Raw genomic sequence first — 54,620 nt, 5'->3', positions numbered from 1 at the left:
CTTGGTTCCGCGGTCATGACGGCAGAATCAGCGGCCGAGTTCTGCAGCGAACCGGACAAAGTGCTCCTCGCCGACGCTCCCTTGGTGGAGGGCCTGGTCGCCGCAGCGGTGGCCACCCAGGGTGGTGCCATGGCCGCCGCAGTGAAGGCCGCTGCGGAGTCGGTTCGATTCGGCCCGGAGCCTGTTTTTGAGTCCGCGGGGACAGCCGAATCCCAAGGAAGGGGCGAACCGGCGGAAAGCGGCGAGTTCGAGCTCATAAACCCCATGGGAATGCACGCCAGGCCTGCGGCGAAGATTGCGGGCGGACTGGCCGGGATGGATGTCGAGGCAACGGTAAACGGCGTCGATGGCACCTCCATCATGGAACTCATGAGCCTCGCCGTGGGCCAGGGCGGCAAACTCAGGGTCGAGGCTTGGGGCAAAGACTCATCGAAAGCCGTGGACTACGTCAGGCGGCTGGTGGAACAGGGATTCGGCGAGATCTGACGTCGCCCTTCACGCCGATATGTCGCCGCACGCCGAGATTTGCCGTGCCGCGGAGGTGTTCAGGACTGCCGCAGACCATGGGCATCGAGCAAGAGGCTCGCCGTAATGGCGGTCTGGCACTGCTCGCCCCACGGTTTGGTACTTTTCGGCGTGAAGTTGAGCGTCCTGGTGGGCAAGGTCCCGCCGTTTGTGTCCAGGCCAGTCACTTCGGCATCGATGGGCGAGGACGTCAGCGTTCCCATGTTGAGGAAGCCGTAGCGGGTGCCATCCGGTGACGCGACGGCAGAGCATGACCCTTCAGGTTCCGGCCCGCAGGATTGAGGGAGCGACACGCTGCCCGGGCGCAGCTCCACATCGCCCTCGCGGCATTTCCCGTCCTGGCATGCCTTCAAGTGGACGGTTTTGACCGTCGGCGCGTAGTCTGCCGTGATTGTCAGGGAGACCACGGGGGCCATCGCAATTGCCGGGCAAACGGTGACTTGGGGTTCGCATCCCGACCAGAGCGCCGCCGTCGTGGTCAATGCAATGGCGGCCCACAACCTGCGCATACTTGAGAATAATCCCGCAGCCGACGCCCGGAACGGGATGCCCGCAACTGGCAGGCACATCGTTACCGACATCTGCGGATCGTTGCGGCTCCGCGACATCGGGCTAAGTAACGGCCGGGTTTTCCGTGGAGTCCAGGAGCAAGCCGGCCATAAAGAATAGGGTTCTTTCCATGACTGAACCCTCGGATGTGCATGCCACTCGCGCCGCATACAACACGGTAGCCGTCGATTACGCCGAACTCCTGCGCAACGAACTCCACACCAAACCTTATGACCGGGCCATGCTCGGCACCTTTGCCGAGCTCGTGCAGTCCTCGGGCGGCGAGACAGTTGCCGACATTGGTTGCGGGCCCGGACGGATCACGGCGCACTTGCGTTCACTCGGCCTGGCGGCTTTCGGCATCGACCTGTCGCCGGAAATGGTGGCTGTAGCCCGCCGCGATCACCCCAGCCTGCAGTTCAGTGAAGGGTCGATGGAGGCACTGGAGTTGGCGGACGGCACCCTGGACGGCATCGTCGCCTGGTATTCGATCATCCACACGCCTCCGGCCCGTTTGCTGCGGGTGTTCGCGGAATTCCACCGGACCCTCCTGGACGGCGGCTTGTTGCTGCTCGCGTTCCAAGCCGGTGACGAGCCCAGGCACTTGGGCTTCGCGTATGGCCACGAGATCGACCTCGATGCCTACCGCTTGCCGCCGGAACACATCTCGGAAGTCCTCCTTCAGGCCGGCTTGGTCGTCGAGGCACAGCTTCTCCGCGAACCGGACGACAGGTACGAGAAGACCCCGCAGGCCTACCTTCTAGCCCGCAAGCCAGCCCGCAAGCCGGCCACGGCGTGAAGGACGCGGCGCAAACGGAAGCCTAGGCCGGGAGCCGCAGTCCGCCGTCGTGCATCTCGGCCAAACCGTCGCGCAGGAGCCCCTCAAGAGCGCGTTCCAACTGCTCCGGGGCCGAATTCAAGCGGTGCAGGGCAGCCAGCGGCACGGCCGTGCCCTCGGCGTCGAAGCCGAGGTCGGCTGCGGGGCGCTCGAACAGCTCAGGGGCTACCGGCGAATCGGCCACGCGCAACACGGCCATGACGGCACCCCGCAACTGCCGGTCCGTGCCGTGCCACGCCTGGCCCTTGGGGGTGTACGTCGGGGGCGGTTCACCTGCGGCAAGCCACGCGCAGGAGTCGCGGACGGGGCAGTCTGAGCACTTGGGGGAGCGGGCCGTGCACACCAGCGCTCCGAGTTCCATGACGGAAGCGTTCCAGCGGACGGAGAGCGTGACGTCGTCGGGCATGAGCGATTCGGCAAGGCGCATCTCCGACGCGGTGAGCGACGGCGCCGGCAGGGCGAGTCCTGAAACGAGCCGGGCGTGCACCCGCCGGATGTTCGTGTCCACCACTGTTTCGCGGCGCCCGAACGCAAAAGCAGCCACCGCCGCTGCCGTGTAGTCGCCGACGCCGGGAAGGCTCAACAGCGATGCGTGCGTGTCCGGCACCTTGCCGCCATGCTGTTCCACGATCGCGACGGCGGCCGCGTGGAGCCTGAGCGCGCGGCGGGGATAACCGAGCCTGCCCCAATGCCGCACGGCCTCACCCGAGGGCTGCTCCGCGAGGTCCGCAGGTTCCGGCCAGCGATCCATCCAGTCTTCCCACACCGGCAGGACGCGAACCACCGGAGTCTGCTGCAGCATCACCTCGCTGACCAGGATCCCCCATGGACTGCAGTCCGGGGCCCTCCACGGCAATACGCGGGCCACCTCGGAGAACCAACGGTCCATGGAGTGGTGCAAGTCCGTGAGGTGAGGGGTGCCGGCAAGTTCAGCGGCGCTGGCAATCTCGGCGGAGCCGGGCAGTGACATGAAGATCCTTGCTGCGGTTCGTGGCGGGCCCTGTTGGCGGCCGATTCCTGCCATCCACTGTAGTGGAGCCGGCCCGGAATGACGTAGGTCATACTGGCTCCGATCAGGCCCCGGCGGCGTGGTGCGGTGCCATCCGGGCCTTGCGTTGCCTAGCCTAGAAGCATGGTCAACAAGGGCAAGCAACCGCCGAGGCCGCGCACGTCGCCGTCGGCAAAAAGCCCTGCCCGGACCGCAGGAGCAAGCCGTTCCGCGAATGGGGTCCGGCCCCAAAGGCGGCGGACAAGCCCTGCCGTTTACCGGCGTCGGAGGTTGGTTGTCTTCGGTGCCCTCCTGGTGGTCCTGGCGATGCTCGTTGCCGGGGTCGTTGCCATGAGTTCATCCCTTGCAGGCAAGGCTGATCCCGGCGCAGCCAAGACCCAAGCCGTGGGAGCCGCTCCTGCGAGCCAGACGCCTTCGACGGATTCCATCGCGCCCGCCACAACACCCCCGGCCACCCCTGTGTGCGACCTCAACCTGGTGACGGTAACGGCGTCTACAGACCAGCCCGCTTATGCGGCCGGACAGAACCCCGTGTTGAGCATGAAGATCACCAACGGCGGAGCAGCGCCGTGCCAGGTCAACGTCGGCACGTCGCAGATGGAGTTCCTGGTAATGAGCGGCGAGGACCGGATCTTCTCCTCCAAGGACTGCCAAGCGAAGGGCGATGACCTCGTGAAGCAGATCGATCCGGGCAAGAGCGAGATCGCCAACTTCCCCTGGCAACGCAACCGGACGACGGAGGGTTGTGGCGTCATCTCGGCCAAGCCGGCCACCGGCACCTACACGTTCAAAGCCGTCCTGGGAAACAAAGCGAGCACGAAAGCCGTGTTCCAGCTCGGCTAGAGGAACCTGTCCAGCAGGCTGGCTTCGGCCATGCGGCTGAGCCCTTCACGGACAGTCCGGGCACGCTGGTCGCCGATGCCGTCCACGGTCATGAGATCGTCGATAGTGGCGGCCATGAGGTACTGGAGTCCGCCGAAGTGCTCCACCAAACGGTCGGCCACGGCTTTCGGAACCGACTTCAGCCCGGACAAGAGGCGGTAGCCGCGCGGCTGCACACCGGCGTCGAGCACGTCCATGCCTCCGGCGAAACCGATGATTCCGGCGATCTTGCCCAGGTCGATCAGCTCCGCCGGGCCAAGATCCAAAAGGGCCTGCACAGCGCCGTCGATGTCCTCGGGCGAAGCGTCGGCACCGGCGTAGTCCCGGATGATCACGTCGCTGCCCGGGCCGCGGCCGGTGGTGAGCTCTTCCAACTGCAGCGAGAGCAGCCTGCCGTCCTCACCCAGCTCCAGGACATACTGGGCGATCTCCTCGGCGATGCGCCGGACCATTTCCTGGCGCTGGAGGGTGACCGCCACATCCCGGACGGTGACCATGGCCTCGATTTCGAGGGCCGACAGGGCGCTGGTGACCTGGTCCAATCGGGCGCTGTAGCGTTCGAGGGTTGCGAGAGCCTGGTTGGCGCGGGCCAGGACCTTCTCGGAGCCCTCCAGCACGTGCCGCAGGCCGTTGACGTAGAGGGCGATGATCTGCATGGACTGGCTGACCGAAATCACCGGAACACCTGTCTGGATGGCTACGCGCTCGGCCGTCCTGTGACGCGTTCCTGATTCCTGGGTCTCGATGCTGGAGTCCGGCACAAGCTGTACTGCTGCACGAAGGATATTCCCGGCGTCTTTGTCGCAGATGATGGCACCGTCCATCTTCGCGAGCTCACGCAGTCGCGTCGGGGAGAAATCGATGCCGATTTCAAAGCCGCCTGAACAGATGGATTCGATGGTCCGGTCCGTGCCCAACACAATCAGGGCACCGGTGCGCCCACGGAGGATGCGTTCCAGGCCGTCACGCAACGGTGTTCCGGGGGCCACCCTGCCCAGAGTCGCCTTGAGCGAATCTTCGGGGCTCCGAGCCATAGGTGTTCCCTTCAAAGGTGCACGCAGGCGCGCCCGCAAGTGTGCCGGTTTTCAGCAATAAGTCGGCGGGATCAAAATGCCATGTTTCCCGCAAGCTCAATGATAGAGGTATAGACCGGCAACAACCGCACGGGCAAGCCTTAAAGTGCCCCAAAAAAGGTTAGGTGACGAGGCCCCGGAAACGCGCTCGACGGCGGTCGCCGGACCGCCGCTTTGGGCTCGGTCCCCGGGACCGTCATGGAGCCGTCCGAAGGCGCGCGAGTCGCTCAAGGTCGCGCCGTACACTCTGCAGCGCGGCTTCCCTGGCCGCCGCCCTTCCGGTGTCCGGATGCGTTTGCCTCGCTGGAGAGTGGGTACCGCCCATGCTCGCGTCCGGGCGGTGTCCTTGCTGGGGCCAGCTCCTGGCCGCGGCGGAGTTCGATTCCGTGAATCCTGTGGAGTTCACCGGCGTGAACCCTGTGGAGTTCGCCGCGGGGGAGGGGCCGAGGGGATCGTAGAACAAGCCATTCCCTGGTTTCATTGATGCCCTGTTCCTTTCATGCCATCGTCGGCTGCTCAGTTTTTCCGGGCGGACGGCTCCAACGCGGGCCGGAGGCGTCCGCCATTGCTCCAAACTATCGGCCGGTGATTTCGGAGGTTTGTGCACCTCGTTTCGATCCTGTTAAGCGCTGGGTTGGGACGCTGCCTCCGGCGTGGTCCCGGGCTGCGATAAACTTGGTATCTTGGCTGGCGCGCAAATCGTGCCACTCCCTGAGTTGGCCCCGGCCCGCGCGGGGCCCGTATCCAGCCTCCATTCCACGTTCGGCCCGTCGTTCCAGTGCGGGCAACGCCCAGATCGCAGCGAAAGTAGCACCGTGTCCCAAGAAGTCCTGAGCCCCGCCCGAGTCCAGGAAATTCACCATGAGGCCTCCCGGCGTCGGACTTTCGCGGTCATCTCGCACCCTGACGCCGGCAAGTCCACGCTCACGGAAGCCCTCGCCCTGCATGCCAAGGTCATCGGCACCGCCGGTGCGTCGAGCGGCAAGGCCAACCGCAAGGAAACTGTTTCCGACTGGATGCAGATGGAAAAGGACCGCGGTATTTCCATCAGCTCCGCGGCGTTGCAGTTCTCCTACCGGGACACCGTGATCAACCTGCTGGACACCCCGGGCCACGCCGACTTCTCCGAGGACACCTACCGCGTACTGGCCGCCGTCGACTGCGCAGTGATGCTGGTGGACGCCGCCAAGGGCCTGGAAACACAGACCATGAAGCTCTTCGAGGTCTGCAAGCAGCGCAACCTGCCGATCATCACGGTCATCAACAAATGGGACCGCCCGGGCCTCGACGCGCTCGCCCTGATGGACGAGATCACGGAACGCACCGGACTCCAGCCCATGCCCTTGACCTGGGCCGTGGGCATTTCCGGCGACTTCCGTGGAGTCTGGGACCTGCGGAATGACCGCTTCGCACGGTTCGCTCGCAACAACGCCGGCGCCAACATCGCCATCACCGAGTACTTCACCCCGGAAGAAGCAGCCGAGACCCAGGGCGACAACTGGAGCGACGCCGTCGACGAAGCCGGACTCGTGATCGAATCAAACCTCGAGTTCAACGTGGAGAGCTTCCACGCCGGAACGGCAACGCCCATCCTCTTCAGCTCGGCGGCCTTGAACTTCGGGGTCAAGGAGATCCTGGATGCCCTGGTGGATTTCGCGCCCCCGGCAGCACCCCGCCCCGACGTTGACGGCGAGCCCCGTTCCGTTGACGCTCCCTTTGCCGGGTTTGTCTTCAAGGTCCAGGCCGGCATGAACAAGGCCCACCGCGACCACGTTGCCTTCATCCGGGTGTGCTCCGGCGTCTTTGAGCGCGGCATGGTGGTCACGCAGACCCGCACCGGGAAGTCCTTCGCCACCAAGTACGCCCAGCAGGTGTTCGGGCGCGAACGCGAAGTCATCGACGAGGCCTATCCCGGGGACGTTGTCGGCTTGGTGAACGCGTCCTCACTCCGCGTTGGAGACAGCCTTTTCCTGGAAGAACCCGTGGAATTCCCCGCCATTCCGCTCTTCGCCCCCGAGCATTTCCAAGTGGCCAGGTCCCAGGACCCCAGCCGCTTCAAGCAGTTCCGCCGCGGCATCGAACAGCTTGAGCATGAAGGCGTCATCCAGGTGCTCCGTTCCGACGTCCGAGGCGACCAGGCACCCGTGCTCGCCGCTGTGGGTCCCATGCAGTTCGAAGTGGTTGAAGACCGCATGGCCCACGACTTCAACGCCCCGATGCGCTTGGAGCGCCTCCCGTACTCAATGGCGAGGATCTCGACGGCGGAGGCCATGCCGGCGCTTGCCAACGTCCCGGGCGCTGAGGTGCTGTTGAGGTCCGACGGCGAATACCTCGCGTTGTTCAACGATGTCTGGGCTCTCCGCCGCATCGAGAAGAACCACCCGAAGCTCACGCTGGTCCCGATCGGCACGCACAACCCCGCGAAATAGTTCAGTAGCTCACTTGGCGTTCGAGCTTGTTTCCCAGCCCCAGCATGGCGAGGCTCACCACGAGGAATCCTACGGCGATCGCTACCGCAAAAACCGCCACTCCGCCCCAACCGCCGGCGCGCACAGGGTCGATGAACCAGTAGGCGTACCAGTTGACGAATGAGCCGCGGACCAGGCTGTAGACGAGGTAGGCAACCGGGTAGAGCAACCAATACCAGAGGTGCTTGACGGTCAGCCTGGAGCGCGGAGGCTGGAACAGCCAGTCGGCCACCATGACAACCGGCATGAGGTAGTGGACTACGAAGTTGACCCACGGCAGCAGGGAGCCGAGGTCCTGTCCTGCGAGGAGCGCGCCGAAGACGAGTCCCACGACGGCCATGGCGATCGTGGCAGTGCCCCGGGTGGCGTCGTCGAGTTCGCTTGGCCGCTTGCCAACCAGCACGCGGTAGCCGCTGATCAACAGCACCACCGACGCGAAGATGTTGGACAGGTTGGTGAAGTAGCTGAAGAAGTTCCACGGATCGAAGCCCAGGTCGATGTGGACCGTGAGCTGCGTCCCGACCGCTGCAAGGGTCAGGAGGGCAAAGAAGAGGCGTCCCCCAATGAGCACATTTCTTTTGGTCATGGGGACAATCTTCCGGTGGGCGCGGCTAAGGCACGCGCCCGACACTCCGAGACCAAGCTGTCAGCTGCCAGCCAGCGTGATCCACGCAGATGTCCAGTGGTGGACTGGGTGAAGAGGCCGCCAGTGCTGTGACCAAATGCGTTCGCCGGGTTGGCCCGTCAAGCTACTGGGCCCGCACGGGAAGCCAGTCGAGCCGGTCGCGTCGCAGATCGGGCCCTACGCGGTGGTGATCTTGCCGTCCCACGCGCCGCCGGCCGGGACGGAGGCGTGCTGGTGGATCAGTTCCCAGCGGTTCTCACGCCGCTCGAAGCAGTCGGTCTGCCGGGCCATGACGTGCTTGGTTGAGCCGTTCTTGAGCACGATGTTCGTGCTCTGCACCGTGCAGACGATGCCCATGTCCCCGTTGACCTTCGCGTCCAGTTCGAGGATCTCGACGTTGCAGGACTCGAAGTTGGCGAAGGTGTCGTCGAACAGCTTTCGCGCCGGTGGGACGCCCCTGGACGCGAACGGGGGGATGTCGAACCACAGCACGTCGGACGCCCAGTGCCGGGTGCTCTGGGCACCGGTCATCGACGCTGCCATCTCGCGGACGATGGCAATGATGGCTTCCTTGTCCTGCTCGGTCGTCGTCATGACTTGCTCCCTTCATCTCGCGGCCCTGATCGGCCGCTACGGACAACCCTGCGGCGTGCCGTCAGGGGAGGTGCAAGACCCGCTCGCGCCCGTGTATCTCCCCTTGGGGGAGGTGGCATAGTGGCAGGCATGGACGCGACACTGCCGATCGGGGACTTCGCAAGGGCCACGCACTTGAGCGTGAAGACGCTGCGCTACTACCACCAGGTGGGCCTGCTGGAACCGGATGAGGTGGACCGGCACACCGGCCACCGGTACTACACCACCGCGCAGATCCCGACCGCGCAGATCATCCGCCGCTTTCGCGCCCTGGACATGCCGGTCGAGCAGATCGCCAAGGTGCTGGCCGCTCCCGACCTCGACACCCGCAACGCGCTGCTGGCCGCGCACCTGAACCAGATGGAGCGGGAGTTGGCGCGCAGCCAGTCTGCGGTCGCCTCGCTGCGCGACCTGCTTACCCGCCCGCCGGGCGGCACCCGGGCCGAGATCGGGCGCCGGAGCGTTCCGGCCACGCCGGCGGCTGCGATCACCGAGACGGTGGACGTCGCCGAGGCGTTGACCTGGTACCAGGGTGCGCTCGGTGAGATCTACGCGACGCTCGACGCCCAGGGCCTGGCCGCCGACGCACCGGCTGGCGGGATCTTCACTACAGACCTGTTCACCCACGGGCGCGGACCGGCCACGATCTTCGTGCCTTGCGCCGGACCGCTGCGTCCCATGGGTCGGGTCGACGCGCTGGTCATCCCGGCGGTCGAGTTGGCGACGATTGTGCACCGCGGCCCGCACGCGAATATCGACCTGGCTTACGGTGCCCTCGGCACGTACGTCGCTGAACATGCCCTCGCCGTGGACGGCCCGATCCGCGAGTACTACCCCGTCGGGCGCCACGAGAGCGCAAATGCGGCCGAGTGGCGCACCGAGATCTGCTGGCCGATCTTCCACACCGGACCGTCGCCCGGTTAACCTGTGCGGTCACGGCGCTAGGTGATCAGCAGTTCCAAGGCCTCGGCCAGGTGTGCCACTTCGCGGACCGAGAAACCCTCCGGGATGGGCCCCGGTCCGTTGGGGCTGGCGGGCACCACCGCATGGGTGAACCCAAGCCGCTGCGCCTCGTGGATGCGCTGGTTGATCCCTGGAACGGGACGGACCTCGCCGGCCAGGCCAACCTCGCCGAAGGCAATGAGCCGCTGAGGCAGTGCCTTCCGCGCCTTCGCCGACGCCACGGCAAGCGCTACCGCAAGGTCGGTGGCCGGCTCGCTCAGCTTCACTCCTCCGACTGTGGCCACGTAGGAGTCGTCCTTGTGCAGGATGCAACCGGCCCGTTGTTGAAGGACAGCCAGGAGCATGGCGACGCGCGAGCTGTCCAGGCCGCTCGTGGCCCTGCGCGGCTGTGAGCTGGCGCTTTCGGCCAGGAGCGACTGCACTTCGGCTAACAGCGGGCGCCGGCCTTCCATGGTCACGGTGATGCAGGTGCCGGACACCGGCTCGCGCGTCCGCGACACAAAAAGCCCGCTGGGATCGGCGAGGCCTTCGATGCCGGCTTCGTTCAGGTCGAAACAGCCGACGTCGTCCGTGGCCCCATAGCGGTTCTTGACCGCGCGCAACAATCGCAAGCGGGAATGGCGCTCGCCTTCGAACTGGCACACGACGTCCACCAGATGCTCCAGGAGACGCGGACCGGCAATGGAGCCGTCCTTCGTCACGTGGCCAACCAGGAGGGTGGTCATGTTGCGGCGCTTTGCGGCGGCGATAATGGACGCCGCGACTTCCCTGACCTGAGAGACTCCGCCCGCGCTACCTTCGACGTCGGCGCTGCTGAGGGTCTGTACCGAGTCCACAATCAGCAGTTTCGGCTCGAGCTTCTCCACTTGCCCCAGGGCCTGCCCGAGGTCCGTTTCCGCCGAGAGATAGAGGGTATGCGCGACCGCGTCAATCCGTTCCGCGCGGAGCTTGACCTGGGCCGCCGATTCCTCGCCCGTGACGTACAGGACGTCCTGGCCCGTGCGGGCGAACTTCGCCGCGACATCGAGCAGGAGGGTGGATTTCCCGACGCCGGGTTCCCCGGCGAGCAGGATCACCGCGCCGGGAACCAGCCCTCCGCCCAGGACGCGGTCCAGTTCGTCGACGCCGGTGGGCAGGAACGCGGCGGTGGTGCCGTCTACCTCGGCAATCCGGCGAGCCGGCTCCAAAACCGTTGTGGCCGCCGTCGTACGCGCTACTGTGGCGCCCGTTTCCTCCACAGTGCCCCACGCCTGGCACTCGCCGCAGCGCCCCACCCACTTGACAGTGGTCCACCCGCATTCGGCACATTTGTACGCGGGTGTCTTGGAGGTGCGTGAGGTCTTGGAAGCCATGCGTACAAGGCTAGTGGAGGGGTAGGACAGTCAAGCGCGCCTCACTGCAAGGGAGGAAGCACGTCCCGGGCTTCCCGGGGGTCCATGCCCGCGGCTTCGAGCAGGTCCACCATGAGCGGGCGGAACAGCATCACCACTGTTTCGCCCTCGAGCTTCTGGACGTGAAGCATTTTGGGGTGCAGCCGGGTGGCAATGTCGGCCAAGTCCTGCCGTGCGCCGCGCAGGTGGGCCCGGCGGGCGCCGTCGTGCACTTCCGCGAGGCCGAGCGACAGTTCCTCGACGGCGGCGGACGTGTCCTGGAGGACCTCCGAAATGCTGTCCGTCGCCTCGTCGGTCAATGCTGCATGGTTGATGGCGCTCGTGAGCCGCCGCGCGAACACCCGGCTGTTGCGGAGGGCGAGGTCGATGGAATCCAACGACTCCTCCAGCATGGTCAGCTCGTCGCGGTGCCGCCGGTACGCCGGGGCGAGCGTGGCCACTTCACCGGATGCCTTGAGGGATTGGCGCATCCGGTCCACGAGCGGCTGGCAATTCCGCCCCCGGATGAGGGCATGCCAGGCCTGGGTGGAGTCGCTGTTGATCAATGCGCCGGCACATTCACGGAGGACCTCCGAGAGTTCGTGCAGGAGCTTGCGGACGTCCTGGCGCGGCTCCCTGCGCGGGTCCTTCGGGACCAGCATGGTAACCAGTAGCGCGAAAACCCCGCCCACAACGGCGTCGATGCTTCGGGTGAACGGCCCCCCGGCCGGCGCGGGCAGCAAGACCACGAGAAGCGATTGCAGGCCCAGTTGGGTAGTGAAGATGGTGCCACTGTCCAGGAACCGGGCCAGGAGGATGGAGAAAAGGAGCACGACGGCGGCTTGCCAGATTCCCGAACCCAGCCAGTGGAGCAGAAGATCGCCGATGACGATCCCGAGGGTGCAGCCAAGCCCGACCTCCACGACCCGGCGAAGCCGCGGATCCCGCGAGAAGCCGAGCGAGATCAGCGACGAAGTCGCGGCGAAAAGGGGTCCTGAGTGCCCAAGGATGTATTCAGCGAACGCGTAGGCGCCCACGGCGCACACGGTCATCTGGACGGCCGGGACCAAGGAGTTCCGGCTGCGGACGAAGCCAGTTCGCAGCCGCGCCCGCAGGAATTTCTTGCTCGCTGAAAGTCCTTGGGGGGCGGTCATGGCTCAAGTCTATTCAGGAGCTGCCTAGTAAATGAGGCTCGCCGAAGGAACCGCAAAGTGAGGGGCGTCACTTAATCCCTTATGACTCGCCAAGCGCAAGGGTGACGCTGCACATGTAAGCCAATGGTCCACAGCCGTTCACCTCCCGTTCACTTTGGACCGCCGATCCCTTTACCTGCGACTCCTACCGTCGATAAAGGTACAAACACGTACGCAAATCTTTCGTATGCCGACTTTCTCCCTCGGTACGCATCAGAGAATCCCTGGAAGGGGTACATCCCAGTGAAGGCAACTCGCTTCGGCCGCAACGCGGCAATCGCGGTCCTCGCAGTCGGCGCCCTTGCGCTGACCGCTTGTGGTTCAGACAACGCAACCGGCGCCCCGGCAGCCACCCAGAGCGCCGCAGGCGTCAAGGTCACCGGCACCCTGACCGGCATCGGCTCTTCGGCGCAGGGCGCCGCAATGGACGCTTGGAAGACCAACTTCGCTTCCGCGAACCCGGGTGCCACGGTCCAGTACTCCCCGGACGGCTCGGGCGCAGGCCGCAAGGCCATCCTTGACGGCTCCGCGCAGTTCGCAGGCTCCGACGCCTACCTGAGCGACGCTGAACTGGCCACATCCAAGACCAAGTGCGGCACCGACGGCGCCATCAACATCCCGGTGTACATCTCCCCGATCGCCGTTGCCTTCAACATCCCGAACGTCAAGGACTTGAAGCTCGACGCCGACACCGTTGCGAAGATCTTCCGCGGCCAGATCACCAACTGGAACGACCCGGCAATCGCCGCCCTGAACGCCGGAGTCACCCTTCCGGACCTCAAGGTCACCCCGGTCAACCGCTCTGACGACTCCGGCACCACCCAGAACTTCACGGACTACCTGGCATCTGCTGCTCCCTCTGTCTGGACCGACAAGGCTGCCGGCCTGTGGCCCGCATCCCTGAAGGGCGAGAACGCCAAGGGCACCTCCGGCGTCGTCAAGACCGTCACCGACACCCCGGGTGCCGTGACCTACGCTGACGATTCCGCAGTCTCCGGCAAGCTCGGCACCGCACAGATCAAGGTTGGCTCGGACTTCGTCAAGATCTCCCCGGCCGCTGCCGCCAAGGCTGTTGAACTGGGCAAGCCCGTTGCAGGCCGCCCGACCGGAGACCTTTCCATCAAGCTTGACCGCACCACCACGGATTCCTCCGCGTACCCGGTAGTCCTGGTTTCCTACCACGTCGTCTGCACCACCTACGACAAGAAGGAAACCGCTGACCTGGTCAAGGCATTCGAGAGCTACGTAGTCTCCGACGCCGGCCAGCAGGCCGCTGCCGGCTCCGCCAAGTCCGCTCCGCTCTCCAAGGCGCTGCAGGACAAGGCAAAGGCCGCTGTTGACTCCATCAAGGCCAAGGCCTAAGGACCACAATGGAGTAGTGGTGCCGCGGACCGCGGCGCCACTACCCTTGAATATCAACGTTCCCCGTCCCGCGCTGGTGAAACATCACCGGACGGGGCGGGGAACTTGGCCATTTTTGAGTGAATCTGAAGGATCGTGAAGTGACCACCAACTCCTTGACCACTTCCCAAGGTGCCGGACGCGCCGGGGACAAGGTCTTCTCCGGAGCCACCCTGGCCGCGGGATGCCTGATCCTCGCGGTTCTCTTCGGCGTCGCACTTTTCCTTGTCATCCAGGCCATTCCGGCCCTTGTGGCTCCACCCGCGGACATCCAAGGCGGCCACGGCTTCTTCGCCTACATCGGGCCGATCGTCGTCGGGACCCTGATTGCCGCCGTCATCGCGCTGGTGATCGCTACTCCGGTAGCCATCGGCGTCGCGCTGTTCATCTCCCACTACGCTCCCCGCAGGCTTGCCTCGGGTCTCGGCTACGTGGTGGACCTCCTCGCGGCCATTCCCTCCGTGGTCTACGGCGCATGGGGCGCGGCGTTCCTTGCCCCCCAGATTTCGCCCGCCTACGGCTGGCTGGCCAGCAACATGGGCTGGTTGCCGATTTTCCAGGGCCCGGCCTCCGCTACCGGCAAGACCATCCTGACCGCGAGTATCGTCCTCTCCGTCATGGTTTTGCCGATCATCACTTCACTCTCGCGTGAAATCTTCCTGCAGACCCCGAAGCTCCACGAGGAAGCCGCCCTGGCCCTCGGCGCGACCCGCTGGGAAATGATCAAGATGGCTGTCTTGCCGTTCGGCCGCCCCGGTATCGTGAGCGCCATCATGCTGGGCCTGGGCCGCGCGCTTGGCGAGACCATGGCCGTCGCCCTGGTCCTGTCCTCCGGCGTCCTGACCGCAAGCCTGATCCAGACCGGAAACCAGACCATCGCCGCTGAAATCGCCTTGAACTTCCCTGAAGCCAGCGGGCTCAAGGTCAGCACGTTGATCGCCGCGGGCCTGGTATTGTTCGTCATCACCCTGGGTGTCAACATGATTGCACGCTGGATCATCTCCAGGCACAAAGAATTCTCGGGAGCCAACTAATGACTGTCACAGCCCCCGTGGCGCGCAAACGCTCCGCACTGACCAAGGGCCAGTTGCCGGCTTTCGCACCGTACGTCGTCCTGGCCGTCGCCTTGGTACTCGGCGCAGCGATCCTTGCGTTGATCGGCTTCAACGCCTTCGGCTGGGGCCTCGTGTCCGCGATCCTGTTCGCGATCGGCCTGGTCGGCTGGAGCGCAGTTGTCGAAGGCGGCCGCAAGGCGAGCGACAAGCTAGCCACGTGCCTGATCGTCGGCTCGTTCCTTGTGGCGCTGCTGCCCCTGATTTCGGTGATCTGGACCGTCCTCGTGAACGGCATCCCGGGCATCATCACCCCAGGCTTCCTGACAACTTCCATGAACGGCGTCACAGGTTCCCTCGACAACAAGAGCGTCGATGAAGGCACGAAGGTCCTCGGCGGCATCTATCATGCGCTTCTGGGCACCGTGCAGATCACCCTGCTTGCAACGGTCATCTCGGTTCCTGTGGGCCTGCTGACCGCAATCTACCTGGTGGAATACGGCAACGACCGGGCCCTCGCCCGTGCCATCACCTTCTTCGTCGACGTTATGACCGGCATCCCGTCGATCGTCGCAGGTCTCTTTTCCGCAGCTTTCTTCTTCGCCGTGGTAGGCCCCGGCACCAAGACAGGTGCGGTTGCCGCCGTGGCGCTTTCGGTCCTGATGATCCCGGTGGTGGTCCGCTCGAGCGAGGAAATGCTCAAGATCGTCCCGAACGAGCTCCGTGAGGCGGCGTACGCACTGGGTGTCCGCAAGTGGCGCACCATCCTCAAGGTGGTCATCCCGACGGCGATTTCCGGCATCGCGTCCGGCGTCACCTTGGCGATCGCCCGGGTGATCGGCGAGACGGCTCCGATCCTGGTCACCGCAGGTTTCGCCACAACGATCAACAACAACGTGTTCGGCGGCTGGATGGCCTCCCTGCCGACGTTCATCTACACGCAGATCCTGAACCCGACCTCGCCGTCAAACCCGGACCCGTCGAGCCAGCGGGCATGGGGTGCCGCGCTGGTCCTGATCATCCTGGTGATGCTCCTGAACCTCGGCGCCAGGCTGATCGCCCGGATCTTCGCCCCCAAGGCCGGCCGTTGAGCCGCCAGGCCACACGCAAACTTCCAACCACAGCACCGAAGGAACACCATGTCTAAGCGGATCGACGTCAAGGATCTGAACGTCTACTACGGCAGCTTCCTGGCCGTTGAGGGCGTCAACATCAACATTGAAGCCAAATCGGTCACGGCATTCATCGGCCCGTCCGGTTGTGGCAAGTCCACCTTCCTGCGCACCCTGAACCGCATGCACGAAGTGCTTCCCGGTGCGCGCGTTGAAGGCGAAGTCCTGCTCGACGGCGACAATCTCTACGGCCCCGGCGTGGACCCCGTGACGGTCCGCACCCAGGTTGGCATGGTCTTCCAGCGGCCCAACCCGTTCCCCACGATGTCCATCCGCGACAACGTGCTGGCGGGCGTGAAGCTCAACAACAAGAGGATCAGCAAGGGCGCGGCCGACGCACTCGTGGAGAAGTCCCTGCGCGGCGCCAACCTGTGGAACGAGGTCAAGGACCGCCTCGAGAAGCCCGGCTCCGGACTCTCCGGCGGCCAGCAGCAGCGGCTCTGCATTGCCCGTGCCATCGCCGTGGAACCGCAGGTCATCCTCATGGACGAGCCCTGCTCTGCGCTTGACCCCATCTCCACCTTGGCCGTCGAAGACCTCATCAACGAGCTCAAGGACGAGTACACCGTGGTGATCGTGACCCACAACATGCAGCAGGCTGCACGCGTTTCCGACAAGACCGCGTTCTTCAACATCGCGGGCACCGGGAAGCCGGGGAAGCTCATCGAGTTCGCGGACACCACCACCATCTTCAACAACCCGTCCCAGAAGGCCACGGAAGACTACGTCTCCGGCCGGTTCGGGTAACCACTCGGCTCCCTGGGAACCGCGCGAAAAGCCCGACGGCGACCGTCATCTGGATAGGTGACTACCGCCGTCGGGCTTTTTCGTGTTTGGAAGACTACAGCCGGACTCAGTGCGAAAGCGGTGAGAGCGCCAGTCCGAGGACGAACGCCACGGCGGCGGTAACGATCGGCGTCGCGACCCAGAACCCCAGGATCCGCAGCACCATCCGGCGGTTGGTGACGGAAAAGTTCTGGTTGGTTCCCGCACCAAGCACTGCCGACGTCACAGTGTGCGTGGTGGAAAGCGGCAAATGGAGGCCGATGGCACCGATGAACAACATCAGTGAGGTCAGGCTCTGGGCGATGAATCCCCGCATCGGGTCTACCCGCGTCAGCTTGTAACCCAAGGTGTACGAGATGCGCCAACCACCACAAAGCGTTCCCGCCGTGAGCATGACGGCCGTCAGCAGGATGACCCACAACGGGAGGTCGCTGGAGTCGGACACTCCGGCAGCCACGGCGCCCAACAGGATCACCGCTACGGTTCGTTGCCCGTCCTGCAGGCCGTGGCCGAGCGCGACCGCAGCGGCCGAGACGGACTGTGCGTGGCGGAAGCGGCCATGCACGACATCGGGCTGGGTGTAGCGGGCGGCCCATGTGACAGGCCACACGAGAAGATAGGCACCAAGGAAAGCAATCACGGGGGACAGCAGCAACGGCAGGACCACTTGCGCCAGCAAAATACCGTCTACCCCGTTGACGGAGCTGCCTCCCATCACTGCGCTTGCGGCTCCGGCGCCCACGAGGCCTCCTACCAAGGCATGGGTCGACGAGAGCGGCACACCGCGCCACCAAGCGTAGATTCCCCAAAGGATGGCGCTGCACAGCCCCGCGGCGAGCATGGTCAGCCCGTTCATTCCCGAGGGGAGAACCACCCATGACTGGCTGAAAACCAGCGCGAAACCGCCGCTGAGAAGCACGCCGGCAAAATTGAAGACCGCTGCCAACACAACGGCGACTGACGGAGTGAGGGCGCGGGTCCGCACGGAGAGCGCGACGGCGGTGGAGACGTCGCGGAAGCCATTCAGGAATGCGAAGCCAGCCGCCAGCACCACCACAAGGGCGAAGAACGCGACTGCCACCTCATGCTTCCTTGACGATGATGCTGCCTACCTGGGTCGCGACACGGCGCATGTCCTTGGTGACGTCAACCAGTTGATTGGCCACGTCACGGTTCCGCGAAAACTGGGCGGACTTCATGTCGCGGAGCATCTCGGCCACCCAGGTCCGGTGGCTGCGCTCCGCACGCTTGGCCAGCCGCAGCACCTCGATCCAGTAATCCTCGAGTTCGTCCAGATCGTCCAGCTGGCGCATGGCATCAACCGTGAGTTCCGCCTGGCGGCTGATGATCTCCAGTTGGTCCGCCGCGCGCTTGGGCACCCGATCCAGTTTGTAGAGGGCCACGAGCTCACCCGCGGCATCCAGCTTTTCCATCGCCTCGTTGAGGAAGCGGGAGAGGGCGTACATGTCCTCGCGGGGGAGCGGGTTCACGAAGCTCGTGCGCATGTGGGTCAAGAGGGCGAAATGCAGATCCGTGGATTTCGCCTCGTGTTCGTGCATCTCCTCCACCAGCCGTTCGTGCTCCGAGACGGGAGCTCCGAAGATCTCAGAAAGCGTCCCGGTTGCCTCAAGAATCTGGCGGGCCATTTGCGACAACAATTGCAACCCGGCGGGTTCTTGGGGGAAGAGACGCAGCTTCATTTGGCTTCCGGTAGGCGGGAGGGATAGGGGTGGGGCGGCGTCTTCGCCGAAGGGCATAAAAATGGTGCCGAACCGGATACGCCTCTCGGCGGTAGGCCGCTCGAAGCGGCTATAAGTTGAAGCCCGGGGGTTTCGCGGTTCGACACCAGTTTCAGTTTTCTACGTCATCCGAGCTAAGTCAATCTTGACAGCTGGCGGCAGGGGTGGTTGTGACAGTCCCGCACCCTTATATTTCACGTCAGTCCAGCTCGCCCAGGCGCCAAGCATTGGCCGCGTGCTCGAGATCTTCCGCGGTCTTCACGAGCTGGTGGGAGTTCCGGGTCAGCTTGCTTGCGTGGCCTTCGTTGGAATGCTCTGCACTGTCCGCCAGGGTGGCTTGGCCCAACGCGACGACGCGGCAAAACGCGGCTGAGCGTTCCAGCGCGACGTCGAAATCGCCGTCGAACGCTCCCGAAAGGATGGCATCCGCCATCTGTTTCATTTCGTCCGCTCCCGGCGGCTCGGCTGCCCCCGCCACAACATGGGAAACCTGGGCGGTGTCCCGGCCGGCCTTGAAGTACACGGAAATGCGCTCGGAGTTCTGCATGGTGGCCGCGCGCAATGCATAGAGCCGCCACAATGCGCCGGGCAAAGACCGGGCGGGGCTCTCGGCCCACATCTCGGCGATGGCCTCGAGGCCTTGCTCGTCAGCGAGTTTCACGAGGCGCCTGGTGATCTTGGGGTCATCGCTGTCCCGACCTCGCCGCACGAGCGCCTGGGCGGCAAGGTGAGCGGCTTCGGACACCCGCGCGGGGTCCGCTCCGCCGGCAAACGGCTCGAAGTCAACCGGCGCGAAGGGTTTCGGCTTGTGATGCCTGTTTGCTCCGCCGTACACAGGAGGTCCCGATTGTTCGCTCATGCCCCAACGCTACTCCTGTGTTTTCGCTCGTGCACTCTTGACTGGGCTTGTTGTGGTGGTGCCTGCTGCCGGGCGTTCCCTTCCTGACCCTCTTTGAATCCATGGGCGCCGCGACACGCCGCGGTTGCCGCGCGTCGTCGTCGGGGTTGGGGTCAAAAGAGGTCACGACGGCGTGGGGGCCGAGCGTGTCAAAACGGCCTTGAGCTTGAGGTACAGTATTTATGGCTGTTTCTACAGTCGGCAGGGGCCTTTAGCTCAGTTGGTAGAGCATCGGACTTTTAATCCGTGGGTCGTGGGTTCGATCCCCACAGGGCCCACCCAAAACCCCCGGAACCGCACGGTTCCGGGGGTTTACTTGTGCCTGGCGAAACTACGGCGTGGCCCACGCGGCCGGGTGACGGCCGAGCGGTCCGGCTTGCTGCGACCAATGCGCGGCGACGCCGTCGATTCGCCCCGGAAGTGGCACGCGTCGCGCCGGTCCCCAGTCGGTGCTGGTTTCCACCAAGGTGAAGTCATTCGGTGCAGCTACGGACAGGTGATCAGTCGCCGGGGTCAGCGAGTACAGCAAATTGGCCGTACCGATGAGTGAGCCCTGGATGCGGGCCGTCACCGAGTGGCTAAGGCGCCGGGTCAGGGCACGGGCGACGGCCGCGGCCAATAGCCAGCCGGTCGCGTGGTCGAGGGCCTGGACGGGAAGCGGGGTGGGCTCCGCTTGGCCCCTGGCGGTGGCTCCGGCGTCGGCGATTCCGCAGCTCATCTGGACCAGGCTGTCGAACCCGCGCCGATTGCGCCAGGGACCATCCCAGCCGTAGGCGTCCAAGCTGGCGATGATCAGGCCGGGGTTCATGGCGATCAGGGACCCGTCGTCGTAGCCCAGGCGTTTCAGGGCGTCGGGCCGCAGTCCCGACACGAGCACATCGGCGCCCGCGAGCAGTTCCTCGAATATCGCGCGGTCGGTCGGGGCAGCGAGATCCAAAGCGGCGGTTCGTTTGCCCAGCGTCGTCTCAGGCAGCAGCGACGGCACCTCTTCAAAGCCCGGCGGATCGATCCGCAGCACGTCGGCACCATAACCGGCGAGGAACTTGGTGCACACGGGTCCTGCGATCACCCGCGTCAGGTCGAGCACACGCACCCCGTGGAAGGGCATTTCGCCGACAGTGTCCGGTGGGCCGGCGCCGGTTGAACGGCGTTCGACGACGGTCAGCGGCGGCGTGTCCGCCGTCGCCATCCCCGGAGCCGAGGCGAGCCATTGCCCGCGGTTGCGCATGACGGCGGCGCATCCGCCCGCCTCCACGATGGCTGTCTCCAATTCTTCGGCGGGCAACCCAGCTACTGCGGCCTGAACTGTTTCGCGGTCATGGGCGCCGAGCACCCGCACGACGGCGGCGCGGTGGCTGGCGTAGTTGGTGTGCAGCCTGATCCACGCGTCCCCCGTGCGATAGTTCCCGGCGATGGGGTCCCACAGTGGCGGCCGGGTCCAGCCGATCGGGGTGAACAGCCGCTCGGAGGCGAACGCGGCGCAGGACTCCCGGCTGTCTACCGTCACCGCTCGCGGCACTGACTGGCGGCGGGCTGCGAGGAACTGCTCAGCGGCCACTGTCGCGACCACAACCGCCCCCGTCGCCAGTCCTGTCACGTCGAAAGCGGCCGGGAGAACGGCCCGGGGCCCTGTTGTCGTTAGCTGAGTGGCCGGCCAATCCGCATCATCGGCGCCGATTGCGTGCCACACCCGGGAAGTCACATCAGCGAAGCTGTCGTTCACACTCACCATTCTTGACGGGGCCACACGAAACGAGCAATGGCAGCCGGATCTAACGCCTCCTGCCCAAGTGGGCCTCCAACTGCCAGACTGTTCTTCATGCAAGCGCTTTTGGACGGACTCCTGAATACCAGCCCGCTTGTGATCGCGTGCATCGTTTTCGCCCTCGTGTTCGCTGAGGATGCAATTTTTGTGGGCTTTGTGATCCCCGGTGAAACGGCGGCAGTGGTCGGCGGGGTGATTTCGAGCCGCGGGCTCTTCGAATTGTGGGCCATGATCGCCATTGTGGTCACGGCCGCGATCACGGGGGACACGGTGGGTTACGAAATAGGCAAACACTTCGGTCCGCGGGTGATGGCCTTGAAAATCCTGGACAAGAGACGCGCCCAATTGCAGAGGGCCGAAGACTTCCTCAAGGACAAAGGCGGCGTCGCGGTGCTCCTGGGCAGGTTTACCGCCTTCTTCCGTGCCGTGATGCCTGCGCTCGCCGGACTAAGCCGCATGCCCTACCGGCGCTTCGCGTTCTGGAATTTCAGCGGCGGCATTATCTGGGGGTCCTTGTTCGTCACGCTTGGCTTTGTGGCCGGAAATTCGTACGAAGAAGTGGCCCGTGTGGTGGGCCGGGGGGCAGCGGCCGTGGTGGCAGTAATTGTGGTGGCGATTGTGCTTGTCTGGCAGGTCAGGAAGCACCGCGCCAAGAAGGCCTGATGCCGCGGGATCACGGAAATCCTGCGGAAACTTAAAGGCTTTAGGCTGGTCACAATTCGTTCGGGAGGGGCGGTGAATGGTCCAACTGGATATGTCTGATGTTTGGCGTTATAACCGTAGTAGCTGCCCCGACGTCCTCGGCTTATCTGAGCCTCGAGTGATCTGATGTCCGCTTCTGAAGCACAGAACTTTTAAGGAGAACCGATGCATCTTTTGCCCCGTGAGCAGGAAAAGCTCATGATCGTGGTCGCGGCCGACCTCGCCCGCCGTCGGCAATCCCGTGGCTTGAAGCTCAACTTTCCCGAAGCCGTGGCCGTCATCAGCTACGAACTGATCGAGGGCGCCCGCGACGGCAAAACCGTCGCAGAACTCATGAGCTACGGGACCACCTTGCTTCGCCGTGAAGACGTGATGGAGGGCGTGCCAGAGATGATCCATGACGTCCAGATCGAGGCCACTTTCCCCGACGGCACCAAGCTCGTCACCGTCCACGACCCGATCCGCTAGGAGGCCAACATGATTCCCGGTGAGTACCGTCTCCAAGCAGAGCCCATCGCCTGCAACAGCGGACGCGAGGCAATCGCCGTCGACGTCGTCAACCGTGGCGACCGCCCGGTCCAGGTGGGCTCGCATTACCACTTTGCCGAGTCGAATCCATCGCTCGATTTTGACCGCGAAGCCGCTTTCGGCCGCCGCCTCGACATCCCTGCCGGAACGGCGGCGCGCTTCGAACCCGGCGATTCCAAGACCGTCAAACTCATCGCGCTTGCGGGAACCCGCGAAGTCTACGGCCTGCGGAACGCCGTCAACGGTCCCCTTGACGTCGACGCCGGAAAGAACGACGGCGGCGCTGCCGCCGGCACCGAAGGGCCCGGAGCCAGCACAGAAGGGACAGCCCAGTGAGCTTCGAAATTTCGCGCAAGCAGTACGCAGACCTTTACGGCCCGACGACGGGCGACTCCATCCGCTTGGCGGACACCGAACTTTTCCTTGAGATCGAGAAGGATTACACGGTCTACGGCGAAGAGGTCATGTTCGGCGGAGGCAAAGTGGTCCGCGACGGCATGGGGCAGAACGGCCAAGTGACCCGGGATGAGGACGTCCCGGACACCGTCATTTCGAACGTCGTGGTCCTCGACTACACCGGAATCTACAAGGCCGATGTGGCGCTCAAAGACGGCCACATCTTCAAGATCGGCAAGGCCGGCAACCCCCAGATCGCCGACGGCGTGGACATCGTGATCGGGGCCAGTACTGAGATGATCGCCGGGGAAGGCAAGATCCTCACTGCAGGCGGCGTCGACACCCACATCCACTACATTTCCCCGGACCAAGTCCCCACGGCCCTGTGCAGCGGCATCACCACTATGGTCGGCGGTGGCACGGGACCAGCCGAAGGTACCAAGGCCACCACCATCACGCCTGGCAAATGGCACATTTCGCGGATGCTGCAAGCCGCGGAAGGGCTGCCGATCAATATCGGCCTCTTCGGCAAGGGCCACGCGTCCGCCATCGAGCCGCTCGCCGAACAGATCCGCGCAGGAGCAGTGGGCCTCAAAGTCCACGAGGACTGGGGCGCCACGACGTCGTCGATCGACATGTCGCTGCGCGTAGCCGACGAATACGACGTACAGGTAGCCATCCACACGGACACCCTCAACGAGTGCGGATTCGTGGAGGACACCATCAAGGCCATCGACGGCCGAGTGATCCACACCTTCCACACCGAAGGCGCCGGCGGCGGGCACGCTCCGGACATCATCAAGATCGCCGGATTGCCCAACGTGCTCCCGGCATCCACCAACCCCACGCTCCCGTACACGCGGAACACCATCGAAGAGCACCTGGACATGCTCATGGTGTGCCACCACCTCAACCCGGACATCCCGGAAGACGTGGCGTTCGCTGATTCCCGCATCCGGGCCGAAACCATCGCCGCCGAAGACGTGCTCCAGGACTTGGGCATCTTCTCCATGACCTCATCGGATTCCCAGGCCATGGGCCGCGTGGGCGAAGTGGTCATCCGCACCTGGCAAGTGGCCGACGCCATGAAGCGGCAGCGGGGCGTCCTCAAGGATGCGTCAGGTGCAAGCCACGGCGCTCCGAACGGCTTGGGCGCGGAGAGCGACAACTTCAGGATCAAGCGCTACATCTCCAAATACACCATCAACCCCGCGATCGCGCAGGGAATGGCAGACTCCATCGGCTCCGTGGAAGTGGGAAAGTTCGCCGACCTCGTCCTCTGGAATCCGGCCTTCTTCGGTGTGAAGCCTGAACTGGTCCTCAAGGGCGGGCAGATCGCCTACGCGCTCATGGGCGATTCCAACGGCTCCATCCCCACACCGCAGCCACGTACCATGCGCCCGATGTTCGCCACCCACGGCAAGGCGCTGCAGCAGTCGTCCATTACCTTCCTGTCCAAGGCGGCCATCGACGCCGGCGTTCCGGAAGAGCTTGGCCTTGAACGCGTCATCCGTGCGGTCTCCGGTATCCGGAACTTGCGCAAAGCGGACCTCAAGTTCAACGGCGAAACTCCCGATATCGCCGTCGACCCCGAAACCTACAAAGTGACGGTCGACGGCGAAGACGTCACCTGCGAACCCTCCGACGTGCTGCCCATGGCCCAGCGCTACTTCCTTTTCTAGATCGCAGGAGGAGACCACATGATCATCGAAAAGATCCTCGGCAACCTGCACGAGCTGCCGCAGGCCGAGGCCGCGGCGTTGGCCAAACTCCACAAGGAGAAGGTCGTCTTACCCAGCGCCCAGCTGGTCAAACGCATCCAACGCGTCACCACGGACCACGGGAAGGAGCTCGGCATCCGCCTCCCCGCCGGATCCGGGGACCTGCGCGACGGCGACATCCTCGCCGTCGAGGACGCGAACCTCATCGTGGTCTCCGTGCTGCCGAGCGACGTCCTGGTCATCGCCGCGCGCAGCATCTACGAAATGGGCGTAGTGGCGCACTCCCTCGGCAACAGGCACCTGCAGGCCCAGTTCTTCGACGGCGACTCCGAATACGGGGCCGAAGTCATGGTGTGCCAGTACGACCACACGGTCGAGGACTACCTGAAACACGTCGGTGTGCCTTACGACCGCCAGGAACGCGTAATGCCGGTGCCTTTCCGCCATGCTGAACACACTCACTGAGCTCGTTGGCCGCGGCGGGCGGTCGGGTTGGGGCGCCGCCCCGGATTTGGGGCCGTGCCCGCTTCGCGGTGCCCTCCACACCGCGGCCCCCAAATCCGGGTCGGCTGCTTGTCGTCTCGCCTTTGGGGGCGACCGATGAGCGCCACTTATCAGCTAGCCCTCCAGCAGTTGTGCGACTCCGCTCTTCCTACCGGGGCGTTTGCTCATTCTTTGGGGTTTGAGACGTACATCGAGCGGGGGGTCGTTTCTGATGAGGGGAGTTTTGGGGTTTGGCTGTCTGCGTTTGTGGGGCAGCAGTTGACTTATTCCGATGGGCTGGCCATCCGGTTCCTTTATGAAGGGGTGGATTTGGGGGAGTTGGATGCGCATTTGAGTGCTCAGCTCTTGCCTCGGCAGTTGCGGGAGGCGAGTACCAAGATGGGCGGGCGGCTGATCGAGATCGGGAGCGAAGTCTTTCCCTCGGCCGAGCTGGAAGCTTATCGCGCTATGGTGACCACGGGCCGGGCCGACGGCCATCAGCCGCTGGCGTTCGCCGCCGTCGCGCGCTCGCTGGGCGTGCCGTTCGAAGAAGCGCTGGCCGCGTACCTTTTCGCGGCGGTCACCTCGCTGACCCAGAACGCCGTGCGCGCCATCCCTCTCGGCCAGAACTCCGGGCAGCGGCTGCTGCGCAAAGCGCACGACGACGTCGCTGCCGCCGTCGAACATGTCCGGCACCTCGGCTGGGACGACTTCGGAGCCGTCAGCCCCGGCCTGGAAATTTCGCAGATGCGGCACGAATGGCAACGTGCACGCATGTTCATGAGCTAGAACCATAGGAGGACACATGTCTGAACCCATCAAGATCGGTATCGGCGGACCGGTAGGTGCCGGCAAAACGCAACTCGTGGAGCGCCTGACCCGCCACATGAGCCGGGAAATCTCCATGGCCGCCATCACCAACGACATCTACACGATCGAAGACGCCAAAATCCTCGCGGCCAACGGCATCCTGCCCGAAGACCGCATCATCGGCGTCGAAACCGGCGGCTGCCCGCACACCGCCATCCGCGAAGACACCTCCATGAACACGGCGGCCATCGAGGAACTCAAGAAACGCCACCCCGACCTGCAGGTCATCTTCGTCGAATCCGGCGGCGACAACCTCTCCGCCACGTTCAGCCCCGAACTCGTGGACTTCTCGATCTACATCATCGACGTCGCCCAGGGCGAGAAAATCCCCCGCAAAGCCGGCCAAGGCATGATCAAGTCGGACCTGTTCATCATCAACAAGACCGACCTCGCCCCATTCGTCGGCGCAGACCTGTCCGTCATGGAACGGGACTCCAAGGAATTCCGCGGCGACAAGCCCTTCTGCTTCACCAACCTGAAGACCGACGAAGGGCTGGACAAGGTCATCGCATGGATGCGGCACGATGTCCTGATGCTCGACCTGGCGCAATGAGCACGACGGCGGCTGCGGCTGAGGCGCTGGACCCGCTTGCTGGCGCTGCTTGCGGCGCTCCGCCGGATATAGAGGGCCGTGCCCGTCCCCAGCCGCTCCCAACTCTCGCAAGCTCGAGTCGGGGCCCTCGCGGCAGTGGGCCCATCGCGGTGCCCGCCACGCCGCGGCCCTCTATATCCGGCTCCGCTGCTGCTGTCGTCTCACCTCGGGGGCGCCTCGACCTCGTTGTCGCCCTTCGTGCTGGTCGTTCCGTGGCCGTGCAGCAGTTTCATCAGGGTGCCTTGCGGGTTTTGAGACCGCATTACTTGGATGAGAGCGGGCAGGTTTGTTATGTCATGGTCAATCCGGGCGGGGCGTATTTGGGGGCGGATCTCTACGTTGTGGATGTGGAGGTCGAGGCTAGGGCTTCGCTGCTTTTGACGACGCAGTCGGCCACGAAGATCTATCGGACTCCGGGATCGTTTGCTGAGCAGCGGATGAACATCCGGCTGGGGGAGGGGGCGGAACTGGAGTTGGCGCCCGACCAGCTCATCGCCTACCGGGAGGCCAGCTATCGGCAGGATACGCACATCAGTGTGCATCCGACGTCGAGCCTCATCATGGCGGAAGTCATCACTCCGGGCTGGTCGCCGGACGGCGCTTCCTTCAAGTACCGGGAACTGCGCCTCCGGAACGAGATCCAGGTGGAGGGCGACGACGGCGCGGCGCTGCTTGCGCTCGACAACCTGCTGATCCGGCCGCCCCTGGGCGATGTGACCGGCGTGGGCTTCATGGAGGGGTATAGCCACCTGGGTTCGCTCGTTGTGGTGGATCCGCGGGTTGACCAGGCGCTCGCCGATGAACTGCACCGGCTGACGGCGGGGTACGAGGCGTACTCGGGCTTGTCGTTGAGCCGAACCCTTGCAGGCACGACGGCCCTGGTCCTGCGGTCCCTCTCGAACAGCACCGAGGAACTGGATCGATTGCTCGGTGCCTGTACCGGCCTTCTGCGCGGACGCTGGTACGGCAGGGCCCCGCTGAACCTCAGGAAGTACTGATGACGTCACTCGCGGAACTCGCCTCGATGTACCGGTGGCGTGAGCATCTCCCGATGAAGTCCCGCCTCGCGTTCATGTTCGGCTCCGTCGTCCTCCTGCACCTTGCCGCCGTCGTACTCCTGTTGGTGGGTGGCGCCAGTGGCGGGCAGCCGCTGGCGCTGGGTCTCGTGCTGACGGCTTATGTGGCCGGTATCAAACACAGCTACGACTGGGACCACATCGCGGCGATCGACAATTCCACCCGAAAGTTCGTGGCACAGCGCAAGGACCCCGTGAGTGTCGGCTTTGCCTTCAGCCTGGGCCACAGCTCCGTGGTGATCCTGGCCGGTGTGATGGTGGTTGGGGGCGCCAGCCTTGTGGGCCAGCTCATGGAGGACGGCACCACCGGACACCTCGTGCTGGGGCTGATCGGCAGCGGCGTGTCCGGGATGTTCCTGCTGGCCATGGGTATCTTCAACGGGTCGGCGTTCCTCCGTACGATTCAGCTGTACCGCGCCGCCCAGGCCGGCGGCGCGATCGCCGTCGACGACCTCGAAACCAAAGGGTTCATCGCGCGGCTCTTGGCCAAGCCGCTATCCAAGGTCCAGCGTCCGCGGAACATCTACGTGATCGGGTTCTTGTTCGGGCTTGGATTCGACACCGCCACCACCATCGGGCTGCTGGTGCTCACGACGGCGGCGTCGCTCGCGGGCGTGTCTGTTCTTGCCCTCCTGGCGCTGCCGCTGGCCTTCACCGCGGCGATGACCCTTTGCGATTCCATCAACGGCGTGGCCATGATGCGGATGTACAAATCCGCCATCCACGATCCCCAGCGCAAGCTTGGATTCAACGCCATTATCACCGGTATCTCGGCCTTTTCGGCGCTCTTCATCTCGGTCATCACACTGGGCGGTTTCCTCAATGCGGCCTTTGGACTGAGCGATCCGGTCACCACGTGGCTGGGCGAAATAGACCTCGGTGACGCCGGGCTGGTGCTGATTGGGCTGTTCGCCGTCGTGTGGGTGGTTGCGGCCCTGCGGTTCCGGGCGGCGCGGCGCCGCTAGCCGGGCTGGAGCCACTCCAGAAGGCGATCCAACGGCCACGTCGTGATGATGCGATCGGCGGGTACCCCGTTGGCTTCCGCCCGCTCCGCACCGTACTGGAGGAAGTCGAGCTGGCCGGGGGCATGTGCGTCACTGTCGATGCTGAAGAGGCAGCCGGCGTCGAGGGCAATTTGAATCAATTCGTCCGGCGGGTCCTGGCGTTCGGGCCGCGAATTGATCTCGACGGCGACCCTGTGTTCCGCGCACGAGGCGAACACCTCTTCGGCGTCGAACTCCGATGGGGGTCGCGTTCCTCGCGATCCCTTCACCAAGCGGCCAGTGCAGTGCCCGAGGACGTTCGTGTGCGGGTTTTCGACGGCAGTGAGCATCCGCCGGGTCATGGGCCGTTTGTCCGACCTGAGCTTCGAGTGGACACTGGCCACTACAACGTCCAGTTGGTTCAGCAGTTCCGCGGACTGGTCCAGCTCTCCGTCTTCAAGGATGTCCACTTCGATGCCGGCCAATAGCCGAAAGCCCGACTCTTGCCCGCACCGTTCGTTGATTCCATCCACAACGGTGAGCTGCTCCATCAAGCGCTCGAGGCTGAGCCCGTTGGCGATAGTGAGGTTGGGGGAGTGATCGGTCAATGCTATATATTCCCGGCCGAGTATACGAGCCGCGTCGGCCATAACCTCAATCGGCGAGCCGCCGTCCGACCAGTTGCTGTGGCTATGCAGATCGCCCCGGAGCTCGGCGTTCAGCTCGTGTCCACCGTTGACCAAAGGTTCGGCGCCGCGACGGCGGAGGTTCTCAAGGTAGTCGGGAACAGCGCCGCCCAGGGCCTGGCTGATCACCTCGAAGGTCCGGCTGCCGATTCCCTTGGTCCGCTTGAGGCGGCCATCCTTGAGCCGGGCAGTCAGTTCCTCGTGGCTCAGTCCGGCGATGACTCCCGCAGCCCGGCGGAAGGCCTGGACCTTGAAGCTGTCCGCGAGTTCCCGTTCCAGCCAGAAGGCGGTTTCATTGAGCGCGTCGATGGCGTCCATGGCTCAATCATGTACCACGCCGCGCCCATACGGATGTGAGGGTTCGGATTTTGGTGGTTGTTTGTGAGCGAGGGTTCGGGATTTCTGACGCCCGCTCACGTATGCGGGTGTTTCGACCGACGCTCGCTCACGTATGCGGGTGTTTAGACCGACGCTCGCTCAGATCATGTGAGCGAGGGTTTCGGAATGGGGGCGTCATGCTGCCGGAATAAGTGGGACGGCCATCACCGCCCTGCAATAATCGGAACCAGTTGCCTCGCTTGAGTTGCACGCGGGGCGGTATGCACCTTCGGACGAATCACATCGCAGACGAGGCGGACATGACCAACACTCCCATCCAGCAGGCCACCGACACCACGGCGATTCCACCCGCTACCAACCCCGCCATTGACGAGGACCTGCTTCACCGGCTCGCGGATGCTCACGGCGTCGGGACGTCGTTCCATGGCTGGGATGGGCTGCAGCACGACGTTTCGCCCACCACGTTGATCCAGGTGCTTGGTGCCCTGGGGGTCGCCGCCCATTCCGACGAGCAGATCGAAGCGGCCCTTGCGGACGCGGAAGTGGCGCCGTGGCGGCGGATGCTGCCGCCCGCCGTCGTCGTCCAAGAAGGAACGACGGCGGCTGTCCACGTCCACGTCCGCGACGGTTCGCCGGCCCGCCTGACGATCTCGCTCGAGGACGGAACAGAACTTGCCGCCGTTCAACAGGAGGACTGGGCGCCGCCGCGCGACGTTGATGGAGTGCCCACAGGCCGTGCAACGTTTGAGGTTCCGGCCGGTTTGCCGCTCGGCTGGCATTCGCTCACGGCCGAGTCCGACGGCGTGACGGCGACCGCCGCGCTCGCCGTGGTTCCAGCCTCGTTGCAGACGGCGGCAGGGCTTGAGGAACGACGGGGCTGGGGACTCGCCACGCAACTGTACTCGGTACGCTCGAAGCGCTCATGGGGTATCGGGGATTTCGCGGACCTTGCCGATTTGGCATCGTTGGCCGGCGCGCGCGGGGCCGACTACGTCCTGGTGAACCCACTGCATGCCGCAGATCCGGTGCCTCCCATTCAGGCATCGCCGTACTCTCCCTCCACCAGGCGATTCTTCAACCCCCTCTACATCCGGGTCGAATCCATTCCCGAATTGGCATATGTCAAGCCTCGCAAGCGCGCCACGGTGGACCGGCTGTTGGACCACGTCCACGCGCTCAACAAGGACGCCGAACGACTGGACCGGGACCAGATCTTTGCCGCGAAGCTCGCTGCCTTGGAACTCCTTCACACGGTCAAGCTCTCTCCGGCCCGGCAACGCGCCTTTGAGGAGTTCTGCCGCGAGTCCGGCCCCGGCCTGGACGATTTCGCCCTTTGGTCCGCGATCCGTGAAGACCGGTCGCCGGACGACCCCTTCTGGCAGGACCCCGCGGCCACCCTCGGTTCGCCCAAGGTCGAGTCGATGCGCCAGGCTTTGGCCGACCGGATCGGTTTCCACCGCTGGCTTCAGTGGATCTGCGATGAGCAACTCGAGTCGGCCCAGGTCGCGGCGAAGCGATCCGGCATGCGGTTGGGAGTAGTGCACGATCTCGCCGTCGGGGCGGACTTGAGCAGCGCCGACGCCTGGACCCTGCGCAGCAGCTTCGCACCGGGCGTCAGCGTGGGCGCACCGCCGGACATGTACAACCAGTTGGGCCAGAACTGGAACCAGCCGCCGTGGCACCCGGTCCGTTTGGCAGAGGCGGGCTACGCGCCCTTGCGCGCGATGCTCTCCACCGTCCTTCGCCATGCCGGCGGAATCCGCGTGGACCACATCCTGGGGCTGTTCCGCCTGTGGTGGGTGCCCGCCGGCAACTCGGCCCGCGACGGCGCCTATGTCCGCTACGACCACGAGGCCCTCATCGGCATCCTCGCTTTGGAAGCGCATCGCGCGGGTGCCGTGGTCATCGGCGAAGACCTGGGCGTCTTTGAGCCGTGGGTGCGGGACTACCTTGCCGCCCGCGGCATCCTGGGCACCTCGATCCTCTGGTTCGAGTACGACGGCGACTCGCCGCTCCCGCCCGAACGCTACCGAACGCAGGCCCTCGCCAGCGTCAACACCCACGACCTCCCGCCGACTGCGGGGTACCTCGCCGGCGATCACGTGGAACTCCGCAGCCAACTGGGTTTGCTTGAACGGAGCGTGGCCGAGGAACGGGCCGAGCACGAGGCCAGCCTGGACAAGATGATGGGGTTGCTCCGGGAACGCGGCCTGCTGCCGGCCGACGGAAAGGTGCTTGGCGAGGAACAGGTCATTGAGGCGCTCCATCGCTTGCTGGCCCTCGCGCCATCGGTCCTGCTCGGCGTTGCGTTGGTGGACGCCGTGGGGGAGCGGCGTGTGCAGAACCAACCGGGAACGACGTCGGAGGTCTACCCCAATTGGCAAGTACCGCTGGCCGACGACCACGGCCGCGCGGTGCTGATCGATGACCTTGACGCGAACCCGCGGTTCAACTCCCTGCTGGCGGCAGTGGACGAGGCTGTGCGGGGATAGGCAACGCATCGAGACGTGAGTTCTCGCCTCTTTGTCCCTCCCCACGACGCTCGCTCACCTTTGGGCCTTTTCCCTCGAACGCTCGCTCACCTTGGTGAGCGAGCGTTCCCGATTTTGGCCGCATTTGTGAGCGAGCGTCGCTGTTTTGGCCCGTCAGGGGGCGATGACCAAAACGGTAGGGGAACCCACGTCCACCTGCTCGAGGACATCCCCCGGTATACCCGTGGCAGGGTTCAGTGCAAAGGTTGTGACTTGGTTGGAACGCTCGTGCGCCACATGGAGCCAGCCGTCGCGGACCAGGTGATGGCGGGGCCAGTCTCCCCCGCTGGGCACGTCAGCCACGGGCCGGAGCCGGGTTCCGCTGCCTTCGACAGCCAATACCGAGATCCGGTTGGAACCGCGGATGCCCGTGTAGACGAAGCGATGGTCCGGGGAAAGCGCGATTTCCGCTGCCGCGTCGCCGTCGTCGGCTCCACCGGCTGTCGCAGGGCCGCGACGGTGGAGCGCAAAGCGGCCGTCCGCGCCCGGCAGGAGCACCACCACTTCGATGGAGTACTCGGTCACCACGAAGACTGCGTCGACGGAGGGGTGCTGGACCAAGTGTCGCGGGCCGCTGCCCATCGGGAGCGCGACTTCGTGGTCCTTGAGGAGGCCGGTGTCGGGGAAGTAATTCCACACCCGTACGAGGTCGAAGCCGAGGTCGGTGGTCATGATCCGGCCGTCCTCGAGCATGAGGCTTGCATGGGCGCGACTCACCCGGGGTCCGCCCGTGGCGATGTCGAGGCCGCCTTCGACACCGGCGTGCGGGTCTTTCGCCGGCGGTGCGGCAAAGCGCGAGGTGATGCCGCCGTCGTCGTCGAGCCCGTACAGCAAAACGTTGCCGTCGCCCCAACAGGCGACCACGATGAAACGTGCGGAAGGGTCGACGGCGACGTGGCAGGCCGCAGCTCCGGCTGGCCAGGCCTCGCCGAGCGGCTCGAGGCCGAACAGCCCGGTCCGCCGGTACGCCCGGACCGTCTGCGCGGCCTCGGCCACTGCATAGACCACTGGCAGCGTGGGATGAACGGCAAGGAACGACGGCGACGGCGCTTCGACGGCGGTGCCCAGCCAACTCAGGCTGCCATCTTCGCGCGCGGCGACTGCCCCAATGCCCCATCCGTTCCCGTCGCTGTCCGCGGTGTACGCGCCCGTCCAGATGAGCGTTCCGTCGATGTTCTCTGCCATGCCGTCCTCAGTGTTGGTGAGTGAAACCTGTATCAGTGTCCCTGTACGTCAGAGTCGACACCGGCATCGGCGCCCGCGTCCAAAGTGGCGATCGCGGACAGGTCGTCATGATCCAAAGCGAAGCCGAAAACGTCCAGGTTTTCCTTCATGCGCGCGGGGTTGGCGGACTTCGGGATGGCGACGAGCCCCTCCTGGACGTGCCAGCGCAACACCACCTGACCGGGAGTCTTTCCGTGTTTCTTCCCGATGGCGGCCAGCACCGGGGCATTCAGGAGATCGCGGCCGGCCCCCAACGGACTGTACGATTCCGTGGCGATGCCATGGTTGCCGTTGAAGGCACGCTCATCGATCCGGGTGATGGATGGCGAGATTTGGATTTGGTTGACGGCCGGCACCACCGAGGTTTCCTCGAGGAGCCGCTCAAGGTGCGAGGGCTTGAAGTTGGACACGCCGATCGAACGCACCTTCCCCTCAGCCTGGAGCCGCTCGAATGTCTCCCAGGTGGACACGAATTCATTCCGTTGGGGGAGCGGCCAATGGATCAACAAGAGGTCCACATAGTCCAGCCCGAGGCGCTTGAGGGATCCTTCAAGGCCCTCGACGGCGCGATCGCGGCCCTGGTGGGTGCCGTCCAGTTTGGTGGTGATGAACAGTTCCTCCCGCGGGACCCCGCAGTCCCGCACGCCTTGCCCGACGCCGGCCTCGTTACCGTAGCGGTACGCCGTGTCGACGTGCCGGTAGCCAAGCTCGACGGCGGACACCACCGCCGTGGCGACCTGGGCGTCGTCGAGGGGCCAGGTTCCGAGGCCGATCTGCGGAATGGCATTACCGTCGTTGAGCCTGACAGTCGGAGCAAGTGCCATGGTCCTGTCCTTTCAGTTGCTAGATCGGCCTCCGTGCCCATTGGACCAGTTGATCGCTGAGTTTCATGAAGTCCTGGTCCACGTGCTTGATGCCTGGATGTTCATCATGCCACCGGACGATCTCCCGTGCGCCCGCCGCGAACGGAATTTCTGCCCGATACCAGGGCACCAGCGTTTTGATCTTGGTGTTGTCGAAGACCACGGAGTGGGACCTGTCCCCGAGAAGCCCAGGGCCAAGCTCCGGGGAGTGCGCTGCAATGGTGTCCGAGGCGATGTGCACCAGTTCGGGTTCCGGCACCCCTGCCGCTGTGGCGAAGAGCCGGTATACCTGGTCCCACGGGAGTGCTTCGTCCGAGGTGATGGTGTAGCTTTCACCCACAGCCTGCGGCCGGCCGAGGAGGCCGACGAAAGCGACTGCAAAATCATCCGCGTGCGTGAGGGTCCACAGCGAGGTACCGTCGCCGTGGACTATCACGGGCAGGCCTTCCCGCATCCGATGGATGTCCGTCCAGCCGCCCAGGAGGGCGATCCGCGTGCGGTCGTAGGTGTGCGAAGGCCGGACGATGGTCACGGGGAATCCTTCGTCGCGGTAGGCGCGGACGAGAAAGTCTTCGCACGCGATCTTGTCCTGGGAGTACTTCCAGAACGGGTTCCTGAGCGGGGTCGATTCGAGGATCGGCAAGTGTGCGGGCGGCTTCTGGTAGGCCGAGGCCGAACTGATGAACACGTACTGCCCGGTCCGGCCGCGGAACAGCTCCACCGCGGCGGCCACATGCTCCGGCGTGAAAGAGATGAAGTCCGCGACGACGTCGAACTCGCGGCCGTTCAGCACCTCCGCCACCTCCGCGGGGTTGCGGATATCCGCCTGCAGCAATTCCGTGCCCGGAGGTGCCGGCCTTTCCGAGCTCACTCCGCGATTGAGCACGGTGAGCCGATGACCCAGCGCGACGGCGCGCTCCGCCGCCGCCGCGCTGATGGTCCCGGTCCCGCCGATGAACAGCAGGCGCAACGGTGCCGACGTCACCACCCGTAGTCTTCCGGCGCGGTCCGGTGGCCCGGGAAGATGTCGTCGAGCCGCTTGAGGGCATCGGCGTCGAGGGTGACATCCAAAGCCCTGATGGCGGCGTCCAGCTGCTCCTGCGTGCGCGGACCCACGATCGGCGCGGTTACAGCCGGCTGGTGGAGCAACCAAGCCAAGCCAACGTCGCCGGGCTCGTAGCCAAGGTCGTCGGCGAGGTCCTCGTACTGGCGGATCTGGTCTTCATGCTTCTTCAGGGTCTCCGCCGCGCGGCCCTCAAGGCGACGGACGCCGTCGCGTTCCTTCTTCAGCACCCCGCCCAAGAGCCCGCCGTGAAGCGGCGACCACGGGATGAGCCCGAGGCCGTACTGCTGGGCCGCCGGGATGACTTCCAGTTCGACATTGCGGGTGAGCAGGTTGTAGATGGACTGCTCGCTCACGAGTCCGTTGTAGCTGCGCCGTGCGGCAGCCTCCTGGGCCTGGGCGATGTGCCAGCCAGCGAAGTTGCTGCTCCCGGAATACAGGATCTTGCCCTGCTGGACCGCTACCTCGATGGCCTGCCAGATCTCGTCCCACGGCGTGTTCCGGTCCACGTGGTGGAACTGGTAGACGTCGATGTAGTCGGTCTGCAGGCGCTTGAGGCTGGCGTCCAAGGCGCGCCGGATGTTGAGGGCGGAGAGCTTGGACTCGTTGGGGCGGTCAGTCATGGTTCCGTAGAGCTTGGTGGCGAGGACGACGCGCTCGCGGCGCTCGCCGCCCTTGGCGAACCAGCGGCCCAGGATTTCCTCGGTCCAGCCTCGGTTGTCGTGGCCGCCGTAGACGTTGGCGGTGTCGAAGAAGTTGATGCCGGAGTCGAGTGCGGAATCCATGATGGAGTGCGCTGCGGATTCCTCTGTCTGCGGGCCGAAGTTCATGGTTCCGAGGCACAAGCGGGAGACGCTGAGCCCTGAGCGGCCCAAGTGGGTGTACTGCATGGTTTTGGGTTCCTTACGCTGGTGGTTTCTACATTTGGCTGAAGGATGCGACGGCGGGATCGGCGCCGAGGCGCGTACCGGCGTCGAGCGCGCTGATGGCTGCCAGTTCGTCCGGGGTGAGCTGCAGCGCTGCCGCCGCGAGGTTCTGGCGGATCCGCTCGGGGTGGACGGACTTGGGGATGACGATGTTGCCGGTTCCGAGGTGCCAGGCCAGCACGATCTGTGCGGGGGTGACACCGCGCGTTTCGGTAAGTTCGGCGACCGTTGGCGACCCCAGGTCCGCTCCTTGCCCCAGCGGGCTATACGCCTCTACGGCGATCCCGTGCGAGCGGCTCTTCGCCGCCAGTTCCCGCTGTTGGAAGGTCGGGTGCAGCTCGATCTGGTTGACGGCGGGAACGACGTCGGCGAACTCCAGGAGCGTGTCGAGATGATCCTGCAGGAAGTTGGAGACGCCGATTGCCCTGGCGCCGCCGTCGGCATGGATCTTTTCGAGTGCCTTCCACGCATCCACGAACAGGCCTTGAGACGGGACGGGCCAGTGGATCAGGTAGAGATCGATGACGTCGAGGCCGAGTTCGCGGCAGCTATTGTTGAATGCCGCCGCAGCCCGTCCCTGTTCGCCGTTGCGGAGTTTGGTGGTGATGAAGAGTTCTTCCCGGGCGATGCCGGAAGCCTTGATTGCGGCGCCGACACCGGATTCGTTCCGGTAGGCCGCTGCGGTGTCGATGTGCCGGTAACCGGCCTCCAGAGCGTCCTCCACGGCCTTCTGGGTCTCGGCAGGCGGGACCTGGAAGACGCCGAAGCCGAGCTGGGGGATGGTGACCGAGTTGTTCAGGACGAGCCCGGGAACGGTTGAATTCTGAGCGTTGGACATGTCCGGCCCTTTCGTCACTGGTGGGTGTATTGCCTGACTGGCTTTTTCGAGCCTATGCACTTTCGGCACAACAATCAGCAGTTTTGACGCCCCCTGTTTTTCCTAGGACTCGGAGTCCTACCTTGGCCGTAGAAACAAGCCCTGAGGGAAGGAAGAATAGGCACATGGGTCAAAGTGCCGAGTTCGGAAAGTTCCTCAAAGCCATGCGTGCCCGGATGTCGCCGGAGGACGCCGGTTTGCCGGAAGCGTCCGGCGCGCGCCGCGTTCCCGGGCTGCGCAGGGAAGAGATTGCCCGCTTGGCCGATGTCAGCACGGACTACTACACCCGCCTCGAACAGGGCCGCCATATCCATCCTTCACGGGCGGTCCTCGAATCGGTGTCGCGGGCTCTTCGCTTGGACTCAAGCGAGCACACCCACATGATGGACCTGCTTGAGCACTGCGCGTCGACTGCCAAGGCGCCGACTCCCGCACCACGGGTGCGGCCGGCCTTGCGCCAACTTCTGGACGCCGTGGGCGACGTTCCGGCGCTCCTGCTTGGCCGGCGCAGCGACGTGCTCGGAGCCAATCGCATGGCGGTCTTGCTGTTTGCCGACTTCCCGTCCATGCCTCCCGCCGAGCGGAACCTCACTCGCTGGCTGATCCTGGACCCGCAGGCACGCGAACTGTTCCGGGACTGGAAGACGGTTGCCGCGGAAGCCGCCGGCTCCCTGCGTGCGGATACCGGGCGGCACCCCGACGATCCACAAGCGAACCAGCTCGTGGGCGAACTCGCCGTGAACAGCGAACATTTCCGCCAATGGTGGGCAGGGCATCGAGTGGCCGCACGCTCGTCCGGCACGGTCCGCTTGCACCACCCCACGGTGGGGGACGTGGAACTGAACTTCGAGAATCTGGCGCTGCCGGAGGACCCGGACCAGGTCCTGCGGGTCTATTCAGCGAAGGCGGGTTCGCCGTCGGATGATGCCTTGAAATTGCTGGGCAGCTTTGGTGCGGGAACGGCGTTTGGTGCCGGAACGACGTTTGCTGCCGGAACGGCGCCGGGCGCGGAGTTGTCCGAGCGTCATGCGATGGACGAGAGCTGAGGGAGTTTCAGCCAAAAGTGCTCCACGTCACTGTGCTGCTGCATAGTGAATCAGCGTGATTCTGTCTATGTGCCCATTGGGCGGCTTTTGAATCGCGTTTACGCTGAATCCAGACCTTTTCGCATATCAAGGATGGAATTCAACGATGAAACGCATCGCGCTGCTGAGGGAACGGGCAACCACCGCCGGGTCCGCGGGATCCACGGGCTCGCATTGCCCGGCATCCGGTCAGTGGAGCCCCGAAGGTGAACCCCACGTGGTGCACACGTTCTTCGAAGGCCACGTCTTCCCGGCCCATAACGGTGCGGCAACGGTCTGGCACCGCCAGTACCTGGTAGCCGAGTCCCGATGAGTCCCGAAACCTTGGGGGCGTGGGGCCCAAGCCACTTCACGACGTCGGCGCAACGGCCCGCTGGAGCGGCACTTCGCTTGCCGCCGTCGAAATGGTCGGAGCTCAGCCGCGGCGAAACCGTCTGGATCCACGAGGACAAATGGGGCTTCGACGCCGGCCTTGTGGACGAAGTTTCGTCGGACCACGAATTCCTGTGGATCGAATTTGCCGGCCGCGGCCGGCGACTCCTCTGTGGCGGTGACCCCGTCCAAGTCTGGACCCGCGGGTGAGTCCAGCCTCGCAACTGATGGCCGCCAGCCTTTCCACAGAAAGGCTGGCGGCCGTCGTCGTTTTGGGGTTTTGGGGGCTTCTTAACGCTCCAGGCGGAATCCGAGCTTGATGGTTACCTGCCAGTCGGCAACGGCGCCCTCGCTAAGATGGCCGCGGATTTCCTTGACCTCGAACCAGTCGAGGTTCCGGAGCGTCTGGCTCGCGGCCGCAATCCCGTTCCTGATGGCGGCGTCGACGCCCTCGGACGAAGTTCCAACAATTTCGGAAACGCTATATGTGTGGTCAGCCATTCTTGCTCCTCATGATCGTCCTTGATGCCTGAACTGCGGGCCTGGCAGGCCGTGAAAGCAGACTAGCCGACGCAGGGCCGGCGGACTAGGGGTCTGGTCCCCTCCGACGCTCGCTCACATATACGGCCCTTTCGGCCGACGCTCGCTCACCTATGACGCCAAACGGCGGAACGCTCGCTCACTGATGAGGCCAGGATCATCGGCAGCAAAACTGTGGGTGAGATGGCAGTGGCAGCAGCGTGCAACGCCTCCTCATTTCCCCCGTACCCCCAGAGCGCGAAAAAGGTGGAAATTCCATGCTCAGCGGCTCCCGCGACGTCATAACTTCTGTCGCCGACCATTGCCGGGTTGGAGATATCGATGCCCAGGGAGGCAAGGCGGAGCAGTGCTTCACCGATGACTTCCGCCTTGGTCGCCCGTCTTTCAACGTCCGATGCCCCGCATATGGTGATGAAGTTGCTTTCGATTCCAAAGCGTCGTGCGAGTCGTAGTGCTTGATCTTCCACTTTGGACGTGGCAACAGCCATGGGGATACCGGCTGAGCGTAGTTGCTCCAGCAGTTCTGTGACTCCTTCGTAGAGGCTCGATTGCTCAGCGCCGTGATCCGCGTATGCCTTGCGATAGTGTTGGAGGGCTCTCTGGGCTGTCGCTTCGTCAATCCCGGAGACTGCCCTGAACGATTCGACCATCGGTGGCCCGACAAACCTGAGTAGTTCGTCCGGCCTCGGGACCGGCGCTCCCACGGATTCCAAAGCCCGGGCAGCACTTGAGGTAACACCTCGGGCAGAGTCGATAAGTGTTCCGTCCATGTCGAACAGGACGCAGGTGATGGCGCCGAACGTTGGATGGCTGTGATGCGGAAGTATCATCTTTTCTGGAGCTTTCGGTCGTGGATCGGGTTCTGCTTGGGTTGTGCACAGGGATTTACTTTTTGAAGGGTGGGCATGGACCGCGTGAGTCTCGATCACATAGACCAGAGGATCCTTGCGGAGCTCACCAAAAACGCACGCATTAGTCATGCCGAACTGGCGAGCAAAGTCCTGCTTTCAAGGAATGCTGTGCGCCAGCGCGTCGACCGGATGGAACGGCAAGGATACATCCAGGGATATACGCTGGTTGCTGGCCTACCCGGGCAAGGGTCCGTCTCGGCTTTCCTTATGGTCTACCGGAAGGACCGGGTGCGCGGTTCGGATGTCATTGCTGTTTTGCGGTCCATTCCGGAAGTGGTTTTGTGCGACGTCGTCAGCGGGGACTTTGATCTTCTCGTGAGGCTTGAAGCCCGGTCCTTGGAGAGAATCCAAGAGATCTGGGAGCAGATCGCCGCACTTCCGGGCGTCACGGATACCGTGACGGCCATGACGCTTTCCAGTCTCATCCGGCGTGGCGCAGTGCCGACCGCGTGAGGAGTTGGCGATCAGACCGCTGATATGCGGGTACCCCTGACCGGAAGCGCAGCCGATTCAAGCATCGATTGAGCGGTGGCACGGTCCAGGAGGTTCTTGCCGGTAACGACGTCGAGAATGGGTGATCCGTCCCGCAGGGCTTCCTTGGCGACCGCCGCCGCGGCCGCGTAGCCGATGGCCGGAACCAGTGCCGTTGCAAGGCCCACCGAAGCTGCCGTCTGGCGGGCGAGGCGGTCGGTGTTCGCTTCGATGCCTTCCATGCAGTGTGTGCGGAGAACGCGAGCTCCTTGTTTGAGCCACGAAACGGCTTGAAGCAGGACGTGAGCGATGACAGGTTCGAAGGCATTGAGTTGGAGTTGGCCATTGTCTGCAGCCATCGTTACCGCGGTGTCCGCTCCGGCAACCGCGAAAGCGATCTGATTCATGGTCTCGGGGATGACAGGGTTCACCTTTCCGGGCATGATGGACGACCCCGCTTGACGGGGAGGCAAGGTGATCTCGCCAAAGCCATTCTGCGGTCCGCTGGACAGCAATCGGAGGTCACTGCTGATCTTGGATAGCTTGATTGCGGTCCGTTTGAGCATGCCCGACACGTGCATGAAAACTCCGACGTCGGACGTCGCCTCAACCAGATCGTTGGCAGGAAGGACGTCGACGCCGGAAACTTCGGAGAGTGCCCGCAGCACCAGTTGCTGATAACCCGGTTCGGCGGTAATGCCGGTGCCGATGGCGGTGGCCCCCAGGCTGCATTCGCGCATCAGATCGGTGGACTCCAGGAGCCGGGAGCGATCTTCCTCCAACGTGGCGGCGAAGGCATTGAACTCCTGCCCCAGGGTCATCGGGACAGCATCCTGAAGCTGGGTCCTACCCATCTTCACGACATCGGCAAATTCGGCACCCTTGTTTCTGGCGGTTTCGGCAAGCTTGCCCAATTCCTGGTTGAGTTCCGCGATGGCGAAAATGAGGGCCAGCTTGATGGCGGTTGGATAAGCGTCATTGGTGGATTGGCAACGATTGACATGGTCGATGGGGTGCAGGTGCTGGTAGTCGCCGAGGCGCTGGCCTAGTTTTTCCAGCCCGAGGTTCGCGATCACTTCATTCGCGTTCATATTCGTGCTGGTGCCGGCCCCTCCTTGGATGACGTCAACGCAGAACTGTTCGAGGTGATGCCCTTCCTGGATTTCCCGGCACGATTCGCGGATTGCTGCCGCCTGCCGGGGCGAGAGCACCCCAAGTTCGCAGTTGGCCTGCGCCGCGGCGTTCTTGATCATTGCCAGGGAGCGTACCAAGTGCGGATGCCTGGAGATCGGAATGCCGCTGATGGTGAAGTTTTCCAATGCCCGGGCAGTGTGTGCTCCCCAGTAGGCGTTGGCGGGTACGGGAATGTTCCCGAGCGAATCGGTCTCGATGCGGCTGGTCATGGCTCTATGTCCCGCGGTTCTTGATGCAGACGACTTTGGGCTGGGTCATCTCTTCGTAAGCAAAATGGACGCCTTCCCTGCCGAGGCTTCCGTATTTGGAACCCCCGAACGGCATGCCGTCGAACCGATAGTCCGAGGAATCATTGATCATGACTCCGCCTGCGTCGAGCCGGCGCGCGGCGTCCATGGCGTTGCTCAGGGAGTCCGTGAAAATGCCGGCGTGAAGGCTGAATTCGATGGCATTTGCTACTTCAATGGCTTCTTCGAACGTGTTGAAAGCATGCAGCATGACAACAGGCCCGAACACTTCTTCCCTCCACAGCCTGCTGTCCGCGGGGACCGCTTCCAGCACAGTCGGCTCAAGCACATTGCCTACCGTCACGTTGCCTGCGAGAAGTTCAGCGCCGTCATGGATGGACTCATCGAGCTTGGCTTTGAGTTCGTCTAACGCAGCGGGGCTGATCATCGGCCCGACGTCCGTCCGCTCATCCGATGGATCTCCGGATACCAATCGGGCTGTCGCTTCCAGGAAGCGCTGGCGGAAATCGGCGTACAACGGTCTGGCTACAAGGATTCGCTGCACCCCCACGCAGTTCTGGCCAGCGGCCCAGAACGCTCCGGAGACGCAGGATTCCACGGCGTCGTCAATGTCAGCATCGCTCAGGATGATGACAGGTGCGTTTCCGCCCAGGTCCATGGAAAGCTTCTTCAGGCCGGCGGTGCGGGCAATGCTTTCCCCAGTGGCGAACCCGCCGGTAAAGGACACCATTCTCACATCCCGGGACCGGATGATGGTTTCGGCCATCTCCCGATCCCCGTGAACAACAGTCAGGACTTCAGGCGAAAGCCCAGCATCCACGAGGGCGTCCGCGAGGAGTTGGGCCGACAGGGGAGTCAGGGCGGAGGGCTTGAGGACCACTGCGTTGCCTCCGGCAATGGCCGGACCGATCTTGTGCGCCACGAGATTGAGGGGGTCGTTGAAGGGCGTGATCGCTGCAATGATGCCAAGCGGTTCGCGCGAGTACCATCCGGTCCGGTCTTCCGAGCCCTCGTATGAGTCAAAGGGAATGACCTCTCCGGCGTTCCGGCGCGCTTCGGCCGCGGACAGGCGAAGGGTATTGACGGCTCGCAATACTTCCTTTCGGGCCTGGCGGATGGTCTTGCCTGACTCGGCAACAATGGTCCGGGCGAACTCTTCGCTTCGCCGTTCGATGTCGGTGGCAGCAGTGTCGAGGATTTTCCCCCGGGTGTTGCGGGACAGTGCCCGTGCTTTTCGCGCGCCGGCCCGGGCCACTTCGAGCACGGCGTCGGCGGCACAAGCGTCGGTCAGGGGGACCGTGCCGACGATCCTGCCATCGTAGGGGCTGGTCACTTCACGGAATCGTGGCAGCACCATTTCCGTGGCGCAGAGTGTGGACTCAGACATGTGCGGCCGCCCCTGTCTTTGCTGAGTGGATGGCGATGATGTCTGAGAGCAAGGCGTAGGCGGTCTCCACGCGACCTGCTCCAGGTCCCGATACGGTAACCGGGCCAAGTAGATCGGTATCGAAGGAGACGGCGTTCGTAGCGCCCGAAACGCCGGCAAGTCCGTGGTCAAGGGGCACCGCGACCGGGGCTACACCTGCGGTGACGGTCCCGTCAGGATTCCGCCGTGCCGAACCGACGAGCTTCCAGCGGCGTCCGTTCCGGGATGCCGTTCGGACATCTTCCGCCGTGACCGTCGAGATCCCTTGCCGCCGGACGTCCTTGAGTTCGATGTCCGCGTCAAGCAGTTCGTTGGCGAGGATGAGGACCTTGAGCTGGACATCGTAGCCCTCGATGTCTGCTGCTGGGTTCGCCTCGGCGTAACCGAGTTCCTGTGCCTCGCTGACGGCAGCTTCGAAGTCCAGGCCGGCTTCCATCCGACCGAGCACGTAATTGCTGGTTCCGTTGAGAATGCCTTCGAAACCATTCAACCGGAGTCCTGAAAACATCTTCTTCGCCAAACGGATCACCGGCGTGCCACTCATGACGGCTCCTTCGTATTCGAAGTAGACGCCATTTTGCGCGGCCAGGGAATTCAGTTCGGCCCCACGGAGGGCAACCGGTCCTTTGTTCGTGGTGCAGACGCTCTTGCCCGATTCGAGGGCCCACCGCACATGGGAGACCGCAGGTTCGCCGTCGTCGGGGTTTGTGAAGGTGGCTTCGCAGATGATGTCTGCTGTGCACGAGCGGATGACCGACTCATTGTTGGTGTCCGCGGATCCCCCGTGTTCGGCGAAGGTTTCGCTCCCGCCGCCAAGGCCCAGGGCCATGGAGAGGTCGATACCATCAGGCTGGACCAGGGATCCGAGGCGAAGGTCGGTGATTGCCACGACCCGGAGGCCAAAGCCCAGCCCGGAACGAAGTGCCTCATTGCGTGTTGCGATCAGTTCGGCCAGGGTCCTGTTGACGCCGCCAAAGCCGATCAGGGCAATGTCATAGGTGGTCATGCTGCTCCTTCAGTCAGTTACATCGGTCCTCCAATATTGACCGGATTCCATGTCAGCCAGGGCATGTGATTCCGGCCGAAGAATAGGGCGAATCGACCATCCGCATGGCGATTCGACATCAGCGCCCGCAAGTAACATGCGTGCAACATATGCATGCCCAAATGTTTTTAATGACCAATTCGACTACGCTGTGTTATCTTCATCACCATCCCCTTGCGCACCTCCGGCAATCCGGATCACCCCTCGACCCCCGAGGTATCACGCGCATTCTTCGCACCGATTCGACCACCAACCTGACCACCGACCCCGGAGGCACCATGGAATCCTCATTACCCGTCGCGCTAGAACCACAGCTCTCATCCCCTCCGTCGTCTGAATCCGGGCTACGCCGGTCCATGGGGCCCAGGCACCTCGTCATGATCGCCATGGGCGGGGTGATCGGCTCCGGACTTTTCTTGAGTTCCGGCTACACGATCTCCCAGGCCGGACCGCTCGGCGCGGTCATCGCCTACCTGATTGGCTCCTTCGTGGTCTACCTGGTAATGGCATGCCTTGGCGAACTTGCCATCGCGTACCCGGTCTCGGGAGCCTTCCACATCTACGCATCGCGGTCGATCGGACCAGCCACGGGATTCACCACGGCGTGGCTCTACTGGCTTTGCTGGGCCGTGGCCATCGGCTCGGAATTCACAGCGGCCGGCCTCCTCATGCAGCGATGGTTTCCAAACATCGACGTGTGGGTCTGGTGTGTCATCTTTGCCGCCGTTCTTTTCGGCCTCAACGCCGTCTCTTCGCGGTTCTTCGGAGAGTCGGAGTTCTGGTTCGCGATCATCAAGGTCGGAGCCATCATCGTCCTGATCGTGCTCGGGGGTGCCGCACTATTTGGTTTCCACCCATTGAGCGAGACCGGCAACCATCCCTTCCTCCTCGAGAACTTCAACACCACCGGGGGTCTCTTCCCCAACGGATTCACTGGCGTTCTGGTCACCGCGCTTGCAGTGTTCTATGCCTTCTCCGGTTCCGAGCTCATCGGCGTAGCGGCAGGCGAAACCGCGGATCCTGCCAAGAGCATTCCGAAGGCCATGCGCAGTACCGTCGTCCGCTTGCTGATCTTCTTCGTCGGGGCCATCGCGGTCATCGCCGCCACCATCCCGTTTGATCAGGTCGGCCTGGACCAGAGCCCGTTCGTGACGGTCTTTTCCTCCATCGGCATCCCGTTTGCCGCCGACGCCATGAATTTCGTCATCATCACCGCGCTCCTTTCCGCCGGCAACAGCGGTCTCTTCTCGTGCGCCCGCATGCTGTACTCTCTCTCGGACGAAGGACATGCCCCTCGCGTGTTGCGAAAGCTGACCCGCCGCGGCATCCCTATGGTTGCGCTCTCCGTGAGCATGGTGGGTGGCCTGGCATCGCTCATCAGCAGCGTGGTTGCGCCCGAGACGGTGTACTTGGCCCTTGTGTCCGTCGCAGGGTTCGCCGTCGTCGGCGTGTGGATGTCCATCGCCGCATCGCATTTCTTCCACAGGCGGACTTTCGTCAAGAATGGCGGCAACGTCGCCGCCCTTCCCTATAAGGCCCCGCTGTTTCCCCTAGTTCCGATCCTGGCGTTCTCGCTCTGCTTCATTTCGTTGATCGGTATCGCGTTTGACCCGAACCAGGTAGCCGCCCTCTACTTCGGGGTCCCCTTCGTAGGAGCCTGCTACGCCTTGTTCTATCTCAAGTACGGACGCAAGGCGCGCACGGCCGCGCCGTCTTTGCTGGATCGCTGACCATCGTTCACCCAGCTCTCGGCCGGGGACTGCTGTCCCTGGCCGAGGGCTGTCCGACGGATGGTCAGCCATCCGAGGCTTCAGCTGGCCGGGATCATGACCCACTCCCCCAAAGATGACAACCGCCATATCGATAGCTATCCTGCCCGCACCAAAGTCGGGTATGGCCTCGCCCACACGCTGGACCGGGACTCAAAGTTGGCAGCGGTGACCGCAGGATACGGCGACGGCTACCGCCGCGCGCTGGCCCGTGGAGGCCATGTGCTCGTCCGTGGCCGGCGTGTCGCCATCGTCGACCTTGTTTCGATGAATTCCATGGTTGTTGACGTAACCGACATCGCTGACGCCGCTCCGGGCGACGAAGTTGTGCTGTTCGGAAAGCAAGGAGCCGAAGAAATCACCGTTGAGGAGATAGAGGCGGCGAACTCGGCAATCCTCGCCGATCTCTACACCGCGTGGGCAGGAGGAAGCCGCGTTCCGGTCAACGGGGACGTGTGAGAATAGGGCCTGATGAAGCTCGGAAGGAGCATTGACAATGGATTCTTCCTCGGAAGCGTCGTCCATGGCACAAGGACTTCGTATTGTGCGCTTGGTCGCGGACCGGGAGAAGTGGGGCCGGCGGCTCCTCGGCGTCTCCCAGCTCGCCTCCGAGCTGGACATGGAGCAAAGCCGCGTATCCCGGCTGACCCAGGAATTGTGTGATCTGGGACTTCTCGAAAGGGTCGAACGCGGTCCGTTCCGGACAGGCCCGCAATTTTTCGGCCTCGCGGCGTCGCTTAATACTGGCTGGGTTCGCCAATCAAGAACCGAGTTGGAGGCGCTGGTGGCCACGCTTGGCCTCCGATCCAGGGTTTCTGTCCGCGAGGGCTTCCGGGTAATTCTCCTGCGCGCATCTAGCAATGACGCGCTCCCTGGCAGCTTCGTCAAACCTGGAATGGTGACGCCGACATGGTGCACGGGATCAGGCCGGGCACTCTTGTGGGATCACGAGCAGGCCGCGATTCAGGATCTCCTCAAGGACGCCAACTTCATCGGTGTCGGCGGTCCGGGCGCGGCCCACTCGACCGAGGAGGTCTGCGAGCTGATGGACAGGGACCGGAACCGGGGCTTCATAGTGGCGGCCGAAGAATTCGAACATGGCGTCTACGAATTGGCCGTTCCTGTCCGTGACCCGGAAGGAGCGATTCTTGCTTCACTTAGTGTTCTGGGCAACCGGCCCCAGATCGAGCCCAGGGCCGGGAAAATCGCGAAGGTTCTCACGGAAGCCGCCGCGCGGCTCGGATCATGCGGTCGCAGTACTCGGGACAATACGGGAGGAAGGGGCCTTGCGAGCTAGGCCAGCGCCTGCGGCAGTCCCTGACCCATCGTCGATTCGAGCCACTTTCCCCACGACACGAGAGCCGAGGCGCAGAGTTCCCGCCGCGCTGCCAGCCGTGTCTTAGGACCCACGACCTGCAGGGCAGCCACCACTTCGCGTTTGAAATCCCGTACGGGAACGGCTAGGGAATACAAGCCTGGTTCTGCTTCCTCATCCACGATGGAATACCCCCGCCCCCTAGCCTCATGCAGCCGCGTCAGGAAGTCCTCGACATTGACCGGAGTATTGGGGCCGTGGCGAACAAATGCAGAGGACGCGAAAACGGTTCGGACCTCGGCGTCGGACGCCTCCCACAACAATGCCTGGCCGGCGTCGCTGCAGTAGGCCGGGTAAGGCCGGCCCAACCACGAACCGACCATGTTGCTGCTCGCCGGAATACGCTCACCGACCGTCACCGTGCTGTCACCGCTCAGCACTCCGAGAAAGCATCCTTCGTTCGTTTCGCCGGCAAGGCCCTCCAGGGCAGTGATCCCGTCCGTCTGCAGCCGTTGTTCGGTCAAAAGCTGGGCGTCGGTAAAGAGTGACCAGTTCAGGTTGTAGGACCGCCGCTCGGCGCGTTCCAGGAACCCTTCTTGTTCCGCGACTCGCAGGCTCCGCGAGACCTGGCTGCGATCCTTGCCTAAATCGGCTGCAATATCGGCGACCGTGCCGCCGGCGAGGCCTTCGGCGTTACGGGAGCCGACTGCAAGGACAGCCATGATTCCCCGTCCCATGCTGGATGTCTTAGGCATGGATCTGATTCTAGCCACCGGACGGGCGTGACTCAGTGGATAGCAAACACCCGGGCGGGAAAGCCGCTGCCCTCAAGGGGTTTTGGCCACGTCGCAACCAGGGCGGCACCCTTTTCCGGAAGACCATCCAGGTTCGCCAATAGCTCGATCTGCCAACGGTTCTGTCCCAGCACGTATGTCTCCAGGCTAAAGTCCTTGCGGGAAGTGGCCAGCCCCGGGTCCGTGTCTGTCTGTTCATGACCTACAGCCGCAATCGACCGTCGTTCAATCAGGAAGGTGAGGGCCTCCTGCGACCAGCCCGGACTGTGACTGATGCCTTCGTCGTCCCTGTTCGCCATGGCGTCGGCATCGGGCCAACGTCGGCTCCAGCCGGTCCGCAGTGCCACAAAGCTACCCGTCGGGACAGTGCCGTTTCGGGTTTCCCATGCGTGGATGTCCGCCACCGTGGGGGTGGCATCGGGATCAGCCTTGACCCGTTCTGAAATGTCCAGGATGACCAGCGGAAGGATCATGTCCCCTACCGGGATCTGATCCAAAGACCGGCCGCCGCGGATGAAATGTGAGGGGGGATCAACGTGTGTTCCCCATTGCCCGATGATCGAATAGCGGTGCGCGGTGAATCCGTCGCCATTCTCCAGATCGAACACGGCTTCCCTGATCTCGTCGGGGAAAGCGGGGAAGTGCGGTTGGCCTGGGTGGAATGCATGCGTCAAGTCGGCGAACGTCCTGCCCGCTATGAGGGGCTGGAGCCCGTCCCAAAAATCCGTCGTGGCGTTGTCGGTCATGATGCGACCCCGCTCTCGCGGGCCTCTGCCAGTGCGGTGGATGAGACGCTCACGACGCCGGATAGCTCTATGACAGGGACTTCCCAAGGGTGGATCTCCACAAGGTGACGCATGAACCGATCCACCCGCTCGTCGTCCAGGGCGGCGTCGAAGTACGTCGTGAAGACAAAGGTCGGCGAAATGGTCCGCTGGCCCACTTGCCCCAAGGTGGGGTTGGCGCCTTCAGCCACGGTGAATCCTTCGAATCCCACGCCGGACTCGAAAACGTGCCTGTAGTTTCCAAAGTCCCCCAACTCCGGGGAGTCCGCCAAGGCCTGAAGCAGTGCCGTAATGCCGTGGTCATTCCGGAACGCACCGGCCTCGCCCTCAGCGAGCCCAGCGAAAGTCTCGGACGCGATAGGCCAATGTACGCGCAGCTTGCGCACTGATTTCATTTCTATCTTCAAGGGGTCCTCTTCCCTGCGCTTGGCGCCGATTGCTTGACTGCCATGGTGGCATAACTTGCCTGATCATTACAAGCATTTTCAAATGCTCATAATGACCAATATAGTGAGAGGGTGGTCACGCTGGACCATCTCGTCCCCACATAGGCACGAATGAAGATCAACTGCTTGGAGCCCCGAACGATGCCCAGTAAGATCACGCTGTCCCGCATGCTCGACGCCGGCTCGAAGCTGACGCTGGACGGCGCACTCGCCACTGAGCTCGAGGCGCGGGGCTGCAATCTGGAGGACCCACTTTGGTCGGCCAAGGTGCTTCTGGAACAACCGCAGCTGATCAAGCAAGTGCACCGCGACTATTTCGATGCAGGAGCCACGGTAGCCATCACTGCGAGCTACCAGGCCACGCCGCGAGGCTTCAGGCAGCGCGGCATCGGCGAAGCGGAAGCCTTGGGGCTGGTGGCATTGAGCGTACGCCTGGCCGACAACGCGAGGCGCGAATACTTGGCTGAAAACCCGGAAGCGGGACCCCTTCTGATTGCCGGATCAGTAGGCCCTTATGGCGCCTACCTCGCTGACGGTTCGGAATACCGCGGGGACTACACCCTCAGCCGGATCGAGTTCATGGAATTCCACAGGCCCCGGATCGCGGCGCTGGTGGAGGCGGGAGTGGACCTGCTGGCATGTGAGACGTTGCCTTCGGTTTCGGAGACGAAGGCACTGTTGGCACTCGTAGAAGAGTTCAACGTCGAAGCATGGTTCTCCTTCACGCTACGGGACGGGGAGCACATCAGCGACGGCACAACGCTGGCCAACGTCGCAAGGCTCTGTGCAACGCAGCCGCGCGTCGTCGCGATCGGCGTAAATTGCGTGCCTCTGGAACTGGTCTCTCCGTCGCTTCGAGCCCTCCGCAAAGTCACCTCAATCCCGTTGATCGCGTATCCGAATTCCGGCGAAAGCTATGACGCTCTAACCAAGACCTGGACGCCCGGCCCGGCCGTGGGCGGTGCTGATGGCAAGCAACCTGCAAGCATTGCGGAAGGAGCCGGCATCTGGCAAGAACTTGGCGCTCGGCTTATTGGAGGGTGCTGCAGGACGACACCGCAGGTTATTGCTGGGATCGGTCGATATATGTGAGCGGGCGTCCGCCCGCGACCGTTGATATGTGAGCGAGGGTCCGCCCGCGACCGTTGATATGTGAGCGAGGGTCCGCCCGCGACCGTTGATATGTGAGCGAGGGTCCGCCCGCGACCGTTGATATGTGAGCGGGCGTCCGAGAACTCAGTCGGGCGTCCCAAGGAGCCGGGCCTGCCTAGGCCTCCAGGACGTATGTCCTGAGATCGTCGAGGGTCTGCTGCATGTGCGCGTCCATGGCCTCGCGGGCGCGGGGAGCGTCGCCGGCTTCGAGGGCTTTGAGGATGGCCCGGTGATGTCCGATCGCGTGCCGCTGGATATCGGGGATTTGCGAGGTCTGGGTGCGCCGGGTTTCCAGGACGCGGTGCAGGGGTTCGAAGAGCACAGCGACGAAGACGTTGCCGGAGGCGTGGAGGATGACATCGTGGAAGCCCAGGTCCGCCTCGACGAACGCGCTCACATCGTTGGAATCGTGGGCCTTCTGCATGGCGGACACGTGAACCTGCAGCTGGTCGATTTCTTCGGGGGAGACCCGTGAGGCGGCCAGTTCGCAGGCACCGGTCTCGAGCATGCGGCGCAGCTCGATGAGCTGGACGGCCGCTGCGGCGTCGTTCTTTCCTTCCGAAGCCGCTCGCAGCACAGCTTCGAGGGAAGCCCAGCGGTTCAGTGGGTTGACGAAAGTCCCCCGGCCGCGCTCCACGCTCAGGATTCTCTGGGCCTCGAGGGTCTTCATGGCCTCGCGGACCGTCATGCGGCTGACTTCATGCTTGGCGCTCAGTTCGAGTTCGCCGGGAACCACTGTGCCCGGCGGAAATTCGCCCGCGACGATGCGGTCCAGCAGCTCGTCAGCGACGACGCCGACCAGCGACTTGCGTGCCATGGTGCTCCGTTCCTAGATGTCTGACATCTTACGCCGGCGGTTGCCGGCTTTCGTTCCAAAACGCGCCGAGCGCCACGGCGCAAGCATGCGGCTGCTCCCAATGGACGCTGTGCCCGGCGTCGGGTATTGCCACGAGCTTCCGCAGCGGGCTGGCTGCCACGAAGGCTTCCGCTTGGTCCAGCGAACGTAATCGGTCCCCGACGCCGGCAATCACCAGCGTCGGTGCGGTCACCTTTTCGGGGACATCGGCAGCCACTCCGGCCATCGCCGCGAGGCCGCTGGGGCCAAGGACCTCGAAAGGCAGCTCAAATCCTCGGCTCAGCAAGCGATTGTCCTCCGGCGACAACGCCCCGAACCAGGCCTTCACGCACTTGGCGCGCGTCGCGTCGTCAATGAGGCCTTGCCGTAGCTGGGATTCGAGCATCGATTTGAAGCCTTCGTTCGGCGGGGCCGGAACCATGCCGATCAGGGCCACGCTGGCCACGAGCCCCGGGTGCCGCGCGGCCAGTGTCAGCGCCACGCTTCCGCCCATCGAGTGGCCCGCAATGTGGACCGGTGCCGCGTTCCTGGCAGCAACGGCAGCGACGGAATCGGCAGCTGATTCCAGAGTCCACTGGAAGCCCGGAGGCAACATGTCCCCGCGGTGATACCCAGGCAAATCGACGATCCAGACTGTTTGTCCGGCGTCGAGCAACTCGGTGGCGAGTGGCTCCCAATAGGCGGACGTCGACGCCCAGCCGTGCAGCAACAGGACGGGAGGTTGGGGCGGAAAGTCCGCCTTAACGGCGGCCGCCGGGAGGCGCATGTCCACGTGTAATGCCGCGACGGCGGGAGGCTCTTGAAGCATGCGCCAAGCATAGTGACGACTGACACTTGCACAGCCGAAAGCGGGTGTGTCACACTAGCATTCAAATATTAGATGTCTGACATCTTACATTTACCTTCAAAACCACGATGGAGTGCACAGTGACCCTTGAAGCCGATGTCCTGGCTGCCTTCCCGGCTGAAGTCCAGATCCCCGCTCAGCTGGTTGCCGACGCCGTAGCAGCGTCTTCCGCAACCTCGCCCCGCATCCTGGTAGTCCTCGACGACGACCCCACCGGCACCCAGTCGGTCGCCAACCTGCCGGTCCTCACCCGCTGGGAGGTCGCCGATTTCACGTGGGCGTTCGCCCACATCGCGGAAAGCCGGTCTCAGCCCGCGGTCTACGTGCTGACCAACACGCGCAGCCTGGACCCGGTTGAGGCCGCTGCCCGCAACGAGGAAATCGTGCGGAACGCGCTCGCCGCCGCCGGCTCCCAGCTGCGCTTGGGATTCGTCAGCCGCTCCGACTCCACCCTCCGTGGCCACTACCCGCTGGAACCGGACGTCATTGCCGCCATTGTCGCGGACGTGACCGGCGCGGCGACCGACGGCGTCGTGATCGTCCCGGCGTTTCCCGACGCCGGGCGGGTCACCGTTGGCGGCGTGCACTACACGCGTGGCACCGGGCACGACGCCGGCAAGCTCACCCCGGTTGCCGAGACCGAGTTCGCCAAGGATGCGAGCTTCGGCTTCGCCAACTCGGAGATGGCCAGGTATGTGGAGGAGAAGTCGCAGGGCCGGTTCCAGGCAAGCGATGTGATCGTCCTGGACCTGAACATCATCCGTGCCGGGGCCTCAGCCCAGGACCCTGCCATTTCCGCCAAGGCCATTGCAGACGCGATCGAACCCGCCACGAACTCCACGCCGATCGTCGCGGACATCGTCACCGAGAATGACTTCCGGGCACTGGCCCTCGGGCTTGAAGAAGCCGAACACCGCGGCAAGAAGCTGCTCTACCGTGTGGGTCCGCCCTTCGTCCGCGGCCGCATCGGCCAGGAAATCCGTGAGGCGCTCAGCGGCGAGGAAGCCTACGAAGGCAACACTCCCTCCACAGCCGGTGGCCTCATCGTTGTTGGTTCGCACGTCGGCGTCACCACGCGCCAGCTCAATGCCCTGACGGCCCAGCACGGCGCCGCCCGGATCATCGAGATCGACGTCGAGAAACTGCTCGCTAGCGGCGCGGAGGCCTACTTGGACGAGACGGTCGCCGCCGTCGTCATTGCCCTCCGCAATGGAGACGTCATCGTCCACACGAGCCGCCTGCTCATCAAGACGGACGACGCCGCGGCGAGCCTGAAGATTGCCCGCACCGTCTCTGCCGCCGTCGTCGCGATCGTGAACCGGACGCTCAAGACCTTCCCGCCGCGCTTCGTCATCGCAAAGGGCGGCATCACGTCCTCGGACGTGGCCGCGCACGGCCTGGAAATCCGCCACGCGATAGTCCGCGGCCCCATGTTGCCCGGCATCGTCTCGCTGTGGGAGCCGGTGGACGGGCCCGCGAAGGGCATCCCGTACATCGTCTTCGCCGGCAACGTGGGCGACGACGAATCCCTGACTCAAGTCACGCGCAAGCTCAGCAACACCTTCTAGCCGACCCTCTTCCTAACGCAACCCCCGCATTCAATGGAGACCACCATGACCAGCAATTACACCGTCGCCGTCCTCGGCCTGGGCGCCATGGGCCTGCCGATGGCTACCCGCCTGGCGACCCAGCTCACCGTCCACGGCTTCGATATCGCCGAGCCGCGCCTGAAGCTCGCCGCCGACGCCGGGATCCGCACCTTCGCCTCGGCCCGCGAAGCCTCGGAAGGCGCCGACGCCCTGCTCCTTGCGGTGCGCAACGGCGAACAGCTCGACGCCGTCCTCTTCGGCGAGAACGGCGTCGCTCCCGTGCTCAAGCCGGGCGCTGTCGTGATCCTCGGTAGCACAGTCGGTACCGAGGCTATTCCGGCTACCGTGGCCCGCCTGGCCGAATACGGCGTCGAACTCGTGGACGCGCCGCTCTCCGGCGGCCCGAAGCGTGCCGGCGAAGGCGACCTCCTGATCGTGGTTGGCGCGACGCCGGCGGCCCAGGAAAAGGCCCGCCCCGCGCTCGAACTGCTGGCCTCCACGCTCACCGTTGTTGGCGACAAGCCCGGCGACGGCCAGGCCCTCAAGACCGTCAATCAGCTCTTGTGCGGCGTGCACATCGCCGCTGCAGCCGAAGCCATGGCACTCGCGGACGCCCTCGGACTCGACCAGGCGAAGACCCTCGCGGCGCTGGAAGCAGGTGCCGCTGGCTCCTTCATGCTGTCCAACCGCGGCCCACGCATCCTCGAGGCTTACACCGAGGATGGCGCCGAGGTCCTCAGCCGTCTGGACATCTTCGTGAAGGACATGGGCATCGTCGGCAAGGCGACGCGTGCCGCCGGCCTCGCCGCCCCGGTCGCCGCCGCTGCCGAACAGCTCTACCTCCTCGGCCAGGCCCAGGGCCTCGCCGCCGCCGACGACTCCGCAGTCATCAAGGTCGTCGCGCCCACGAGGCGCACTGTCTAGCAAAGCACCCCAAAGAAACGTGCGACGACGGCGGTCCCCCCTCCTCCCCC

58 protein-coding genes and 1 tRNA gene (1 of these 59 running past the window's edge) are annotated in these 54,620 nt (G+C 64.2%); 31 read left to right on the top strand and 28 right to left on the bottom strand.

From position 1 onward, the window contains the following. Positions 1-486: the 3' portion of a dihydroxyacetone kinase phosphoryl donor subunit DhaM gene (dhaM, locus tag VLA65_RS12110; protein WP_332602632.1), read on the top strand. 210 nt of this gene lie to the left of the window's left edge; 486 of the gene's 696 nt are visible here — the last part of the coding sequence; its start codon lies off the left edge, out of view; it ends in the stop codon at positions 484-486. Positions 487-545: 59 nt separating this feature from the next. Here dhaM and VLA65_RS12105 read toward each other — a convergent pair whose 3' ends face one another. Continuing rightward, positions 546-932: a hypothetical protein gene (locus VLA65_RS12105; RefSeq protein ID WP_441438126.1), complete on the bottom strand. Its 387-nt coding sequence runs from the start codon at positions 930-932 to the stop codon at positions 546-548. Between VLA65_RS12105 and VLA65_RS12100 the strand changes: the two genes are divergently transcribed. Both VLA65_RS12100 and VLA65_RS12095 read left to right on the top strand, forming a co-directional pair. Continuing rightward, entirely contained in the window at positions 913-1,194 is a 282-nt protein-coding gene (locus tag VLA65_RS12100; RefSeq protein ID WP_332602649.1) for a hypothetical protein, read from the top strand. The two genes, VLA65_RS12105 and VLA65_RS12100, sit on opposite strands and share 20 nt — an antisense overlap. A gap of 10 nt (positions 1,195-1,204) precedes the next feature. After that, positions 1,205-1,873, top strand: a complete 669-nt coding sequence (locus VLA65_RS12095) for a class I SAM-dependent methyltransferase (protein WP_332602631.1) — start codon at positions 1,205-1,207, stop codon at positions 1,871-1,873. 22 nt (positions 1,874-1,895) lie between these two features. Here the strand turns inward: VLA65_RS12095 and VLA65_RS12090 are convergent, their stop codons facing one another. Further along, complete coding sequence (locus VLA65_RS12090) at positions 1,896-2,882, bottom strand: A/G-specific adenine glycosylase (RefSeq protein ID WP_370872274.1); 987 nt, start codon at positions 2,880-2,882, stop codon at positions 1,896-1,898. A 309-nt stretch (positions 2,883-3,191) separates the two neighbouring features. Here VLA65_RS12090 and VLA65_RS12085 point away from each other — a divergent pair, with 309 nt between their 5' ends. Next, the gene (locus tag VLA65_RS12085) at positions 3,192-3,764 is read left to right on the top strand and encodes a hypothetical protein (protein WP_332602630.1); all 573 of its coding nucleotides are present in this window, start codon (positions 3,192-3,194) and stop codon (positions 3,762-3,764) included. Here VLA65_RS12085 and disA read toward each other — a convergent pair. Further along, a complete protein-coding gene (gene disA, locus VLA65_RS12080) occupies positions 3,761-4,837 on the bottom strand; it encodes a DNA integrity scanning diadenylate cyclase DisA (RefSeq protein ID WP_059388344.1) in 1,077 nt (358 codons plus the stop codon). The genes VLA65_RS12085 and disA overlap by 4 nt on opposite strands. Before the next feature lie 235 nt (positions 4,838-5,072). Then, a complete protein-coding gene (locus VLA65_RS12075) occupies positions 5,073-5,357 on the bottom strand; it encodes a hypothetical protein (RefSeq protein ID WP_332602629.1) in 285 nt (94 codons plus the stop codon). 334 nt (positions 5,358-5,691) lie between these two features. Between VLA65_RS12075 and VLA65_RS12070 the strand changes: the two genes are divergently transcribed. Further along, positions 5,692-7,305, top strand: a complete 1,614-nt coding sequence (locus tag VLA65_RS12070; protein ID WP_059388347.1) for a peptide chain release factor 3 — start codon at positions 5,692-5,694, stop codon at positions 7,303-7,305. A gap of 1 nt (position 7,306) precedes the next feature. Here VLA65_RS12070 and VLA65_RS12065 read toward each other — a convergent pair whose 3' ends face one another. Together VLA65_RS12065 and VLA65_RS12060 are read right to left on the bottom strand one after the other, a co-directional pair. Next, entirely contained in the window at positions 7,307-7,930 is a 624-nt protein-coding gene (locus VLA65_RS12065) for a Pr6Pr family membrane protein (protein WP_332602628.1), read from the bottom strand. A gap of 216 nt (positions 7,931-8,146) precedes the next feature. Beyond that, entirely contained in the window at positions 8,147-8,563 is a 417-nt protein-coding gene (locus VLA65_RS12060) for a YybH family protein (protein ID WP_306964197.1), read from the bottom strand. Between the two features lie 129 nt (positions 8,564-8,692). Here VLA65_RS12060 and VLA65_RS12055 point away from each other — a divergent pair, with 129 nt between their 5' ends. After that, positions 8,693-9,526, top strand: a complete 834-nt coding sequence (locus tag VLA65_RS12055; RefSeq protein ID WP_332602627.1) for a MerR family transcriptional regulator — start codon at positions 8,693-8,695, stop codon at positions 9,524-9,526. 17 nt (positions 9,527-9,543) lie between these two features. Here the strand turns inward: VLA65_RS12055 and radA are convergent, their stop codons facing one another. Further along, on the bottom strand, positions 9,544-10,917 hold the full coding sequence (gene radA, locus VLA65_RS12050) for a DNA repair protein RadA (protein WP_284990888.1): 1,374 nt from the start codon (positions 10,915-10,917) through the stop codon (positions 9,544-9,546). Between the two features lie 41 nt (positions 10,918-10,958). Then, positions 10,959-12,089 (bottom strand): FUSC family protein, encoded by a 1,131-nt coding sequence (locus tag VLA65_RS12045; RefSeq protein ID WP_332602626.1) that lies wholly within the window; start codon positions 12,087-12,089, stop codon positions 10,959-10,961. 282 nt (positions 12,090-12,371) lie between these two features. On the opposite strand from VLA65_RS12045, the gene pstS reads away from it, so the two are divergent. The 4 genes from pstS (at position 12,372) to pstB (ending at position 16,500) form a co-directional block, all read left to right on the top strand. Beyond that, entirely contained in the window at positions 12,372-13,490 is a 1,119-nt protein-coding gene (gene pstS, locus VLA65_RS12040) for a phosphate ABC transporter substrate-binding protein PstS (protein WP_059388351.1), read from the top strand. A gap of 140 nt (positions 13,491-13,630) precedes the next feature. Then, positions 13,631-14,563: a phosphate ABC transporter permease subunit PstC gene (gene pstC / locus VLA65_RS12035; RefSeq protein ID WP_284990886.1), complete on the top strand. Its 933-nt coding sequence runs from the start codon at positions 13,631-13,633 to the stop codon at positions 14,561-14,563. Next, positions 14,563-15,672 (top strand): phosphate ABC transporter permease PstA, encoded by a 1,110-nt coding sequence (gene pstA / locus VLA65_RS12030; RefSeq protein WP_059388352.1) that lies wholly within the window; start codon positions 14,563-14,565, stop codon positions 15,670-15,672. Before pstC ends, pstA begins: the two co-directional genes overlap by 1 nt. 48 nt (positions 15,673-15,720) lie before the next feature. Then, positions 15,721-16,500, top strand: a complete 780-nt coding sequence (pstB, locus tag VLA65_RS12025; RefSeq protein WP_059388353.1) for a phosphate ABC transporter ATP-binding protein PstB — start codon at positions 15,721-15,723, stop codon at positions 16,498-16,500. A gap of 106 nt (positions 16,501-16,606) precedes the next feature. On the opposite strand, the gene VLA65_RS12020 is transcribed toward pstB, so the two are convergent. The 3 genes from VLA65_RS12020 to VLA65_RS12010 form a co-directional block, all read right to left on the bottom strand. Next, the gene (locus VLA65_RS12020) at positions 16,607-17,620 is read right to left on the bottom strand and encodes an inorganic phosphate transporter (protein WP_059388354.1); all 1,014 of its coding nucleotides are present in this window, start codon (positions 17,618-17,620) and stop codon (positions 16,607-16,609) included. Between the two features lies 1 nt (position 17,621). Then, entirely contained in the window at positions 17,622-18,239 is a 618-nt protein-coding gene (locus VLA65_RS12015; RefSeq protein WP_332602625.1) for a DUF47 domain-containing protein, read from the bottom strand. 238 nt (positions 18,240-18,477) lie between these two features. After that, positions 18,478-19,137, bottom strand: coding sequence for a hypothetical protein (locus VLA65_RS12010; protein ID WP_078106945.1), 660 nt, complete (start codon positions 19,135-19,137; stop codon positions 18,478-18,480). Between the two features lie 244 nt (positions 19,138-19,381). Here VLA65_RS12010 and VLA65_RS12005 point away from each other — a divergent pair. Next, a tRNA-Lys gene (locus VLA65_RS12005) sits at positions 19,382-19,454 on the top strand. A 53-nt stretch (positions 19,455-19,507) separates the two neighbouring features. Here VLA65_RS12005 and VLA65_RS12000 read toward each other — a convergent pair. Further along, positions 19,508-20,899 carry a CoA transferase gene (locus VLA65_RS12000; RefSeq protein WP_332602624.1) on the bottom strand — a complete coding sequence of 464 codons (1,392 nt, stop codon included), beginning with the start codon at positions 20,897-20,899 and terminating at the stop codon, positions 19,508-19,510. Positions 20,900-20,995: 96 nt separating this feature from the next. Here VLA65_RS12000 and VLA65_RS11995 point away from each other — a divergent pair, with 96 nt between their 5' ends. The 9 genes from VLA65_RS11995 to VLA65_RS11955 all read left to right on the top strand — a co-directional run bounded on the left by VLA65_RS11995 (position 20,996) and on the right by VLA65_RS11955 (position 28,274). Continuing rightward, complete coding sequence (locus VLA65_RS11995) at positions 20,996-21,604, top strand: DedA family protein (protein ID WP_059388356.1); 609 nt, start codon at positions 20,996-20,998, stop codon at positions 21,602-21,604. Between the two features lie 204 nt (positions 21,605-21,808). After that, on the top strand, positions 21,809-22,111 hold the full coding sequence (locus tag VLA65_RS11990; protein ID WP_284990846.1) for an urease subunit gamma: 303 nt from the start codon (positions 21,809-21,811) through the stop codon (positions 22,109-22,111). Positions 22,112-22,120: 9 nt separating this feature from the next. After that, entirely contained in the window at positions 22,121-22,507 is a 387-nt protein-coding gene (locus VLA65_RS11985; protein ID WP_332602623.1) for an urease subunit beta, read from the top strand. Continuing rightward, positions 22,504-24,249, top strand: coding sequence for an urease subunit alpha (gene ureC, locus VLA65_RS11980; RefSeq protein WP_332602622.1), 1,746 nt, complete (start codon positions 22,504-22,506; stop codon positions 24,247-24,249). The genes VLA65_RS11985 and ureC overlap by 4 nt, the downstream gene beginning before the upstream one ends. 18 nt (positions 24,250-24,267) lie before the next feature. Then, positions 24,268-24,753 (top strand): urease accessory protein UreE, encoded by a 486-nt coding sequence (ureE, locus tag VLA65_RS11975; protein ID WP_284754344.1) that lies wholly within the window; start codon positions 24,268-24,270, stop codon positions 24,751-24,753. 135 nt (positions 24,754-24,888) lie between these two features. Then, the gene (locus VLA65_RS11970; protein WP_332602621.1) at positions 24,889-25,560 is read left to right on the top strand and encodes an urease accessory protein UreF; all 672 of its coding nucleotides are present in this window, start codon (positions 24,889-24,891) and stop codon (positions 25,558-25,560) included. 16 nt (positions 25,561-25,576) lie between these two features. Beyond that, entirely contained in the window at positions 25,577-26,194 is a 618-nt protein-coding gene (ureG, locus tag VLA65_RS11965) for an urease accessory protein UreG (protein WP_078106937.1), read from the top strand. Continuing rightward, entirely contained in the window at positions 26,191-27,231 is a 1,041-nt protein-coding gene (locus VLA65_RS11960) for an urease accessory protein UreD (protein ID WP_442880289.1), read from the top strand. Before ureG ends, VLA65_RS11960 begins: the two co-directional genes overlap by 4 nt. Then, the gene (locus tag VLA65_RS11955; protein WP_059388361.1) at positions 27,231-28,274 is read left to right on the top strand and encodes a HoxN/HupN/NixA family nickel/cobalt transporter; all 1,044 of its coding nucleotides are present in this window, start codon (positions 27,231-27,233) and stop codon (positions 28,272-28,274) included. Before VLA65_RS11960 ends, VLA65_RS11955 begins: the two co-directional genes overlap by 1 nt. Here the strand turns inward: VLA65_RS11955 and VLA65_RS11950 are convergent. Further along, the gene (locus VLA65_RS11950; protein WP_332602619.1) at positions 28,271-29,296 is read right to left on the bottom strand and encodes a PHP domain-containing protein; all 1,026 of its coding nucleotides are present in this window, start codon (positions 29,294-29,296) and stop codon (positions 28,271-28,273) included. The two genes, VLA65_RS11955 and VLA65_RS11950, sit on opposite strands and share 4 nt — an antisense overlap. Positions 29,297-29,616: 320 nt before the next feature. Here VLA65_RS11950 and malQ point away from each other — a divergent pair, with 320 nt between their 5' ends. Further along, a complete protein-coding gene (malQ, locus tag VLA65_RS11945) occupies positions 29,617-31,809 on the top strand; it encodes a 4-alpha-glucanotransferase (RefSeq protein WP_332602618.1) in 2,193 nt (730 codons plus the stop codon). 153 nt (positions 31,810-31,962) lie between these two features. Here the strand turns inward: malQ and VLA65_RS11940 are convergent, their stop codons facing one another. From VLA65_RS11940 to VLA65_RS11920, 5 genes are read right to left on the bottom strand one after another with little or no spacing between them, the layout of a single operon-like run. Continuing rightward, positions 31,963-33,033: a lactonase family protein gene (locus VLA65_RS11940; protein ID WP_306964222.1), complete on the bottom strand. Its 1,071-nt coding sequence runs from the start codon at positions 33,031-33,033 to the stop codon at positions 31,963-31,965. Between the two features lie 32 nt (positions 33,034-33,065). Next, complete coding sequence (locus tag VLA65_RS11935) at positions 33,066-33,896, bottom strand: aldo/keto reductase (protein WP_059388362.1); 831 nt, start codon at positions 33,894-33,896, stop codon at positions 33,066-33,068. Positions 33,897-33,915: 19 nt separating this feature from the next. Further along, the gene (locus tag VLA65_RS11930) at positions 33,916-34,920 is read right to left on the bottom strand and encodes an SDR family oxidoreductase (RefSeq protein ID WP_332602617.1); all 1,005 of its coding nucleotides are present in this window, start codon (positions 34,918-34,920) and stop codon (positions 33,916-33,918) included. Next, complete coding sequence (locus VLA65_RS11925) at positions 34,917-35,888, bottom strand: aldo/keto reductase (RefSeq protein WP_332602616.1); 972 nt, start codon at positions 35,886-35,888, stop codon at positions 34,917-34,919. Before VLA65_RS11925 ends, VLA65_RS11930 begins: the two co-directional genes overlap by 4 nt. A gap of 28 nt (positions 35,889-35,916) precedes the next feature. Beyond that, a complete protein-coding gene (locus tag VLA65_RS11920) occupies positions 35,917-36,762 on the bottom strand; it encodes an aldo/keto reductase (protein WP_332602615.1) in 846 nt (281 codons plus the stop codon). Positions 36,763-36,926: 164 nt separating this feature from the next. Between VLA65_RS11920 and VLA65_RS11915 the strand changes: the two genes are divergently transcribed. The 3 genes from VLA65_RS11915 to VLA65_RS11905 all read left to right on the top strand — a co-directional run bounded on the left by VLA65_RS11915 (position 36,927) and on the right by VLA65_RS11905 (position 38,468). Next, positions 36,927-37,847, top strand: coding sequence for a helix-turn-helix transcriptional regulator (locus tag VLA65_RS11915; protein WP_332602614.1), 921 nt, complete (start codon positions 36,927-36,929; stop codon positions 37,845-37,847). A 145-nt stretch (positions 37,848-37,992) separates the two neighbouring features. Beyond that, the gene (locus tag VLA65_RS11910; protein WP_332602613.1) at positions 37,993-38,199 is read left to right on the top strand and encodes a hypothetical protein; all 207 of its coding nucleotides are present in this window, start codon (positions 37,993-37,995) and stop codon (positions 38,197-38,199) included. Next, positions 38,196-38,468 (top strand): hypothetical protein, encoded by a 273-nt coding sequence (locus VLA65_RS11905; RefSeq protein ID WP_059388368.1) that lies wholly within the window; start codon positions 38,196-38,198, stop codon positions 38,466-38,468. The genes VLA65_RS11910 and VLA65_RS11905 overlap by 4 nt, the downstream gene beginning before the upstream one ends. Before the next feature lie 81 nt (positions 38,469-38,549). Here the strand turns inward: VLA65_RS11905 and VLA65_RS11900 are convergent, their stop codons facing one another. Next, positions 38,550-38,759, bottom strand: coding sequence for a dodecin (locus VLA65_RS11900; RefSeq protein WP_059388369.1), 210 nt, complete (start codon positions 38,757-38,759; stop codon positions 38,550-38,552). Between the two features lie 146 nt (positions 38,760-38,905). Then, a complete protein-coding gene (locus VLA65_RS11895) occupies positions 38,906-39,628 on the bottom strand; it encodes an HAD hydrolase-like protein (RefSeq protein ID WP_332602612.1) in 723 nt (240 codons plus the stop codon). Between the two features lie 75 nt (positions 39,629-39,703). On the opposite strand from VLA65_RS11895, the gene VLA65_RS11890 reads away from it, so the two are divergent. Next, a complete protein-coding gene (locus VLA65_RS11890) occupies positions 39,704-40,162 on the top strand; it encodes an Lrp/AsnC family transcriptional regulator (RefSeq protein WP_059388371.1) in 459 nt (152 codons plus the stop codon). Between the two features lie 11 nt (positions 40,163-40,173). Here the strand turns inward: VLA65_RS11890 and VLA65_RS11885 are convergent, their stop codons facing one another. From VLA65_RS11885 to VLA65_RS11875, 3 genes are read right to left on the bottom strand one after another with little or no spacing between them, the layout of a single operon-like run. Beyond that, positions 40,174-41,583 (bottom strand): aspartate ammonia-lyase, encoded by a 1,410-nt coding sequence (locus VLA65_RS11885; RefSeq protein WP_332602611.1) that lies wholly within the window; start codon positions 41,581-41,583, stop codon positions 40,174-40,176. A 4-nt stretch (positions 41,584-41,587) separates the two neighbouring features. Continuing rightward, complete coding sequence (locus tag VLA65_RS11880) at positions 41,588-43,009, bottom strand: aldehyde dehydrogenase family protein (protein WP_332602610.1); 1,422 nt, start codon at positions 43,007-43,009, stop codon at positions 41,588-41,590. After that, positions 43,002-44,054 (bottom strand): homoserine dehydrogenase, encoded by a 1,053-nt coding sequence (locus VLA65_RS11875; RefSeq protein WP_332602609.1) that lies wholly within the window; start codon positions 44,052-44,054, stop codon positions 43,002-43,004. Before VLA65_RS11875 ends, VLA65_RS11880 begins: the two co-directional genes overlap by 8 nt. Before the next feature lie 317 nt (positions 44,055-44,371). On the opposite strand from VLA65_RS11875, the gene VLA65_RS11870 reads away from it, so the two are divergent. The 3 genes from VLA65_RS11870 (at position 44,372) to VLA65_RS11860 (ending at position 47,159) form a co-directional block, all read left to right on the top strand. Then, positions 44,372-45,823, top strand: coding sequence for an amino acid permease (locus VLA65_RS11870; protein ID WP_332602608.1), 1,452 nt, complete (start codon positions 44,372-44,374; stop codon positions 45,821-45,823). Between the two features lie 96 nt (positions 45,824-45,919). Continuing rightward, positions 45,920-46,321, top strand: coding sequence for an alanine racemase C-terminal domain-containing protein (locus VLA65_RS11865; RefSeq protein ID WP_332602607.1), 402 nt, complete (start codon positions 45,920-45,922; stop codon positions 46,319-46,321). A gap of 37 nt (positions 46,322-46,358) precedes the next feature. After that, positions 46,359-47,159, top strand: coding sequence for an IclR family transcriptional regulator (locus VLA65_RS11860; protein WP_059388377.1), 801 nt, complete (start codon positions 46,359-46,361; stop codon positions 47,157-47,159). Here the strand turns inward: VLA65_RS11860 and VLA65_RS11855 are convergent. The 3 genes from VLA65_RS11855 to VLA65_RS11845 are packed head-to-tail and all read right to left on the bottom strand — an operon-like array spanning position 47,156 to position 49,151. Then, positions 47,156-47,932 (bottom strand): IclR family transcriptional regulator, encoded by a 777-nt coding sequence (locus tag VLA65_RS11855; RefSeq protein ID WP_059388378.1) that lies wholly within the window; start codon positions 47,930-47,932, stop codon positions 47,156-47,158. The genes VLA65_RS11860 and VLA65_RS11855 overlap by 4 nt on opposite strands. Before the next feature lie 32 nt (positions 47,933-47,964). Beyond that, a complete protein-coding gene (locus VLA65_RS11850; RefSeq protein ID WP_332602606.1) occupies positions 47,965-48,717 on the bottom strand; it encodes a cyclase family protein in 753 nt (250 codons plus the stop codon). Beyond that, on the bottom strand, positions 48,714-49,151 hold the full coding sequence (locus VLA65_RS11845) for a hypothetical protein (RefSeq protein ID WP_306972647.1): 438 nt from the start codon (positions 49,149-49,151) through the stop codon (positions 48,714-48,716). The genes VLA65_RS11850 and VLA65_RS11845 overlap by 4 nt, the downstream gene beginning before the upstream one ends. A 192-nt stretch (positions 49,152-49,343) precedes the next feature. Between VLA65_RS11845 and mmuM the strand changes: the two genes are divergently transcribed. Further along, positions 49,344-50,294 (top strand): homocysteine S-methyltransferase, encoded by a 951-nt coding sequence (gene mmuM, locus VLA65_RS11840; protein WP_332602605.1) that lies wholly within the window; start codon positions 49,344-49,346, stop codon positions 50,292-50,294. Positions 50,295-50,469: 175 nt separating this feature from the next. Here mmuM and VLA65_RS11835 read toward each other — a convergent pair whose 3' ends face one another. Beyond that, positions 50,470-51,171: a FadR/GntR family transcriptional regulator gene (locus VLA65_RS11835; protein ID WP_059388380.1), complete on the bottom strand. Its 702-nt coding sequence runs from the start codon at positions 51,169-51,171 to the stop codon at positions 50,470-50,472. Positions 51,172-51,199: 28 nt separating this feature from the next. Beyond that, entirely contained in the window at positions 51,200-52,018 is an 819-nt protein-coding gene (locus VLA65_RS11830; protein ID WP_332602604.1) for an alpha/beta fold hydrolase, read from the bottom strand. A gap of 119 nt (positions 52,019-52,137) precedes the next feature. On the opposite strand from VLA65_RS11830, the gene VLA65_RS11825 reads away from it, so the two are divergent. Next, positions 52,138-53,625 carry a four-carbon acid sugar kinase family protein gene (locus VLA65_RS11825; protein ID WP_332602603.1) on the top strand — a complete coding sequence of 496 codons (1,488 nt, stop codon included), beginning with the start codon at positions 52,138-52,140 and terminating at the stop codon, positions 53,623-53,625. 45 nt (positions 53,626-53,670) lie between these two features. Then, positions 53,671-54,570, top strand: coding sequence for an NAD(P)-dependent oxidoreductase (locus tag VLA65_RS11820; protein ID WP_307053838.1), 900 nt, complete (start codon positions 53,671-53,673; stop codon positions 54,568-54,570). The last annotated feature ends 50 nt before the right edge of the window (positions 54,571-54,620 follow it).

Source organism: Arthrobacter sp. S2(2024) (assembly GCF_036662515.1).
Taxonomy (GTDB): domain Bacteria; phylum Actinomycetota; class Actinomycetes; order Actinomycetales; family Micrococcaceae; genus Arthrobacter.
Note: the sequence above shows the minus strand (reverse complement) of the source record. Positions and strands in the feature narration are given on the sequence as shown.

Bases quoted from the DNA above. Each gene is read 5' to 3' on its own strand.
- VLA65_RS12075 (WP_332602629.1), bottom strand. From the start codon at position 5,357: ATGAAACCAGGGAATGGCTTGTTCTACGATCCCCTCGGCCCCTCCCCC.
- VLA65_RS11895 (WP_332602612.1), bottom strand. From the start codon at position 39,628: ATGATACTTCCGCATCACAGCCATCCAACGTTCGGCGCCATCACCTGC.
- VLA65_RS11970 (WP_332602621.1), top strand. From the start codon at position 24,889: ATGAGCGCCACTTATCAGCTAGCCCTCCAGCAGTTGTGCGACTCCGCT.
- VLA65_RS11910 (WP_332602613.1), top strand. From the start codon at position 37,993: ATGAAACGCATCGCGCTGCTGAGGGAACGGGCAACCACCGCCGGGTCC.
- VLA65_RS11880 (WP_332602610.1), bottom strand. From the start codon at position 43,009: ATGTCTGAGTCCACACTCTGCGCCACGGAAATGGTGCTGCCACGATTC.
- VLA65_RS11890 (WP_059388371.1), top strand. From the start codon at position 39,704: ATGGACCGCGTGAGTCTCGATCACATAGACCAGAGGATCCTTGCGGAG.
- VLA65_RS12010 (WP_078106945.1), bottom strand. From the start codon at position 19,137: ATGAGCGAACAATCGGGACCTCCTGTGTACGGCGGAGCAAACAGGCAT.
- VLA65_RS11985 (WP_332602623.1), top strand. From the start codon at position 22,121: ATGATTCCCGGTGAGTACCGTCTCCAAGCAGAGCCCATCGCCTGCAAC.
- VLA65_RS11905 (WP_059388368.1), top strand. From the start codon at position 38,196: ATGAGTCCCGAAACCTTGGGGGCGTGGGGCCCAAGCCACTTCACGACG.
- VLA65_RS11990 (WP_284990846.1), top strand. From the start codon at position 21,809: ATGCATCTTTTGCCCCGTGAGCAGGAAAAGCTCATGATCGTGGTCGCG.
- VLA65_RS11870 (WP_332602608.1), top strand. From the start codon at position 44,372: ATGGAATCCTCATTACCCGTCGCGCTAGAACCACAGCTCTCATCCCCT.
- VLA65_RS11830 (WP_332602604.1), bottom strand. From the start codon at position 52,018: ATGCTTCAAGAGCCTCCCGCCGTCGCGGCATTACACGTGGACATGCGC.
- VLA65_RS12055 (WP_332602627.1), top strand. From the start codon at position 8,693: ATGGACGCGACACTGCCGATCGGGGACTTCGCAAGGGCCACGCACTTG.
- VLA65_RS11920 (WP_332602615.1), bottom strand. From the start codon at position 36,762: ATGTCCAACGCTCAGAATTCAACCGTTCCCGGGCTCGTCCTGAACAAC.
- VLA65_RS12090 (WP_370872274.1), bottom strand. From the start codon at position 2,882: ATGTCACTGCCCGGCTCCGCCGAGATTGCCAGCGCCGCTGAACTTGCC.
- pstA (WP_059388352.1), top strand. From the start codon at position 14,563: ATGACTGTCACAGCCCCCGTGGCGCGCAAACGCTCCGCACTGACCAAG.
- VLA65_RS11950 (WP_332602619.1), bottom strand. From the start codon at position 29,296: ATGGACGCCATCGACGCGCTCAATGAAACCGCCTTCTGGCTGGAACGG.
- VLA65_RS11885 (WP_332602611.1), bottom strand. From the start codon at position 41,583: ATGACCAGCCGCATCGAGACCGATTCGCTCGGGAACATTCCCGTACCC.
- VLA65_RS12045 (WP_332602626.1), bottom strand. From the start codon at position 12,089: ATGACCGCCCCCCAAGGACTTTCAGCGAGCAAGAAATTCCTGCGGGCG.
- disA (WP_059388344.1), bottom strand. From the start codon at position 4,837: ATGGCTCGGAGCCCCGAAGATTCGCTCAAGGCGACTCTGGGCAGGGTG.
- VLA65_RS11835 (WP_059388380.1), bottom strand. From the start codon at position 51,171: ATGGCACGCAAGTCGCTGGTCGGCGTCGTCGCTGACGAGCTGCTGGAC.
- VLA65_RS11915 (WP_332602614.1), top strand. From the start codon at position 36,927: ATGGGTCAAAGTGCCGAGTTCGGAAAGTTCCTCAAAGCCATGCGTGCC.
- ureG (WP_078106937.1), top strand. From the start codon at position 25,577: ATGTCTGAACCCATCAAGATCGGTATCGGCGGACCGGTAGGTGCCGGC.
- VLA65_RS12015 (WP_332602625.1), bottom strand. From the start codon at position 18,239: ATGAAGCTGCGTCTCTTCCCCCAAGAACCCGCCGGGTTGCAATTGTTG.
- VLA65_RS11855 (WP_059388378.1), bottom strand. From the start codon at position 47,932: ATGCCTAAGACATCCAGCATGGGACGGGGAATCATGGCTGTCCTTGCA.
- VLA65_RS11935 (WP_059388362.1), bottom strand. From the start codon at position 33,896: ATGGCACTTGCTCCGACTGTCAGGCTCAACGACGGTAATGCCATTCCG.
- VLA65_RS11995 (WP_059388356.1), top strand. From the start codon at position 20,996: ATGCAAGCGCTTTTGGACGGACTCCTGAATACCAGCCCGCTTGTGATC.
- VLA65_RS11820 (WP_307053838.1), top strand. From the start codon at position 53,671: ATGACCAGCAATTACACCGTCGCCGTCCTCGGCCTGGGCGCCATGGGC.
- VLA65_RS11925 (WP_332602616.1), bottom strand. From the start codon at position 35,888: ATGCAGTACACCCACTTGGGCCGCTCAGGGCTCAGCGTCTCCCGCTTG.
- VLA65_RS12065 (WP_332602628.1), bottom strand. From the start codon at position 7,930: ATGACCAAAAGAAATGTGCTCATTGGGGGACGCCTCTTCTTTGCCCTC.
- VLA65_RS11940 (WP_306964222.1), bottom strand. From the start codon at position 33,033: ATGGCAGAGAACATCGACGGAACGCTCATCTGGACGGGCGCGTACACC.
- VLA65_RS11900 (WP_059388369.1), bottom strand. From the start codon at position 38,759: ATGGCTGACCACACATATAGCGTTTCCGAAATTGTTGGAACTTCGTCC.
- radA (WP_284990888.1), bottom strand. From the start codon at position 10,917: ATGGCTTCCAAGACCTCACGCACCTCCAAGACACCCGCGTACAAATGT.
- VLA65_RS12095 (WP_332602631.1), top strand. From the start codon at position 1,205: ATGACTGAACCCTCGGATGTGCATGCCACTCGCGCCGCATACAACACG.
- VLA65_RS12060 (WP_306964197.1), bottom strand. From the start codon at position 8,563: ATGACGACGACCGAGCAGGACAAGGAAGCCATCATTGCCATCGTCCGC.
- VLA65_RS11850 (WP_332602606.1), bottom strand. From the start codon at position 48,717: ATGACCGACAACGCCACGACGGATTTTTGGGACGGGCTCCAGCCCCTC.
- VLA65_RS11955 (WP_059388361.1), top strand. From the start codon at position 27,231: ATGACGTCACTCGCGGAACTCGCCTCGATGTACCGGTGGCGTGAGCAT.
- VLA65_RS11960 (WP_442880289.1), top strand. From the start codon at position 26,191: ATGAGCACGACGGCGGCTGCGGCTGAGGCGCTGGACCCGCTTGCTGGC.
- pstB (WP_059388353.1), top strand. From the start codon at position 15,721: ATGTCTAAGCGGATCGACGTCAAGGATCTGAACGTCTACTACGGCAGC.
- VLA65_RS11865 (WP_332602607.1), top strand. From the start codon at position 45,920: ATGACCCACTCCCCCAAAGATGACAACCGCCATATCGATAGCTATCCT.
- VLA65_RS11875 (WP_332602609.1), bottom strand. From the start codon at position 44,054: ATGACCACCTATGACATTGCCCTGATCGGCTTTGGCGGCGTCAACAGG.
- malQ (WP_332602618.1), top strand. From the start codon at position 29,617: ATGACCAACACTCCCATCCAGCAGGCCACCGACACCACGGCGATTCCA.
- VLA65_RS11860 (WP_059388377.1), top strand. From the start codon at position 46,359: ATGGATTCTTCCTCGGAAGCGTCGTCCATGGCACAAGGACTTCGTATT.
- VLA65_RS11845 (WP_306972647.1), bottom strand. From the start codon at position 49,151: ATGAAATCAGTGCGCAAGCTGCGCGTACATTGGCCTATCGCGTCCGAG.
- ureE (WP_284754344.1), top strand. From the start codon at position 24,268: ATGATCATCGAAAAGATCCTCGGCAACCTGCACGAGCTGCCGCAGGCC.
- mmuM (WP_332602605.1), top strand. From the start codon at position 49,344: ATGCCCAGTAAGATCACGCTGTCCCGCATGCTCGACGCCGGCTCGAAG.